The organism is Oscillibacter valericigenes, assembly GCF_021531915.1.
Classification (GTDB): Bacteria; Bacillota; Clostridia; order Oscillospirales; family Oscillospiraceae; genus Oscillibacter; species Oscillibacter valericigenes_A.
The window spans coordinates 1-56601 of the sequence record NZ_JAFBIV010000003.1 but is presented as its reverse complement, the minus strand read 5'-3'; the positions used below and the strand labels follow the sequence as shown (position 1 = coordinate 56601).

The 56601-nt window shown below is 56.4% G+C and carries 57 protein-coding genes and 1 riboswitch (1 of these 58 only partly in view); of the genes, 23 read left to right on the top strand and 34 right to left on the bottom strand.

The window, feature by feature from the left end:
- The 3 genes in view from JQM66_RS03450 to JQM66_RS03440 are tightly spaced (at most 26 nt apart) and all read left to right on the top strand, a layout consistent with a single transcriptional unit that may run on beyond the window.
- Positions 1-575, top strand: partial view of a phosphate/phosphite/phosphonate ABC transporter substrate-binding protein gene (locus tag JQM66_RS03450; protein WP_235228413.1) — the 3' portion only. Its footprint begins 487 nt before the window's first position; only the last 575 of its 1062 coding nucleotides appear in the window; its start codon lies beyond the left edge, outside the window; its stop codon occupies positions 573-575.
- Between the two features lie 26 nt (positions 576-601).
- Positions 602-1366 (top strand): phosphonate ABC transporter ATP-binding protein, encoded by a 765-nt coding sequence (phnC, locus tag JQM66_RS03445; protein ID WP_235228412.1) that lies wholly within the window; start codon positions 602-604, stop codon positions 1364-1366.
- Positions 1353-2879, top strand: a complete 1527-nt coding sequence (locus JQM66_RS03440) for a PhnE/PtxC family ABC transporter permease (protein WP_235228411.1) — start codon at positions 1353-1355, stop codon at positions 2877-2879. Before phnC ends, JQM66_RS03440 begins: the two co-directional genes overlap by 14 nt.
- A gap of 175 nt (positions 2880-3054) precedes the next feature.
- On the opposite strand, the gene ribH is transcribed toward JQM66_RS03440, so the two are convergent.
- The 5 genes from ribH to JQM66_RS03415 all read right to left on the bottom strand — a co-directional run bounded on the left by ribH (position 3055) and on the right by JQM66_RS03415 (position 7939).
- Positions 3055-3522, bottom strand: coding sequence for a 6,7-dimethyl-8-ribityllumazine synthase (gene ribH / locus JQM66_RS03435; RefSeq protein ID WP_235228410.1), 468 nt, complete (start codon positions 3520-3522; stop codon positions 3055-3057).
- 37 nt (positions 3523-3559) lie between these two features.
- Positions 3560-4762 carry a bifunctional 3,4-dihydroxy-2-butanone-4-phosphate synthase/GTP cyclohydrolase II gene (locus tag JQM66_RS03430; protein ID WP_235228409.1) on the bottom strand — a complete coding sequence of 401 codons (1203 nt, stop codon included), beginning with the start codon at positions 4760-4762 and terminating at the stop codon, positions 3560-3562.
- 12 nt (positions 4763-4774) lie between these two features.
- The gene (locus JQM66_RS03425; RefSeq protein WP_235228408.1) at positions 4775-5422 is read right to left on the bottom strand and encodes a riboflavin synthase; all 648 of its coding nucleotides are present in this window, start codon (positions 5420-5422) and stop codon (positions 4775-4777) included.
- The gene (gene ribD / locus JQM66_RS03420) at positions 5403-6503 is read right to left on the bottom strand and encodes a bifunctional diaminohydroxyphosphoribosylaminopyrimidine deaminase/5-amino-6-(5-phosphoribosylamino)uracil reductase RibD (protein WP_235228407.1); all 1101 of its coding nucleotides are present in this window, start codon (positions 6501-6503) and stop codon (positions 5403-5405) included. The genes JQM66_RS03425 and ribD overlap by 20 nt, the downstream gene beginning before the upstream one ends.
- Before the next feature lie 153 nt (positions 6504-6656).
- Positions 6657-6771: riboswitch (FMN riboswitch) on the bottom strand.
- Between the two features lie 124 nt (positions 6772-6895).
- Positions 6896-7939 carry a LacI family DNA-binding transcriptional regulator gene (locus JQM66_RS03415; RefSeq protein ID WP_235228406.1) on the bottom strand — a complete coding sequence of 348 codons (1044 nt, stop codon included), beginning with the start codon at positions 7937-7939 and terminating at the stop codon, positions 6896-6898.
- A gap of 390 nt (positions 7940-8329) precedes the next feature.
- On the opposite strand from JQM66_RS03415, the gene JQM66_RS03410 reads away from it, so the two are divergent.
- The 7 genes from JQM66_RS03410 (at position 8330) to JQM66_RS03380 (ending at position 16277) form a co-directional block, all read left to right on the top strand.
- Positions 8330-10195, top strand: coding sequence for an ABC transporter permease (locus JQM66_RS03410; protein WP_235228405.1), 1866 nt, complete (start codon positions 8330-8332; stop codon positions 10193-10195).
- Positions 10196-10221: 26 nt separating this feature from the next.
- Complete coding sequence (locus JQM66_RS03405; RefSeq protein WP_235228404.1) at positions 10222-11343, top strand: ABC transporter ATP-binding protein; 1122 nt, start codon at positions 10222-10224, stop codon at positions 11341-11343.
- A 64-nt stretch (positions 11344-11407) separates the two neighbouring features.
- On the top strand, positions 11408-12646 hold the full coding sequence (locus tag JQM66_RS03400) for an ABC transporter substrate-binding protein (protein WP_235228403.1): 1239 nt from the start codon (positions 11408-11410) through the stop codon (positions 12644-12646).
- 107 nt (positions 12647-12753) lie between these two features.
- Entirely contained in the window at positions 12754-13437 is a 684-nt protein-coding gene (locus JQM66_RS03395; RefSeq protein WP_235228402.1) for a hypothetical protein, read from the top strand.
- On the top strand, positions 13415-14428 hold the full coding sequence (locus JQM66_RS03390; RefSeq protein WP_235228401.1) for a LacI family DNA-binding transcriptional regulator: 1014 nt from the start codon (positions 13415-13417) through the stop codon (positions 14426-14428). Before JQM66_RS03395 ends, JQM66_RS03390 begins: the two co-directional genes overlap by 23 nt.
- 18 nt (positions 14429-14446) lie before the next feature.
- The gene (locus tag JQM66_RS03385; RefSeq protein ID WP_235228400.1) at positions 14447-15484 is read left to right on the top strand and encodes an endonuclease/exonuclease/phosphatase family protein; all 1038 of its coding nucleotides are present in this window, start codon (positions 14447-14449) and stop codon (positions 15482-15484) included.
- 22 nt (positions 15485-15506) lie between these two features.
- Positions 15507-16277: an HAD family hydrolase gene (locus JQM66_RS03380; RefSeq protein WP_235228399.1), complete on the top strand. Its 771-nt coding sequence runs from the start codon at positions 15507-15509 to the stop codon at positions 16275-16277.
- A 44-nt stretch (positions 16278-16321) separates the two neighbouring features.
- On the opposite strand, the gene JQM66_RS03375 is transcribed toward JQM66_RS03380, so the two are convergent.
- The 4 genes from JQM66_RS03375 to JQM66_RS03360 all read right to left on the bottom strand — a co-directional run bounded on the left by JQM66_RS03375 (position 16322) and on the right by JQM66_RS03360 (position 21047).
- The gene (locus tag JQM66_RS03375; protein ID WP_235228398.1) at positions 16322-17068 is read right to left on the bottom strand and encodes a glycerophosphodiester phosphodiesterase; all 747 of its coding nucleotides are present in this window, start codon (positions 17066-17068) and stop codon (positions 16322-16324) included.
- Positions 17069-17594: 526 nt separating this feature from the next.
- A complete protein-coding gene (locus JQM66_RS03370) occupies positions 17595-17804 on the bottom strand; it encodes a response regulator (protein ID WP_407945999.1) in 210 nt (69 codons plus the stop codon).
- A 166-nt stretch (positions 17805-17970) separates the two neighbouring features.
- Positions 17971-20553: an EAL domain-containing protein gene (locus JQM66_RS03365; protein WP_235228397.1), complete on the bottom strand. Its 2583-nt coding sequence runs from the start codon at positions 20551-20553 to the stop codon at positions 17971-17973.
- 128 nt (positions 20554-20681) lie between these two features.
- Entirely contained in the window at positions 20682-21047 is a 366-nt protein-coding gene (locus JQM66_RS03360; protein ID WP_235228396.1) for an Hpt domain-containing protein, read from the bottom strand.
- A gap of 358 nt (positions 21048-21405) precedes the next feature.
- Here JQM66_RS03360 and JQM66_RS03355 point away from each other — a divergent pair, with 358 nt between their 5' ends.
- Positions 21406-22917, top strand: a complete 1512-nt coding sequence (locus tag JQM66_RS03355) for a hypothetical protein (protein WP_235228395.1) — start codon at positions 21406-21408, stop codon at positions 22915-22917.
- Positions 22918-23429: 512 nt separating this feature from the next.
- Here JQM66_RS03355 and JQM66_RS03350 read toward each other — a convergent pair.
- Positions 23430-24302, bottom strand: coding sequence for a LysR family transcriptional regulator (locus tag JQM66_RS03350; protein WP_328284114.1), 873 nt, complete (start codon positions 24300-24302; stop codon positions 23430-23432).
- A 115-nt stretch (positions 24303-24417) separates the two neighbouring features.
- Between JQM66_RS03350 and JQM66_RS03345 the strand changes: the two genes are divergently transcribed.
- On the top strand, positions 24418-25152 hold the full coding sequence (locus JQM66_RS03345; protein WP_328284108.1) for a DUF554 domain-containing protein: 735 nt from the start codon (positions 24418-24420) through the stop codon (positions 25150-25152).
- Between the two features lie 677 nt (positions 25153-25829).
- Here JQM66_RS03345 and JQM66_RS03340 read toward each other — a convergent pair.
- Positions 25830-26066: a hypothetical protein gene (locus JQM66_RS03340; RefSeq protein ID WP_235228393.1), complete on the bottom strand. Its 237-nt coding sequence runs from the start codon at positions 26064-26066 to the stop codon at positions 25830-25832.
- Positions 26067-26109: 43 nt separating this feature from the next.
- Positions 26110-27051 carry a hypothetical protein gene (locus JQM66_RS03335; RefSeq protein WP_235228392.1) on the bottom strand — a complete coding sequence of 314 codons (942 nt, stop codon included), beginning with the start codon at positions 27049-27051 and terminating at the stop codon, positions 26110-26112.
- 561 nt (positions 27052-27612) lie between these two features.
- On the opposite strand from JQM66_RS03335, the gene JQM66_RS03330 reads away from it, so the two are divergent.
- Complete coding sequence (locus JQM66_RS03330) at positions 27613-27939, top strand: helix-turn-helix domain-containing protein (RefSeq protein ID WP_235228391.1); 327 nt, start codon at positions 27613-27615, stop codon at positions 27937-27939.
- Positions 27940-28279: 340 nt separating this feature from the next.
- A complete protein-coding gene (locus JQM66_RS12560; RefSeq protein ID WP_268824307.1) occupies positions 28280-28414 on the top strand; it encodes a hypothetical protein in 135 nt (44 codons plus the stop codon).
- A 569-nt stretch (positions 28415-28983) separates the two neighbouring features.
- Here the strand turns inward: JQM66_RS12560 and JQM66_RS03325 are convergent.
- From JQM66_RS03325 to hypB, 4 genes are read right to left on the bottom strand one after another with little or no spacing between them, the layout of a single operon-like run.
- A complete protein-coding gene (locus JQM66_RS03325; RefSeq protein WP_235228390.1) occupies positions 28984-30018 on the bottom strand; it encodes a DUF5692 family protein in 1035 nt (344 codons plus the stop codon).
- 32 nt (positions 30019-30050) lie between these two features.
- A complete protein-coding gene (locus tag JQM66_RS03320; RefSeq protein WP_235228389.1) occupies positions 30051-30440 on the bottom strand; it encodes a hydrogenase maturation nickel metallochaperone HypA in 390 nt (129 codons plus the stop codon).
- A complete protein-coding gene (locus JQM66_RS03315) occupies positions 30441-33185 on the bottom strand; it encodes an FAD-dependent oxidoreductase (protein WP_235228388.1) in 2745 nt (914 codons plus the stop codon).
- Between the two features lie 21 nt (positions 33186-33206).
- Complete coding sequence (hypB, locus tag JQM66_RS03310; RefSeq protein WP_235228387.1) at positions 33207-33875, bottom strand: hydrogenase nickel incorporation protein HypB; 669 nt, start codon at positions 33873-33875, stop codon at positions 33207-33209.
- Between the two features lie 201 nt (positions 33876-34076).
- On the opposite strand from hypB, the gene JQM66_RS03305 reads away from it, so the two are divergent.
- Together JQM66_RS03305 and JQM66_RS03300 are read left to right on the top strand one after the other, a co-directional pair.
- Positions 34077-34781 carry a FadR/GntR family transcriptional regulator gene (locus tag JQM66_RS03305; RefSeq protein ID WP_235228386.1) on the top strand — a complete coding sequence of 235 codons (705 nt, stop codon included), beginning with the start codon at positions 34077-34079 and terminating at the stop codon, positions 34779-34781.
- 8 nt (positions 34782-34789) lie between these two features.
- A complete protein-coding gene (locus tag JQM66_RS03300; RefSeq protein ID WP_235228385.1) occupies positions 34790-35383 on the top strand; it encodes a class I SAM-dependent methyltransferase in 594 nt (197 codons plus the stop codon).
- A gap of 681 nt (positions 35384-36064) precedes the next feature.
- Here the strand turns inward: JQM66_RS03300 and JQM66_RS03295 are convergent.
- The gene (locus JQM66_RS03295) at positions 36065-37018 is read right to left on the bottom strand and encodes a magnesium transporter CorA family protein (RefSeq protein WP_235228384.1); all 954 of its coding nucleotides are present in this window, start codon (positions 37016-37018) and stop codon (positions 36065-36067) included.
- A gap of 349 nt (positions 37019-37367) precedes the next feature.
- Here JQM66_RS03295 and JQM66_RS03290 point away from each other — a divergent pair, with 349 nt between their 5' ends.
- On the top strand, positions 37368-37814 hold the full coding sequence (locus JQM66_RS03290; protein ID WP_235228383.1) for an Hsp20/alpha crystallin family protein: 447 nt from the start codon (positions 37368-37370) through the stop codon (positions 37812-37814).
- Positions 37815-38040: 226 nt separating this feature from the next.
- Here the strand turns inward: JQM66_RS03290 and JQM66_RS03285 are convergent, their stop codons facing one another.
- The 5 genes from JQM66_RS03285 to JQM66_RS03270 form a co-directional block, all read right to left on the bottom strand.
- Positions 38041-39306 carry a protease inhibitor I42 family protein gene (locus JQM66_RS03285; protein WP_235228382.1) on the bottom strand — a complete coding sequence of 422 codons (1266 nt, stop codon included), beginning with the start codon at positions 39304-39306 and terminating at the stop codon, positions 38041-38043.
- 32 nt (positions 39307-39338) lie between these two features.
- Positions 39339-40469 carry a hypothetical protein gene (locus JQM66_RS03280; protein WP_235228381.1) on the bottom strand — a complete coding sequence of 377 codons (1131 nt, stop codon included), beginning with the start codon at positions 40467-40469 and terminating at the stop codon, positions 39339-39341.
- Complete coding sequence (locus JQM66_RS03275) at positions 40466-41068, bottom strand: RNA polymerase sigma factor (RefSeq protein ID WP_235228380.1); 603 nt, start codon at positions 41066-41068, stop codon at positions 40466-40468. Before JQM66_RS03275 ends, JQM66_RS03280 begins: the two co-directional genes overlap by 4 nt.
- 619 nt (positions 41069-41687) lie before the next feature.
- Entirely contained in the window at positions 41688-41813 is a 126-nt protein-coding gene (locus JQM66_RS12765) for a winged helix-turn-helix domain-containing protein (protein ID WP_407946002.1), read from the bottom strand.
- On the bottom strand, positions 41803-42618 hold the full coding sequence (locus tag JQM66_RS03270; protein WP_328284107.1) for an AAA family ATPase: 816 nt from the start codon (positions 42616-42618) through the stop codon (positions 41803-41805). The genes JQM66_RS12765 and JQM66_RS03270 overlap by 11 nt, the downstream gene beginning before the upstream one ends.
- On the opposite strand from JQM66_RS03270, the gene JQM66_RS03265 reads away from it, so the two are divergent.
- Positions 42602-43474 carry a recombinase zinc beta ribbon domain-containing protein gene (locus JQM66_RS03265; RefSeq protein ID WP_235228378.1) on the top strand — a complete coding sequence of 291 codons (873 nt, stop codon included), beginning with the start codon at positions 42602-42604 and terminating at the stop codon, positions 43472-43474. The two genes, JQM66_RS03270 and JQM66_RS03265, sit on opposite strands and share 17 nt — an antisense overlap.
- A gap of 98 nt (positions 43475-43572) precedes the next feature.
- On the opposite strand, the gene JQM66_RS03260 is transcribed toward JQM66_RS03265, so the two are convergent.
- The 3 genes from JQM66_RS03260 to JQM66_RS03250 are packed head-to-tail and all read right to left on the bottom strand — an operon-like array spanning position 43573 to position 46328.
- Complete coding sequence (locus tag JQM66_RS03260) at positions 43573-44280, bottom strand: alpha/beta fold hydrolase (protein WP_235228377.1); 708 nt, start codon at positions 44278-44280, stop codon at positions 43573-43575.
- 10 nt (positions 44281-44290) lie between these two features.
- Positions 44291-44938 (bottom strand): potassium channel family protein, encoded by a 648-nt coding sequence (locus JQM66_RS03255; RefSeq protein WP_235228376.1) that lies wholly within the window; start codon positions 44936-44938, stop codon positions 44291-44293.
- Positions 44939-44951: 13 nt separating this feature from the next.
- Complete coding sequence (locus tag JQM66_RS03250; RefSeq protein ID WP_235228375.1) at positions 44952-46328, bottom strand: TrkH family potassium uptake protein; 1377 nt, start codon at positions 46326-46328, stop codon at positions 44952-44954.
- Positions 46329-46587: 259 nt separating this feature from the next.
- On the opposite strand from JQM66_RS03250, the gene JQM66_RS03245 reads away from it, so the two are divergent.
- The 3 genes from JQM66_RS03245 to JQM66_RS03235 are packed head-to-tail and all read left to right on the top strand — an operon-like array spanning position 46588 to position 50250.
- On the top strand, positions 46588-46806 hold the full coding sequence (locus tag JQM66_RS03245) for a hypothetical protein (RefSeq protein WP_235228374.1): 219 nt from the start codon (positions 46588-46590) through the stop codon (positions 46804-46806).
- A 32-nt stretch (positions 46807-46838) separates the two neighbouring features.
- Positions 46839-49520: a sensor histidine kinase gene (locus tag JQM66_RS03240; protein WP_235228373.1), complete on the top strand. Its 2682-nt coding sequence runs from the start codon at positions 46839-46841 to the stop codon at positions 49518-49520.
- Complete coding sequence (locus JQM66_RS03235) at positions 49513-50250, top strand: response regulator (protein WP_235228372.1); 738 nt, start codon at positions 49513-49515, stop codon at positions 50248-50250. Before JQM66_RS03240 ends, JQM66_RS03235 begins: the two co-directional genes overlap by 8 nt.
- A 430-nt stretch (positions 50251-50680) precedes the next feature.
- On the opposite strand, the gene JQM66_RS03230 is transcribed toward JQM66_RS03235, so the two are convergent.
- The 9 genes from JQM66_RS03230 to JQM66_RS12555 form a co-directional block, all read right to left on the bottom strand.
- Positions 50681-50884, bottom strand: coding sequence for a DUF4177 domain-containing protein (locus JQM66_RS03230; RefSeq protein WP_235228371.1), 204 nt, complete (start codon positions 50882-50884; stop codon positions 50681-50683).
- Positions 50885-51033: 149 nt separating this feature from the next.
- Positions 51034-51219, bottom strand: coding sequence for a hypothetical protein (locus JQM66_RS03225; RefSeq protein WP_235228370.1), 186 nt, complete (start codon positions 51217-51219; stop codon positions 51034-51036).
- Positions 51220-51244: 25 nt separating this feature from the next.
- A complete protein-coding gene (locus JQM66_RS03220; protein WP_235228369.1) occupies positions 51245-52381 on the bottom strand; it encodes a linear amide C-N hydrolase in 1137 nt (378 codons plus the stop codon).
- A 51-nt stretch (positions 52382-52432) separates the two neighbouring features.
- The gene (locus JQM66_RS03215) at positions 52433-52639 is read right to left on the bottom strand and encodes a 4Fe-4S binding protein (protein ID WP_407945998.1); all 207 of its coding nucleotides are present in this window, start codon (positions 52637-52639) and stop codon (positions 52433-52435) included.
- Positions 52623-53075: a DUF6518 family protein gene (locus JQM66_RS03210; RefSeq protein WP_235228613.1), complete on the bottom strand. Its 453-nt coding sequence runs from the start codon at positions 53073-53075 to the stop codon at positions 52623-52625. Before JQM66_RS03210 ends, JQM66_RS03215 begins: the two co-directional genes overlap by 17 nt.
- Positions 53047-53280, bottom strand: coding sequence for a hypothetical protein (locus tag JQM66_RS03205; protein WP_235228368.1), 234 nt, complete (start codon positions 53278-53280; stop codon positions 53047-53049). The genes JQM66_RS03210 and JQM66_RS03205 overlap by 29 nt, the downstream gene beginning before the upstream one ends.
- Complete coding sequence (locus JQM66_RS03200; RefSeq protein ID WP_235228367.1) at positions 53270-53458, bottom strand: hypothetical protein; 189 nt, start codon at positions 53456-53458, stop codon at positions 53270-53272. Before JQM66_RS03200 ends, JQM66_RS03205 begins: the two co-directional genes overlap by 11 nt.
- Positions 53459-53474: 16 nt before the next feature.
- Entirely contained in the window at positions 53475-53966 is a 492-nt protein-coding gene (locus JQM66_RS03195) for a cysteine hydrolase family protein (protein WP_235228366.1), read from the bottom strand.
- Positions 53967-54044: 78 nt separating this feature from the next.
- Positions 54045-54662, bottom strand: a complete 618-nt coding sequence (locus tag JQM66_RS12555) for a TetR/AcrR family transcriptional regulator (RefSeq protein WP_268824306.1) — start codon at positions 54660-54662, stop codon at positions 54045-54047.
- Positions 54663-55386: 724 nt separating this feature from the next.
- On the opposite strand from JQM66_RS12555, the gene JQM66_RS03180 reads away from it, so the two are divergent.
- Together JQM66_RS03180 and JQM66_RS03175 are read left to right on the top strand one after the other, a co-directional pair.
- Positions 55387-55623, top strand: a complete 237-nt coding sequence (locus JQM66_RS03180; RefSeq protein WP_235221945.1) for a helix-turn-helix domain-containing protein — start codon at positions 55387-55389, stop codon at positions 55621-55623.
- On the top strand, positions 55623-56601 hold a 979-nt coding region (locus tag JQM66_RS03175), incomplete at its 3' end, for an AAA family ATPase (RefSeq protein ID WP_235228365.1). The genes JQM66_RS03180 and JQM66_RS03175, both read left to right, overlap by 1 nt.

The following is a 56601-nucleotide window of genomic DNA, read 5'->3' as shown; positions in this document are numbered from 1 at the left end:
TCCTGGCCGGCCCCAGCGAGAAGGGCCGGGCCCTGGCCGCCAAGGTCAACGCCGGGGAGGAGCTGACCTGGGAGGAGCTGTCTGACGCCACCTGGACCGTCATGAGTGCCTCCTCTGCCTCCGGCTACATCTATCCCGCCCTGTGGCTCAACGAGCACTACGGCAAGACCATCAGCGACCTGCCCAATGTGATCCAGTCTGATTCCTACAGCACCTCCATGGCCCGGCTGGCTGCCGGACAGGCGGACATCGCCGTGGGCTTCGGCCATCTGCAGTACAAGTACGCCGACCAGTGGACCGGTGAATTCGGCGGCACCGGCTCCGTATGGGAGCAGACCAACGTCCTGGGGGTCACCGAGGGCATTTACAATGATACAGTCAGCGTCAGCAAGGCCTCCAAGGTGATGACCGACGACTTCCGGCAGGCCTTCGGCGAGGCCATGATCGAGATCGGCGAGACGGAAGAGGGCCTGGCCATCATCCAGACCTTTGCCCATACCGGCTATGCCTTTGCTCAGGACAGCGACTACGACGGCGAGCGGGCCGCCCAGGAGCTGCTGAAGTCCCTGAGCTGAACATAACTTTTTGAGAGGTGAATGACGTGCTGGAGATCCGGGACCTGAGAAAAACATACCCTGGTCAGGGCGGCTCTGAGGCCGCACTGGAGGGCGTCAGCTTTTCGGTGGGGGCGGGGCAATTTGTCTCCGTCATCGGCCCCTCCGGCGCGGGAAAATCCACCCTTTTGCGGTGCATCACGGGCCAGCTGACTGCCGACAGCGGCAGGATCCTGCTGGAGGGGACGGATATGGCGGCCCTGCGGGGCCGGAAAAAGCGGCGGCTGCAGCGGAAGATCGGCATGATCTACCAGGACTTCTGCCTGGTGGGCTGCTCCACGGCGGAGGCCAACGTGCTGAACGCCTGCCTGCCGGAGCTGGACCCGCTGTCCGTCCTGCTGGGGCACTTCCCGAAGGAAAAGCGGAAGAGGGCCCGGGAGCTGTTGGCCACGGTGGGCCTGGCAGGGAAAGAACAGCAGCGGGCCGACAGTCTCTCCGGCGGAGAGCGCCAGCGGGTGGCGGTGGCCCGGGCCCTGATGCAGAGCGGTACGCTGCTGCTGGCGGACGAGCCGGTGGCCTCCCTGGACCCAGTGCGGGCGGAGGAGGTGCTGGCTCTGCTGCGGCAGCTGCAGCGTGACCAGGGGCTCAGCGTGCTGATGAACAGCCACAACGTGGACCAGGCCCTGCGGTATTCGGACCGCATCCTGGGCCTCCGGCAGGGCCGGGTGGTCTTCGACGGCCCGCCCGATGCCGTGACCGAGACGGTACTGCGGGACATTTACGGAGGGGAAACGGCCCATGAAGCGGAGTAAACGGCTGCGGCCCCTGCTGCCGGCGGCTGTCGCGGTGCTGTGCGCCTGGTTTTGCGGCTTTTCCCTGACCACCCTGCTGGAGCGGGGCGGGGAGATGGGCCGCATTCTGGGACAGCTGTTCCCGGCGGACCTGGGGTATCTGACCAAGGTGCTGCCGCCCCTGCTGGACACCCTGCGGATGTCCCTGCTGGGGACCTTTGCCGGAGCCCTGATGGCCCTGCCTCTGGCGGGGCTGTGCTCCGGACGGGCCTCCGGCCATCCCCGGGCGGCGGCAGCGCTTCGGGGGCTCATCCACCTGCTGCGGGCCATTCCGGTGCTGGTGCTGGCACTGCTGTGCTCCTTCGTGTGGGGAACCGGCTCTTTCGCCGGGGCCTTCGCCATCGCCCTGTACGCCCTGGGCCTGTTGGCCCGCATGGGCTGGGAGACGGTGGAGCACCAGGACCTGGGGGCCATGGAGGCCCTGTGCGCCGCGGGCTGCGGTCGCGGGCGGGCCTTCTGGCGGGCCTGCCTGCCCCAGGTGCTGCCGGGATATCTCTCGGACGTGCTGTATGTATTGGAGGCCAACGTGCGCCACGCCGCCATTCTGGGCTATGTGGGCGCCGGGGGTCTGGGCATTTTATTAAATGAGAAGATCGCCTGGCGGGAGTGGAGCCGGGTGGGCACCATTCTTCTGCTGCTGTACGGTGTGGTCTTTGCGGTGGAGACCTTCAGCAGCTGGCTGCGGCGTCTGCTGGCGGGAAAGACCCACATCTCCGGCACCGCCCGCCGGGGTCTGTGGTGCCTGGGGGCGGCGGTGGTGCTCTGGAGCGCCGTGACCATCTCGCCTCCCACGGTGACGGCGGGAGGCCTGACGGTGTTCAGTGGCATTCTCACCGGCCTGCTGCACCCGGACTGGTCCCTGCTGTGGAATTTTACGAAGAAAGGCGTGCCCTACCTGTGCCTGGAGACCCTGGCCATGACCGTGGCCGGAACGGCCATGGGCGCCGTGGTGTCCGTGCCGATTGCTCTGTCGGGCAGTCGGAACATTTCCGGTCCCTGGCGGGCGGGGGTATGGAAGCTGCTTCTCCTGGCCCTGCGGACCCTGCCCGCTATCGTCACGGGCCTGCTGTTCATCCGGGTCACGGGACCCGGCTCCTTTGCGGGACTGCTGACCCTGGCAGTCCTGTCGGTCTCCATGTGCTGCAAGCTGTACATCGGCGCTCTGGATGCTATGGACCTGGGGGCTGTCCGGGCCATGGAGACCATGGGCTGCGGCCGTCTGGCGGTGCTGCGCCACGGCGTCTGGCCCCAGGCAAAAGGCCCCATGCTGTCCGCTGCTTTGTACCGCTTTGACGTGAACCTACGGGAGGCGGCGGTGCTGGGACTGGTGGGCGCCGGCGGCCTGGGCACGCCGCTGCTGTTTGCCATGAACGGCTACCTGTGGCCTCAGGCGGCGGCCTACCTGCTGGGTATGCTGGTGCTGGTGCTGATTTCCGGCACCATTGCGGACCGCAGCCGGAGAAGAAAAGTGTAAACGTGTCATAATGAAAAGGAGGGACTGCTTTCGCAGTCCCTCCTTTTTGCCGCCTGCAGGCGGATTTACAGGCAAAAACACTTCTGCACGTTCCGGCGCTGCCTGGAATGAAGAACATTTCATCCGCGGAAGACAGTGAGTGGGACCGGCAGAGACTTTGGCATGACAGCCTGTTTTATGCCTCCAGCGCCCGGATCAGATTGACCATCTCAATGGCGCCCTGGGCGCAGTCCGCACCTTTGTTGCCGGCCTTGGTGCCGGCCCGCTCGATGGCCTGCTCGATGGTGTCGGTGGTCAGGACGCCGAACATGACGGGGATGTCGCTGTTCAGCGCCACGTTGGCAACGCCCTTGGAGACCTCGCTGCACACATAGTCGTAGTGGCTGGTGGAGCCCCGGATGACGGCGCCCAGGGCAATGACGGCGTCGTACTTGCCGCTTTTGGCCATCTTGGAGGCAATGAGGGGGATCTCAAAGGCACCGGGGACCCAGGCCACGGAAATATCGTCCGGCTGGACGCCGTGGCGCAGCAGAACGTCCTCGCAGCCGCCCAGCAGCCTGGAGACGATGAATTCGTTGAACCGGGCGCAGACGATGCCCACCTTGATGCCCTCGGATACCAGTTTGCCTTCGTACAGTTTCATAGTAATTTCCTCCTGTAAATTTAATTGTAGATTCAAATCAGTAGTCCAGCAGATGACCCATCCGCTGCTGCTTGGTCCGCAGATAGAACAGGTCCTCCGCCGTGGCAGCCATCTGAATGGGCACCCGCTCCACGATCTCCAGGCCGAAGTCGGAGAGCTGGTAGACCTTGTCCGGGTTATTGGTCAGCAACCGCATGGTCCGTACCCCCAGGTCCCGGAGGATCTGGGCGCCGGTCCAGTACTCCCGCAGGTCCGGGGCAAAGCCCAGCTGCACATTGGCGTCCACGGTGTCCAGCCCCTGCTCCTGCAGGGCGTAGGCCTTCAGCTTGTTGATGAGGCCGATGCCACGGCCCTCCTGCCGCATATAGAGCAGGATGCCCCGGCCCTCCCGCTCGATCTGCCGCATGGCGGCGGCCAGCTGGTCGCCGCAGTCGCAGCGGCGGGAGCCGAACACATCGCCGGTCAGGCACTCGGAGTGGACCCGGCAGAGGACCTCCCTGCCGTCGCCGATATCACCCTTCACCAGGGCCACATGGTGCTCGCCGGTCAGGTCGTTGACGTAGCCGTAAATCTGGAAATCCCCGAAGCGGATGGGCATTTTGGCGGAAGCCTCCCGCACTACATGCTTGTCGTGGCGGCGGCAGTAGTCCTGCAGCGCCTTGATGGTGATGACCTTCAGGCCCCACTCCCGCGCCTTTTCCAGCAGCTCGGTGGTCCGCATCATGGTGCCGTCATCCCGCATGATCTCGCAGCAGAGACCGCACTGATGAAGGCCCGCCAGACGGCACAGGTCCACCGTGGCCTCGGTGTGTCCGTTCCGGGCCAGCACGCCGCCCCGCCGTGCAATCAGTGGGAACACATGGCCGGGCCGCCGCAGATCCTCGGGACGGGTGGCGGGGTCCACGCACTTGCGGCAGGTGTAGCCCCGCTCCGCGGCGGAGATGCCGGTGGTGGTGTCCGCATGGTCGATGGATACGGTAAAGGCGGTGCAGTGGTTGTCGGTGTTGACCTTCACCATCTGCTCCAGCCCCAGGCGGGCGGCCACTTCCTCACTCATAGGCGTGCAGATGAGACCCTTGGCGTGGGTGGCCATGAAGTTCACGTTTTCCGTGGTGGCGAACTGGGCGGCGCAGATCAGATCCCCCTCGTTTTCCCGGTCCGGGTCGTCGATGGTGACGATGATGCGGCCTGCCCGCAGCTCCTCCAGCGCTTCCTCCACGGTGCAGTAAGTCTGTTCCATATTGCTTCCTCCTTAAAATCCGTTGCTTGCCAGAAATTCCAGGGAGATGCCGCCGGACCTGGTCTGTTCCGTCCGGGGCTGCAGCAGCTTCTCCACATATTTGCCGATGATGTCCGGCTCCAGGTTCACCATATCTCCCGGCCGTTTTTGGCCCAGGATGGTGACCGCAGCGGTATGGGGGATGATAGAAACGGAAAAGCGGTCCGGCTCCACAGACGCCACCGTCAGGCTAATACCATCGATGGTGATGGAGCCCTTCTCCACGACGTACCGCAGCAGGGAAGGAGTCGCCTGCACGGTGTACCAGACGGCGTTGTCGTCCTTCCGCAGGGCGGTAATGGTGCCGGTGCCGTCGATGTGGCCGGAGACGATGTGGCCGCCGAACCGGCCGTCCGCCGCCATGGCCCGCTCCAGATTTACCCGGCTCCCCGGCACCAATGCGCCCAGGGAGGAGCGGTTCAACGTCTCGTGCATCACGTCGGCGGTGAAGCCGCCGCTGTCCTTGCCGGTGGCGGTCAGGCAAACGCCGTTCACCGCCACGCTGTCGCCGATTTTCAAATCAGACAAAACCAATGCCGCACCGATGGACAGCACCGCCGAGTGGGCGCCCCGCCGGATGGAGCGGATGGTGCCCATCTCCTCAACGATTCCCGTGAACATCCGTATCCACCTCGCCTTCCAGTAAAAAGTCCTCTCCGATTTGGGTGACAGTGGTGTTTTTCAGCTTCACCGCCTGAGCAGGAAGCTCCACGCCCAGGCCCGCCACCGGGGATTTGGCGTCCTTGCCGCCGAACAGCTTGGGGGCAATATAGGCCTGGACCCGTTGGACGATGCCGCTCTCCAGCGCCGCCCAGTTCAACGTGCCGCCGCCCTCCAGCAGCACACTGTCAATTTCCGCGGCGCCCAGCCGTTCCATCAGCACGGAGAGGTCCACATGGCCGTCCCGCTCCGGCAGGACGAACACCCGGCAGCCCGCAGCCTCATAGGGCGCCCTTCGGGCTCCGTCGGTGCAGGCCAGGATGGTGGGGACCTCCCGGGCGGTGCGGACGATCTGGCTGTCCAGCGGTGTCCGCAGGTGGGTGTCGCAAATGACCCGGACGGGGTTTCTGCCGCCCTCCATCCGGCAGGTCAGCAGGGGATCGTCCGCCAGAACGGTCCCCACACCCGCCATAACGGCCGCATAGCGGTGGCGGTCCTGATGGACTCTTTCCCGGGCGGATTCCCCGGTGATCCACTGGGAGGCTCCGGTGCGGGTGGCGATCTTGCCGTCCAGGGTCATGGCGTATTTCATCACCACATAGGGCCGCTTGGTGCGGATATAGTGGAAAAAGACATCGTTCAGGGCGTCACATGCTTCCTGTAGGACCCCGGTTTCCACCTCCACGCCGTGGGCGCGGAGAAATGACAGCCCCTTGCCTGCCACCAGGGGGTTGGGGTCCCAGGAGCCCACCACCACACGGGAAATGCCGGCCTCCAGAATGGCCTCCGTGCAGGGCGGCTGCCTGCCGTGGTGGCAGCAAGGCTCCAATGTTACGTACAGAGTGGCCCCTGCCGGGGATTCCGTGCAGGCGGCGAAGGCCTCCCGCTCGGCGTGGAGGCCGCCGCAGCGGTGGTGGTAGCCCTCTCCGATGACGCGCCCGTCCTTGACAATGACGGCGCCTACCATGGGATTGGGATTTGTCCAGCCCCGGCCCCGTTCCGCCAGTTCCAGGGCCAGACGCATATAGTCCAGATCGTTCATGGTGCACCTCCAAAGAAAAAAGTGCCTTGAACAGACCGTTCAAGGCACCGCGATACGGCAAAAAGGCCCACGCCCATGGAAAAATAAAAGCCCCGGAATGAAACACATTCCAGAGCAAAACCATGGGCGCAGGTATAATGACCCCTGCGTTCACACGATCTTCTTTCATCCAGACTGTACTGTCGGCCTCGGAATTTCACCGAATCATGCCTTGCGGCTCGTGGGCTTTACCACCGGTGGGGAATTGCACCCCGCCCTGAAGATCCTGATTCAATTGAGGCAAGTATACGCCGGAGAGGTCTTGCTGCCAACCCCTTTTGTCAACCGGGTATATTTGCCGAAGAAGAAAATGGCAGATCAGATCGTTCGTGAGCGGCCCGGGGCCGCTTGCTTTATAAATGCTCTTGACTCTCTGCACAAATGCTCCTGCAGGTATCCCGCTGGATCAGCTCCGGCGTCAGCAGGAACTGGGTAAACTCCGTTCCGTCGCTCTGCCGGATCAGCTCCGTCAGCAGCCGCACGCTGGCGGCGGCCAGAGCCTCGGTTCGCTGGGAGATGGTGGTCAGCCGGATCTTGGGCAGGGCGGCATAGTCGATATTATCGAAGCCAAGAAGGGAGAGCTGATCCGGAATGGCGATGCCGAGCTCATCGGCTGCCTGCATGATGCCCAGGGCCATCAGGTCCGAGGCGGCGAACACCGCCGTATGGGAGAAGGGCTGCAAAAAGAAGTTCCGGGCCAACTGGTAGCCGCTTTCGGAGGTAGAGTGGTTGGCGGGATTCCAGACGGTATCCACAGTCATATCCAGCTCTGCTGCCGCATCCAGGAAGCCCTGGTGGCGCAGCTGGTGGGTATCGCTGCCCTGACGCACACCCAGATAGGCCACCTTCCGGTGGCCCAGACCGTGGAGATACCGGGCAGCCATCTGGCCACCCACATAATTGTCTGTGCAGACGGAGTTGATACGTTTGGAGGATGCTATGGGGGGGAAGGCGGCACCGATCAGGACCGTGGGCACTGCAGACTGGTAGTGCTCCAGCAGGGGAAGAGCGCTGTTGCTGGCACTGGCCAGCAGGATGCCGTCCACACCCTGGCTGAGGAGAAATTCAAAGAGCTGATCGATGCGGTCCGAACCGGGCTGTCCGCTGCACAGCATGACCTGATAGCCCAACTGGGCGGCGCAGGTCTCAATGTGCAGGGCCAGGGCGGCATGAAAGGGCGCAGAGATGTCCGACAGGATGACGCCGATGACATTGGTGTGGCTGGAGATCAGGCTCCGGGCCAGCAGGTTGGTGCGGTAGCCCTCCTTCCGGCAGAGCTCCAGGATCCGCTCCCGGGTCTCCGGGTTGATCTCCGGGGCATCATTCAGGGCCCGGGAGACGGTGGTCACAGAGACGCCTGCCATCCGGGCAATATCCTTAATGGTCACACGCCGCATGAGCGGACCTCCTTTCACCATATAGATTGGTAACGTTTGCATTGCCGTCGGAACCGACGAAGATACCCACATGTCCAGAATGTGAAGAAATAAAGGGGAATCCTCCAAAAATTCACCGATTTCAAAAGGAAATGCCGTTGAAAAGCGGCTGAAATCGCTTTCGCTGGATTCATTATAACAAAAATGAAGCAAAAGGAACATTATCTATTTTAAACAAAAAAGGAACAGATATATAGTGTCTAATGTGAAAAATGCAATGGAAGCCTTGACAATTCATCCTAAATAATGCTAATGTAAAGCCAGAAAGCCGAAAACGTTTGCATAAATTACTGATTCATATAGCGTTGCTTTCGGTAAAAATCCAGGAAAGAGAGAGGGTGTCTCCACGCAATGAAGCAACAAGAGCAAAACTACTCCAAATCCCGGCGGTTGAAGAACCAAATCAAGGCGGTGGTCACCAATCCGTACAATGTGATCGTGCTGATCGCCATCATCCTGCTGGCCTATCTGATCGTCCTTCCCCTGTTGGACATGCTGGCCACCACTTTCCGGCTTGCCCAGCGTGACCTGCGGGCTGTTCCGGGCGGTGTTGCCGGCGAATTCACCTTCTATTATTGGCAGCGGCTGCTGGCCAGCGACCTGAGCTGGAACCTGCTGGTAAAGCCCCTGCTGAACTCCCTGACCATCGGCTTCGGCGTGTCTGTCTGCGCCATCGCCCTGGGCTCCTGCCTGGCATGGCTCATGGTCCGCAGCGACCTGCCCTTCAAGCCCTTCTTCTCCCTGGCGGTCATCATCCCCTATATGATCCCCTCCTGGGTGAAGTCCCAGGCCTGGCTCTCCATGTTCAAGACACCCCGTGTCGGCGGTGCGCCGGGCTTTGTGGCATCCATGATGATGAACGCAGGCATATCCAATGACGCGATCGAGAGCATCCTTTCTCCCATCGCCTATGGCCGCATCGCCATCATCATCGTGCTGACGCTGCACTATTACGCCTATACATACCTGCTGGTCTCCGCGGCGCTGAACTCCATCAACTCCGAGCTGGAGGAGATGGGCGAGATCCAGGGCGCCAGCAAGACCCTGATCCTGCGGAAGATCACCCTGCCTTTGGTGCTGCCCGCCATGCTGTCCGCCGTCATTCTGACCTTCTCCAAGGCCATCGGCACCTTCGGCACCATCAATTATCTGGGTGCTCCCGTCAGCTTCCGGACCCTGTCCAGTGAGCTGTACTCCAACAGCAAGTCCCAGAACACCCAGACGGCCTTCGCCATGGCCATCCTGATGATCTGCATTGCCTCTTTGTCGGTGTTCATCAACCAGAAGCTCATCGGCACCCGGAAGTCCTATGCCACCGTGGGCGGCAAGGGCGGCCGGTCCACTCCCATCGGTCTGGTCGGCTGGAAGCCCATCATCACTGTGATCCTGTTTATCTTCTTCATCGTCGGCATCATCATGCCGGTGGTCATTCTGATTATCGAGAGCTGCATGCTGAAGGAGGGCACCTACTCCCTGTCTAACTTCACGCTATACTACTGGATCGGTGAGGGTAATCCCGATATCATGGAAGGCGTCCCGGGCATCTTCAAGAACAGCAACTTCAAGCTGTCCCTGTGGAACTCCCTGAAGCTGACCTTCGTCAACGGTGTGTTCGGCACCATCTTCGGTCAGATGCTGGGCTACATCTGCGCCAAGGGCCGCGGCAAACTCCATGGCCGGTTGGTGGAACAGCTGGTGTTCATCCCCTACCTGATCCCCTCTGTGGCCTTCGGCGGCATCTACCTGTCCATGTTCTCCAAGCCCCAGAGCATCTTCGGTGTGGAGCTGATCCCCGCCCTGTACGGCACCTTTGCCCTGCTGACCCTGACCTCCGTGGTCAAGCACCTGCCCTTCGCCTCCCGTGCCGGTACCTCCAACATGATGCAGATCAGCGGTGAGCTGGAGGAGGCTGCCACCATCGAGGGCGCCGGCTTCTTCAAGCGCTTTGTGAAGATCGTGTTCCCCCTGTCCAAGGGTGGCTTCATCTCCGGCTTCATGCTGATCTTCGTCTCCATTATGAAGGAACTGGACCTGATCATTCTGATCATGACCCCCAAGACCTCCACGCTGCCTTACCTGGCGTTCCAGTATCAGAACCAGAACTGCCCCCAGGCATCCAACTGCGTGGCCATCGTGATGTTCTCCATCGTGTTCCTGGTGTACGCGCTGGCTAACATCTTCGGAGACGCCGACCTGGCCAAGAGCATGGCCGGCTGAGAACAGAAAGGAGACGAAAACGAATTATGAGCAAGATCGTACTGACAAATGTCGATAAATTTTACGGCAAGAACCACGTCCTGAAGGACCTGAACCTGACCATCGAGGACGGCGACTTCATGACCCTGCTGGGGCCCTCCGGCTGCGGCAAGACCACCACCCTGCGTGTGGTCTCCGGCCTGGAAAAGCCCCAGAACGGCTTCATTCATATGGACGGCCAGGAAATGGTCAATGCTACCGAGGCCTATTTTGCCCCTCCCAGCAAGCGGAACCTGAACCTGGTGTTCCAGTCCTACGCCCTGTGGCCCCACATGACCGTGTATGAAAACGTGGCCTTCGGCCTGAAGATCCGCAAGGAAGCCAGCGATGTTATTGAGAAGAAGGTGGCCAGCGCTCTGGAGCGGATGCAGATCGGTGAGTATGCCAAGCGCTATCCCACCGAGCTATCCGGCGGTCAGCAGCAGCGTGTTGCCATCGCCCGCGCCATCGTGTCCGAGCCCCGTCTGCTGCTGCTGGACGAGCCCCTGTCCAACCTGGACGCCAAGCTCCGCGTGGATATGCGGGCCGAGCTGAAGCGCCTGCACCACGAAACCGGCACCACCATCATCTACGTGACCCACGACCAGGTGGAGGCCCTGACCATGTCCACCAAGATCGCCCTGTTCCGTAAGGGCGAGCTGGTCCAGGTGGCGCCTCCCCTGGAGCTGTACGACAACCCCTGCAACCTCTATACTGCCGACTTCATCGGTAACCCCAGCATCAACTTTATCAAAGGTACCGCCACGGTGGACGCCGCCGGTATGACCACCGAGAGCTCCGTTGGCCAGGTCGCCTTTGAGCGGGCCGATATGACCCCCGACGCCCCCCAGAGCGGCAAGTTGGACGTGACCCTGGGCATCCGCCCCGAGCAGCTGAGCATCACCCGCACCCCTGACGACCAGCACCGCATCGAGGGCCATGTCTACTCCGGCATGCCCGCCGGTTCCGAGACCCTGGTCACCGTTCGGGTGGGCGGCGACATGCTGACCGTGAAGGAACTGGGCTCCACCCACTACAACAGTGACGAAACCGTCTATCTGGGCTTCAATCCCAAGAAGATCAACGTGTTCGACACCAACACCGAGAACCTCATCAAGTACTGCGTCTGAGATCGTACCCCCTGCGGCGGATGCCGCGCGAAATAAAACGGAAGAAATCAAGGAGGAAAAGGAAATGTTCAAGCACAAGAACGCTCTGGCCGCCCTCATGGCCGTGGTCATGCTGCTCAGCCTGACCGCCTGCGGCGGCAAGAAGACCGAGGAAAAGCCCGCAGAGACCCCCGCCCAGTCCGAGACTCCCGCCGAGACCCCCGCCGCGTCCGATCTGACCGAGTGGGAGCAGCTGTCCGGCATCTACAACACCGATGAGACCGACGAGGAACTGTATCAGAAGGCCCTGGAGGAGGGCGCTACCGTGACCCTGTACTCCATCTCCTCCCGCTGCACCAAGGTCGAGGCTGCCTTTGAGGAAAAGTATCCCGGCATCGACTGTGTCCCCTTTGACATCTCCACCAACGAGCTGCTGGAGAAGGTCACCCGTGAGTATGATGCCGGTGCCCCCACCGCTGACGTGGTCCACATCAAGGACCAGGATGGCTCCATGTACATCGAGTACGTCCAGGGCGGCAAGTTCTATAACTACCAGCCCGCCGACATCTTCTCCCACATTGACCCCGAGTACACCGCCACCGCCACCCCCCTGTACATTGAGCTGACTCAGCTGTTCTACAACACCGAGGCATATCCCGATGGTTCCCCCATCACCAACCTCTGGCAGCTGACCGAGCCCCAGTGGAAGGGCAAGATCATGATGCAGAATCCTCTGGACAACCTGTCCTGGGGCTCCTGGATCACCGGCTTCTGCGTGGGTGAGGAGCCCGACCGTCTGGCCGAGGCTTACAAGAACCTGTACGGCGAGGAGCTGAAGCTGTCCGACGGCTGCGAGAACGCCGGTTTTGAGTTCCTGAAGCGCCTGCACGCCAACGAGCCCATCTTCACCGCCTCCTCTGACGAGATCGCCGAGGCTGTCGGCACTCCCGGTCAGAAGGATCCCCCGGTTGGCTTCTGCGCCTCCTCCAAGCTGCGCAAGGCCGAGGATAACGGCTGGGTCTTCGCTCCCGTGAATCTGGAGCCCGACACCGGTATCCCCGCTGTCAACACCCTGTACATCGTGGAAGGCTGCGAGCATCCCGCCGCCGCCAAGCTGCTGGTCCGCTTCATGATGGGCGGCATCGACGGCGACACCTCCGGCTACAAGCCCTTCAACACCCTGGGCGGCTGGCCTGTCCGTGACGATATCGAGCCCGCAAAGGGTTCCACTCCCTATTCCGAGATCAACGTGGCTCCCTTCGACGCCAACGAGATCTATGTGAACTACAACACCGTGCGCGACTTCTGGCAGATGCTGGGCTGAGTTTTTCAGTCTGACTGACATGTAAGCCACCAAGCGGCGGGCGGATTCCCGCCCGCCGCTTTCCCCTTGCTTCCACTCTATGATCTGCCGCTCACAAGGAGCCTGTTATGAGTTTTTTTATTGACCGTTTCAACCGGAGAAAAAGTCCCCTGGCCCTGGCCGCCTTTGGCGCGGCCCTGCTGGATCTGGCTGTTTTCGGCCTGCTGTACGCTTTTTTGGCAAAGCCGCTCTACGACACCATCTCCCTGGGCAGCACCGCCGCCACCGTGGTGGTCCATGCCCTCATCATTGCCGTGCTGGGCACGGTGATCTGCTGCCTGCTGTTCCTGCTGAAGGACAAGCGGGTGGCTCCTTACGGTTTTCTGGGCCTGGCTGTGCTGCTGCTTGTTTTTTACGCCGTGGCCTTCCTGCTGGAGGAGGACGCCCGGCCCCTGATGCTGTACCTCATCACGCTCTACGGTCTGGCCCCCGTGCTGGTGGGCAATGCCGTGGCGTGGCCCATTTACCTGAAAATCAAGCGCGCCAACCCCGCGCTGAACCATAGAAAGACCATAGCCGAGGAACTGCGGGAGGCTGTGGAAAAAGAAAACGCCGGAAAGGCTGCCCGCCCGGAGTCGAAGGATACGAGGCACTCCGCGCCGGAACCCTCCGAACCGGAGTCTGCGGCTACGGTGGAGGAGGCTATGTTCGGCCTGCAGGCGGACCGCTCCCCCTTTGCGTCCCGCTCCGCCCAGGAGGAAGCCATGCTGCTTTACGAGGACGACGAAGATGAAGAAGCGCGCGACGATTAAAGATGTGGCGGCTCTGGCGGGCGTCAGCGCCGCTACGGTTTCCCGGGCTCTGGACAACCGTCCCGAGATCAGCGCCGAAACCAAGAAGCGGGTCCGGTCCGCCTGTGCCCAGCTGGGCTACGTACCCAACGCGGCAGCACGGGGACTGGCCGGTCACGCAACCCACACCATCGGCCTGGTGCTTCCCGATATTTCAAACCCCTACTTCTCTGACATGGCCACCGCTATTGAGGAGACCGCCGCGGCCCACGGCTACCGGGTGTTTCTGAGCAATTCCCTGCGCAAAAAGGACCGGGAATTGCGTGCCATTGAAAACCTGGTGGCCCGTCAGGTGGACGGCATCCTGGTGAACCCGGTCTCTCCGGAAAGCCAGCTTTGCCACCGGGAAATCCTGAGGGGACTGCCCTGCGTCTACCTGGGCGCCAACCATGATGAAAGCCTCAACTATGTAATGACGGACAACGAGGCTGGTGCCTATGCCGCCGCCCGCTATCTCATTCTCCTGGGTCACCGGGACATCCTGTTCCTGGGGGGACGGACCACCTCCCGCACCCGGGCGCAGCGCATCCGGGGGTTCCGCAGGGCATTGGCGGAGGCAGGGCTGGAGGGCCGGGAGCTGCCTGCGCCTCCCGATGTGAGCCTCATGCGCCAATGGAGTTATGAGACCGCACTGGAGCTGCTGAAGGGTCCTCTGCCGGATGCCATCTTTGCCTACTCGGACATGACCGCCCTGAAGATCCTGGAGGCGGCGGAGCAGCGAGGTGTCCGCATCCCGGAGGACCTGTCCGTAGTAGGCTATGATAATATTGCATTTGGGGCACTACCCCGGATCGACCTGACCACTGTCTCCCAGCATAAGTACCGGCAGGGACAGTTGGCAGTGGAGCGGCTGCTGGAGCAGATCAACGGCTCTGACCAACACACGGCGGATATTCTGGAACCGGAGCTGGTCATCCGCTCCACCTGTATCAGGCATCAAACCAACAGATAAAGGAGGACCTTATATCCCATGAACGGACTTCCCAATGACGAACGCCAGCGCCTTGGCGCGCTGCTGGACCACGCCTCCCAGGAGGAGGTCATGGCCATGATCCCTCAATTTTCCCAGGCGGAGATTCACAACATCGCCGCTGCGCCCGAACAGGCACCGGACTCTTTGGGAGTCCTGGTGTTCAACATGGAGCGGGGCGTACACCTGGCGGAGCTGGGTGACTTTCTGGAGAACTGCCCGGAGGTCCGGCCCTTTGATGTGATCCTTGCCAACGAGCTGGATGACGGCTGCGTCCGCTCCGGCCAGAAGGATACCACAAAAGAACTGGCGGAGCGCCTGGGTATGAACTACGTGTTCGGCCTGGAGTTCATCGAACTGGTGAACGGCGAGGACGCCAAGGGCTTCCACGGCAACGCCATCTTCTCCCGCTGGCCTATCAAGCAGGCGAAGGTCGTCCGCCTGCCGGAGCAGTACAACTGGTACTTTGACCGTCAGCGCCGTATCGGCGGCCGCCTCGCCATTCTGGCGGAGCTGGACGTGAACGGCAAGAGCGTGGGCGTGGGCACCATCCATCTGGAAAACCGCACCCACGGCCCCGGCCGCCAGGAACAGCTGGAAACCATTCTGAAGGCCGCTGACGAGATGTTTGCCGGAATGCCGGCGGCGCTGGGCGGCGACCTGAACACCAATACCTTCGACGGCCGGGACAAGGACGCCATCCAGGAGATCGCCGGCAGTCCGGAGCTGCAGCGCCGCTGCCTGGAGGACGTGGCCGCTTGGGAGGGCTGCCTGCCTGCCGCGGAAAAGGCCGGCTACAAGGCCATGCCGGACCATCCCATCCTGACCCGCCGCAAGCCCCTGCCCGGCGGCGGACACCTGGACCTGCGTCTGGACTGGCTGCTGCTGCGGGACCTGGAGCCTACGGACAGCCGCACCATTTCCACTTGCCGCGAAACCTGGCCCTTCGCCGTCCCCGGATCCGCGCTGGAGGCCTTCGGCGGCCAGGAGCTCTCCGACCACAACGCCGTCTGGGCCAGCTGCGCCCTCCCGAGATAAAAGAGAGATAGGAGATCATGCTATGCTGAACACAGTTCTGTTTGATATGGGCGGTACCCTGGAGGATATCTGGTACAACGACGAGACCGTCGCCGACGTGATGGAAAAGCTGAAGGCTGTCCTGCGGGCCAACGGCCTGGAGCCGGGCTGCACGGATCAGGAATTTCAGGAGCGGGTCCTGGCCGGCGTCAAGGATTACAAACGCTGGAGCGAGGGCAACATGCTGGAGGCAAAGCCCGAGGAGATCTGGCCTGACTATTACCTGAAGTCCTTCGGCTTCGACCGTGAAAAGCTGCTTCCCATCACGGAGGAGCTGGCAAACCTCTGGGAGATCACCTACTATCACCGGGAGCTGCGGCCCGGCGTCAAGGAACTGATGGACGGCCTGAAGGCCCGCGGCTACCACATCGGCGTGATTTCCAACAACGCGTCTCTCTACAATGTGTTCAACGTGCTGGAGGAGTACGGCATCCGGGACTACATGGAGGATGTAACTGTTTCCAGTGTCACCGGCTACCGCAAGCCCCATCCGGAGATCTTCCGCATCTCCATGCGGCAGATGCGCTGTAGGCCGGAGAACTGCGTCTATGTGGGTGACACGGTCTCCCGGGACATCATCGGCGCCAAGCGGGCCGGCTTCGGCCGGGCGGCGCAGATATACTCCTTCCTCACCGCCCAGAAGGATGTGGGTATCCCCATCGCGGAGTCGGAGAAACCCGACGTGGTCATTCAGAACTTTGAGGAGTTCCTGGCCTGGCTGGACCGGGAAAACCCCGCCATGGCACTGAAATAAGGCAAAGGCCCCCGGAGCAACGCTCCGGGGGCTTTGTTCTGTGTTCAGCCGCAGATCTGATCCGCCACGCGGCACAGCAGGTTCGGGTAGTTGGAGATGATGCCGTCCACGCCGCGATGGATCATATCCAGCATATCCGCCTCGTCGTTCACTGTCCAGGTGTTCACCTTCATGCCCCGGCTGTGGAACAGGTCCATCAGCTCCGGCTGGTACTGCAGCAGCATGTAGCGGGGGTGCATGTTGTCGGCGTTGGAGGGCAGAAGGTAGTGCTCCATGTCCAGAAGGGGTTTATCATACAGCAGCCCCGTTTCGATCTCCGGACACAGGTCCTTGAACCGCTGCATGGAGATGTGGTTGAAGGAGGAGACAAAGACCTGTTCCTGCATCCCACGGGCGCAGACCTCGTCAATGACCCGCTGCTCCAGGCCATCGTAGAAGACCTCGTAATTTTTCAGCTCCAGGTTCAGGAGCATCCGGGCCTCCCGGCAGAAGTCCAGCAGCTGCCCCAGGGTCCAGATGTGCTGGCCGGCAAATTCCGGGGATTTCCAGGCGCCGATGTCCAGCTCCAGCAGTTGGGCATAGGTCAGATCCCGGATGAAGCCGGTGCCGTTGGAGGTGCGCTCCACGGAGGCGTCGTGGAAAATGACCAGCTGACCATCCTTTGAGAGGTGGACATCGCTCTCAATGCCGTCGGCATTTGTTTTTTCCGCAGCCATGCGGAACGCCAAGGGGCTGTTTTCGGGATAGATACCGGAGAAGCCCCGGTGGGCGAATAGCAGAGGGCGTTTCATAGAGTTTGCTCCTTTGAGCGGCAAAAGCGCATGACCATGCCGCTCTGCGCCTTTTGCCGACAGTTTATCATCCGTATTATATACACGCTCTGTAAAAATTGCAACGAAAGCCGCACTGCCCGTGCCCGCGGAGGCGGATATCATATGGAGAAGGCTATGGGCCGCACGTGATGCGTACTGCATGTTCCGGGGGCGTTCTTTCTTCGCGGCTCAACGCTCCTGTGATGCCGCATAGAAATCTCTGCCGATGATATAGCTGCTCCATGTCGCAGAATTCCTGCAGGCCTGAACCGGGATTCTTGTGTTTCTTCCATGCGGTTCGTTTCCATTTTCTCCGCGCCCACCCTGTCTATCCGGACATCCGCGCTTGCAGCATCATAGCCGTTCATCTCCGGCATCATAATATCCATAAAAAATCATGCCGAAGGTATCCGCCGGATCATGCGCCGGATACCTTCGGCCATATTTGCCGGAAAACAGCTTTTGCTGTCTACGCACAGCCGCCTTCTTCCGGTTTCTCTTCACTTCATGCCTTTTCGTGTCCAAACACGTTCTGCAAGGTCTGTACAACTTCCGCCAGATCAATGGGCTTGGAGAGGAAGCCATCCATACCGCAAGCAGCCGCCGCCTTTCGATCCTCGTCAAAGGCGTTGGCGGTCATGGCCAGAATGGGAATTCCGGCCAGTGCGGGATCTTCCAGCGCACGGATCGCCCGGGTCGCCCCGTAGCCATCCATAACCGGCATCTCCTTTCTCCCGGTTTGTACAACTATTGGGAATCTGCGCACAGCGATGCAGATTCCGCGCAATGGCCTTTACGACCTCATCCATCGCAATGGGCTTTGGCAGGTGACCGTTCATCACCGGCATCTGCCGTTTCAAAACCGTTCTCCATGCAGTCTTCTACTTCTCCCACAGGCAGCAGCTCCCCTTATGCTGCCTCTTGGCCTGGTACAGCGCCGCATCCGCCTGTTCCAGCAGCTTCGCCGAAGGCCGTTCATCCGCACCGCAAAAGGTGATCCCCCCGGAGCAGGCGGCATGGAAGCCGTTGGGCAGTAAGAACTCATGGAATTCCCGGCAGATTTCCTCACCCTTGCGCAGAATGGTGGGCAGCGAACTGATCCGCCGGAGAACTACCGCGAACTCGTCTCCGCCGTAGCGGCAGAGGACATCTTCCTTCCGGGTCTGGCGGCGAAGCAGATCGCTGAAGAAGCGAAGCATTTCGTCTCCCGCTTCATGGCTGTACTGGTCATTGACTTTTTTCAGATCATCCAGGTCAAAGAGATACACCGCCACAGGCAGGTCCTCCTGGCGCAGAGCGTCCAGCGCGGCATAGAAACCACGCCGGTTCAAAAGTCCCGTCAGGTAATCCCGGCAAGCCTCGTCTTTCAGCTTTTGCTCCTGCTCCTGGTGGGCAGCCATGCTGAGCAGGTAGCGCACCCTTCTGCGCAAATCGCTCAGCGGATGGTGCTTGCACAGGAAATCATCGGTATCCAGCTCCGTGCAGAGTCTCTCCACATCCCTGCCCTGAGGTACCGTGGTTAAAACCGGAATTCTCCAGAGGACCGGGTCCTGGCGCATGGCTTTCAGCAGGCGGAAAGCGCCCTCCTCCGGGAGCGTCGCGCTCAGGATCATGGCCGCGACGGGAGGCTGGCCACCCTGCATGACGCAGGCGAGGGCATCCGACTCACCGGCAGCCTCCAGCACCTGGTATTGACCCGCAAAGGTCTGTCGGACACTCTCACGGTATCCGGCATCCTCATCCACCACCAGCAGCTTCAGAAGACTGCTTTTGTGCTCCTCAGACGCTACCGGCGGCGTCAGATACTTGGAGACCTGCGTCTTCAGCAGCGCCTCAAATTCACCGACAGGCATGGGCTTGGCAAAGAAGTAGCCCTGGACATAGTCGCATCCGATCTCCCTCAGATGCTCCAGCTGTTCCCGGGTCTCCACGCCCTCTGCCACCACGCTCAGGTTCAGCCAGCGGCCCAGCCGCACAATAAACTGCAGGATCCCTTGATCCGCGGGCTTGGCCGTCTCGCTCCGGATGAACTTCATATCCAGCTTCAGGATATCCAGCTTCATTTGATTCAGCATGTTCAGCGAAGAATAGCCGCTGCCGAAGTCATCCATTTCGATGATGAAGCCCAGCTTCCGCAGTCGTTCCACCGTGCTGAGAATCTGCCCCGGATTCTCTGTATAAGCACTCTCCGTCAACTCCAGATGGAGTTGGGCGGGCTTTACGCCGTATTTCCGGACGATCCCCAGCAGCGTATCCGTCAGGTCGGACTGATAGACATCCGCCCGGGAGACGTTGACCGACACCGGAATCTGGGGATACCCTTTTTCCCGCCAGTCCCGGAGCGTGGCGCACACGCTCTCCCAGACATACCGGTCCAGCCGGGTGATGAAGCCGTTTTTTTCAAACAGGGGAATGAACTCCCCGGGTGACAGGAAGCCCAGATCCGGATGGACCCAGCGCACCAGCGCCTCCGCTCCTGACAGACAGTCATCCCGCAGGCTGTATTTCGGCTGGAGGTAGACCATAAATTGGCCACTCTGCAGCGCGGTCTCCATGGCCTCGGTAATGGCCTGCTCCCGCAGCAGCTTGTTTCGGAGGACATCATCATAGACGGCAAAGTGGCGGTTGTACTGGCCCTTGATGCTGTCCGCGGCCAGCATGGCCCGGTCACACATCTGCTCCACCGGCACGGAACGGTCCGTGATCTGATAGATGCCCCACTTCATCACCACGTTCCGGCCCTCCGCCAGCTCCTTCCGCTCCGGATCAAAAGAAGCCCGGTCCAGGATCTCCTGTTCGCGCTCCTGCAGGCACACGAACCGGTCGCCGCTGAAGCGGCCGCAGATCGCAGACGGTCCCACCATCTGCCGCGTGATACCGGCCACCTCCTGCAGCAGTCGGTCTCCCGCAGGAACGCCGAAGGTGTCGTTGAACAGCTTGAAATTCTCAATATTGGAGCAGACGATGCTGTATGCCCCGTCCGGGTCTTCCTGCAGCCGCTCCCGGACCTTCTGATAGAAGAATTCCTTGCTGTACAGCCCGGTCAAGCGGTCATACTGGAACAGATTCACCATGGCCGCGGTCTCCCGCAGGTTGATAATGCTGGCCACCCGGTGCAGAATCACTTGGGGACGGTAGGGCTTCGGCACAAAATCCGTGGCGCCGTGAGCCAGGGCCGTCACCTCGTCCGCCTCGCTGTCGCTCTGGGTCATGACGATGACCGGAATCAGCGACAACTCGGCGTCTGCCTTGATCTTCTCCAGAAAGGTAAAGCCGTCCATGACGGGCATCATCACATCCAGCAGGATCACGGCGATGTTATCCGCGTGCGCTTTCAGCACGTCCAGTGCCTCCTGGCCGTTCTCCGCCTCCAGGACCGCATATTGTCCGGACAGGATCTCCAGCAGCATCTCACGGTTGAGCGGGTTATCTTCTACCACCAATATCTGTCTCTTCGGAAGCATACTTGTATCCCTCTTTTATCTCGATCTCTAAAATGAAATGTGAAATGCCGCAGGTCGCGGAGGGTCACCTCCGCCGCTTGTTTCAGTGTCAATGCGATAGAAAAAACGGTGGGATCTTCCGTTTCCGGTCAGTTCCCCTCCGTGTAGGACCGAATGGCCCGGACCGTCTCCTCATAGTCCCGCCGAACCTCTTCCAGCAGCGCCGAAGCGCCGGCCGGGATGGTGTCCGCCGGCGGGCGCAAAGCCTCCGTCAGGCGGGAGGCGGAATCCAGCAGCCGGGTGAAACTCAGATTGGCGCAAACGCCCTTCAGCGTGTGGGCAGCCCGGAAAGCCGCTTCCCGATCTCCGATCTCCATGGCGGCGCAGAGCATCTCAAAGCTCTTGTCCTCCCGGAATTTGCCCACGAACTTCTCCACCAGTCTGAGGCTGGGGAGCCGGGCGCTTACCTCCGCGTAGTTCCCACCCAGCTGTTGATAGCATTCTCCCATTGTCATACAGTTCTTCCCCCCGTCTGTCTGCCCCGCTGCGGTATGTGCAGTCATCACCGGGGCATCCAGAGATTGTCTCCATTTTTTACAAAAGGCTCTATGTCAGTCCTCATTCCTGCCTGGTGCTCAGGCTCCGGATCAGGACAGTCTCCCTTGCTGTCTTCAGCAGCAAAACTGTCATTTTTGATGACAAAAGTCAACCAAAATGACAAAATTACTCCCAATTTTATCATTATATATAGCATATATTAGCAGACTACATGTCGAAAATCAATGTATTTTGGAACTAATGTCACTTAAATTTACATTTTTCTCTTGTATAAGTGATAAGATGCATATATAATGCAGCAAAGGAGTGAGTATTATGATGCCGTTTGCCGAAAAGCTGTCCTTTCTCATGCATATCACGGAGACCAGCAACAAGGAACTTGCCGCAGAATTGGGGGTGGACCCCTCTCTCATCAGCCTGATGCGCACAGGCAAACGGAAGCTGTCCAAAAATCCTGCCCAGGCCCGGAAGATGGGCGCCTTCTTCGCCAGACGCAGTTCTGCGGCATTTCAGCGCCAGGCCCTGTCTGAAATGCTGGGGCAGGCGTCCATCAGCCCCAGCATGCCCGTGGAGGCACTGGCCTCCAGTCTTGAGAGCTGGCTCCAGGGAGATCGCCCCATCACCGACACGTTCCTCTCCGGCATCCAAGCCTTTCCCACTCAGTCCCAGGACTCGCCGCCCCTTCCCACCCTAACCTCCGCTTCGGGAAACCAGACCCGGTTTTTCTACGGGGAGGCAGGCCGTCAGGAGGCCATGAACCGGATCATGCAGGAGAGCCGGAGACTGGAGACGCCGGGCACCATCATGGCGGTAGTGGACGACAACCTGGAGTGGCTGCTGTCCAACTATTCTCTGACCAGACAGGTCCAGACCTGGCTGCTGCATTCGGCAGAACAGGGTTTCAACTTTTTGCAGATCATGCCCCCTCTGAATTTTATCAACCGTTATACGGAATCGCTGCAATTCTGGCTGCCCGTATACGCCACAGGACAGGCCAAGGTCTATTACTATCCCCGGCTCCGCGGCAACCTTTACCGCCACTCCATGATCGTGGTGCCCGGATGCTGTGTGCAGTACGCGTGCTCTGTGGCAGCCGGCAGTACCAGCGACATCACCATGTTCTCCACCGATCTCAAACTGGTGGCAGCCTTTGAGCAGCAGTTCCGGGAACATCTCTCCCTCTGCCGGCCGTCGCTGGACGTATACCGGAATTTCGGAGAGTCCTATCCCAGCTTCCGGGACTACTTTGAGCATCGGGGAGAGAGCGTCCAGCTGATCAACTGCCTCTCCCTCACCAGCATGCCCCCAGAGCTGCTGGAGCGGTACACCCGGGAGACGGAGCACGAAACATGGAGAAGTACTTTCCAGATCTATTTGGATAACGTTTCTAATTTTGAGAGCAAGCTGGAGCAGGTGCCCTTTATTGATATGTGCCGCCTGTTTACCGCGGAGGAGGTCCGCAGCGGCCATGCGCCTGTGGGGTCCTCCTCAAAGGACTATTCCGGCCAGCCCTGGTACACTCCCGAGACCTACTGCCTCCACCTGAAAAACATTCTGCGGCTCATGGAGCAGTACGAAAATTATTTCTTCGTACCGCTGAACGAAAAGGAATACCCGGATTATGACCTGTTCGTCAACGAGGGCCACATCGCCCTGATCGTCCGCACCGCAAAGCCGCTGATGACCCTGGACGTCCGCCGCCCCCCAATGGTCACCGCCTTCCGGGAGCATCTGCTCCGCCGGGCCGAGGCCGCCGGCTATGACGGCATTCACCGGGAGAAGGCCCGAATGGAGCTGCGGGGCCTGATTCAGGAGCTGAGCAACTGACGGTACCCACGTGTCCATCTGCCCAAAACGCAGAACTGCTGTTATGAAGTGAGCGGAGCATCCAGGATGCTCCGCTCATTTTTGATGCCTGAAAGATGGAGGAGCCATACTGAAAAAATACGTTCACCCCGGCCTCTGCCGGACCCTTTATCCCGATTTTTTCCATATTGCACCGCTGGCTTTCTTCAAATTCTGTACAAGACGCAGCCGGTCTGGCATCTCCGGGAAAATAAAAAAATCCTTGGAAACACTTGGTTTCCAAGGATTTGGTGGAGATGACCGAACTTAAACCAGTGACCTCCTGCGTGTGAAGATACGTCGGGGGCGGAAAGAACGGGTTATCCCGTCCTTTCCGCCCCTTTTGGCTCAAAATGATTTGCTATCCGCTCCGTTGTCTCCATTGTTTCCTGCCTGCTCCGATTGCAGTCTGGGTCACAGTTTGGGTCATGTGAAAAAAATGCAAGGTACTTCACGTCATCCATTAAAAACCTGGGAGCTTGAACTGGAGGCACTCAGCAAATCTCCAAAAGATACTTCCGAAGTGCTTTGAGGCCGACATGGTTTTTATTTTCCTGCAGGCAGACAAAACTAAGGCTCTCCTCAAATGGCGGCCACAGGGGGACTGCGCAGACTCCGTAGTATTCCGCAAATGATTTGGGACCCAGGATGATGCCTGTTCCATTGCGCACCATGTCCATGGATGTTTCTACGCCATCCAGACGGTACGTTCTGCCGGGGACGACCCCGTGCTTTTGGAGTGTTCTTTTTAAGACCTGCGCTTCCATGAAGTCCTGCGGGGCGGCGATGATTGCGCAGCCTCGCAGGTCTTCAAAAGAGGCATGGGCCTGTTTTGACAGGGGACTTCCGTGGCTGGTGAGAACACACTGGGGCTCTCGGATCAATTCACAGCGGAAAAAGCGATGGAGATCGGGGCAGGTCTCTGAGGAGGATAAGTAATTCAGAGCAAGGTCAAGATCGCCGTTTTTCAAATCCTCCAAAAAGTTTTCGCTGGATTGGATGAATGTGGGCTCTATGTGGGGATACCGCTCGAAAAAAGCCATGATTTTCGGGAACAATCCGTTGGAGAAGACCCGCGGCCCCAGATAGATGCGCAGATGCTCCCGGTTTTGCCGGCTCAGGCGGGCATTGGTTTCTTGCAGCTGTGCCCATGACTGCTGTACCAGCCTGGCCCCATCACAGAATTCTTCCCCCGCAGGCGTCAGGGAGACACCCTGCGCTGTCCGGTAGAGCAGGGAAAAGCCCAACTCACTTTCCAGCTTTTTGATTTGCAGGGAGATGGCCGGCTGTGAGACGAATAGTGCTTCTGCCGCCTTTGAAATACTGCCGTGATCGGCCACGGCCAGAACATATTGAAGCTGTGTGATGTTCAGATCGGTTCGCCTCCCGGATATTTGCGTTGCTTATATCCCTATTTTAACTTGACATTTCTCAAAGCGCAATATCTGTCTTAAAATAAAGGGGAAAGAAGGGCGTGAGAGAATGCTGATAGGTTCCATAGTCAATGTTGCGGCTATTTTGGCCGGTTCAACAGTAGGGCTGCTCCTTCGATGGGGCATCCGACGGTTTTCTGCTCTGTTTTCCGCTGGCAGCGGCCAGCTGGGAGAACGGCTGCAGAGCATCATCATGCAGGGACTGGCGCTATGTACGACCTGCATGGGGATCAGCGGCTCGCTGAAGGGACAGAACAGTCTGATCATGATTTTGTCCATGGTCATCGGTGGGTTGATCGGAGAACTGCTGGATCTGGATAGGGCGATGAAGCGGGCAGGAAACTGGGTGCAGGAGAAAATGAGCCGGTTTGGTTCAGAGGGCGAAACATCTACGATTGCAGAGGGTTTTGTCACTGCCAGCCTGTTGTACTGTGTCGGCGCCATGTCTATTGTGGGTGCATTGAACAGCGGTCTCATGGGAGACCATGATATGCTGTTTGCAAAATCGTTGTTGGATGGGACGGCATCGATCATTTTCACCGTGTCGCTGGGGGTGGGGGTCCCGTTATCCGCCATCGCCGTATTTTGCTACCAGGTGCCAATTACGCTGGCGGCCTCTGTGTTATCCCCCTTTCTCGGAGAAAGCGTCATTGCGGAGATGACCTGTGTGGGTTCCCTTCTGATTTTAGCTATTAGCCTGAATATGCTGGGCATTACAAAAATCAAAGTCATGAACCTGATTCCCGCGATTTTTCTGCCGATTTTTTTGTGTCGGTTCTTTTAATCCCCTTTGGCACTCCTTGTATGGCCTTGGCAGATGTTCCACGCCATTTGCCCATGCCAAGCAGAAGCGCATAGATTTCCAGAGTCGCAGAACGGCCAGCATTTTGCTGGCCGTTCTGCATTTTTGACCATGGATACCTGCTGGGACTTTTCTTGAAAAGCTGCGTTTTGGCAGCGCCCTCAGGATTTGTCGCGGCCTTCCAGACTATCGAGGCCAATCCGATTACAGAGAGACGCGGAAATAAACCATTCAGCCTATTCGGGGCAGTTGACATGGTTTTATCGGTAACCATCCGGCCGGGGCTTGCCCGGCCGGATTTGTTGACAAGGAAAAGAAGATTGGGATATCACGAAGTCCCAAATCAAAATTTGCGATGCAGTTGACAAAGAAGAACCTGTGGTCATAGAAAGAAGAAACAAGCGTTGATTCAAACCCTGGTTGGCCCTGTGAGCCATTGTGTGCCCTCGGCGTGAGATGGGTCCGTACACCTTCAAGCCACATGCTTTGAATTTATCCGATGTGATCTCTTCTGCAGCGAAGGTAGCCTTCGCAGCTCTGGCGGCTTTACTCCAGGTGTAAAATTTATCCACTGGGAACTTCCTGAACTTTATTCCGGAAAATCGTTTCTTGTATCTCTGACAGTAAACGTGGAACACATCGTTGGCTTCCGTATTCGTTTAGCTATTTCCCTTCCCATACTGTTCCCGCAAGCTCTGATGTCCTTCCTGATCGTGGCGCCGAAAATCATCTGCCGTAAATAGTTCCCACTGCGGTTCCGCCGCACGCAAGTCGAGGTTCATCATCTTCTCCGGGTAATAGATTGCCGGGTCAAACTGGATGTTTGCGGCCACCCGGCGCTGCCAAACTGTCTCGTCGATGAGCTCCGCCTTGCCTGCCTCATAGCTGGTCAGCACATGGTCGGTATCAATTCTTCGCAGGAATTCCTCCGAGGTTAGTTTACCGGCAACATACTAAACGGGCATTCTCACTCCAGGCGTTGTACTGGTCATGATCCATGGGAAGCAAGCCGCCGCGTTCGCTTGGCGCGGCGTCCTGGTAGCGCAGGAAGCGCTCATACATACGATCTCGCATCTGGTCGCAGATCAGAAGCGCCTCATCCTGTTCCTTTTTGCGGTTTCTGCTAAATCTCGAACCTCGATCCTTGCAGCGATAACCGTCAGTCACCCTGTCACAGTACAGGGTGAGTTTTTTTGTTTTCGGGATAAAGTAACCCCAGCAGTATTCGCACCGGGCGATCCGCTGCCTGTCCTGTTGGAAGTAGAGCGTCAGCTCCAGAAGCCGCAGGTCAAGCAGCGAAAAAACCATAAAGGACCGACCACCTTCGGGAATGTCGTTCAATCGAGCCGGATTGCAGGCTTCCGCGATGTCGGGATATACCCTCCGCAGCTTTTCAAGGCGCTCCCCCTGCGTTGCATGCTCCATTTTGTCAAAAGTCATCTCGAAAATATTCCGCAGGAGGGTCTGCACACGAATTGGCTTCTCCAGGATATGGAGCAAGTTCGCTCCTGCGTACAGCAGGAAAGACGCGCTGCCGTCATCCTCTTCCAAACAGCTTTTCGGCAGCGACTCTTCCAGGAAGTAAAAACTGACCGGGTCGATCTCCCGGAGCATGGACGGCAGAGACCGGATTTTGCACACCAAATCATAGAAGTCACTTACAGAAACGTCTATTCGTTCTTCAAATAACGGATGCTCGTCCCACAGCCGTTTGATCCCCCGGCGATAGTCCGTGTAATCGATCTCGGTGGCGGCGATCAAATCCGCGGCAGGCGTTGCTGCGGGGAGCCGTTCTTCTGTCCCGTCGCTGCGGCGAAGCACAACGGCGAATTTGCCATTCTCCTCTTCCTCAATCAAAAGCCGGAAATCACTTGCTGCCATGCGCACCGCCTCCCTCAAAAAAGATTACTTCCTGATGTGAATTCCTCTGATTTTATTTTACCATGGGACCATACCAAAGAAAAGCCTTTGCACCTCGACAATTGAATACCCACCGCCAAAGTTCATACTCGCCGGGAGAAGTATCGCCAGGACTGCATCATCAGGGCTCCCGCAAAGTCGAAGACTTTGTGGGAAGAGGAGCCGCAACGGCGTGAGCGAGTTTTCGAATGAATCCGAAAACAAGTGATACAAAGTTTGTGGCGACGAGAGCGTACCAACGGGGAAGAAAACGCCGTGGAGGTCAGAAAGGATCACAGGGCAGGAAGGTGTATGGTGTGTGGCTGACAAAAATTTTATGAATGGTGGTGATATTCATCTGCACTCAGGCCAACAAATATCTCAACGCCCCTATTAAAAAGGAAAGCCGCCGAAACTGCTGCAACAGTCCGGCGGCGCGCCGCGTTCCGAAAAACGCAGACTCCATCTGCGAACAGTCTAACAGAGAGGCACCCGGAACGCAAGAAAAATTTTATCTCTGAATTCAAAATCAGGAGGTTCCGTATGCCTGTTCTCGGTGAACGATTTTATCAAATGAGCAACGCTATTTTCTGCTATGACCTGAAGCCAATCCCCTTGGCCGTGTACAGTTACCTGGTCTGCTGCGCTGGACAGAAGGATGTATGCTGGCCCAGCATGAAGACCATCGCCCTGCACTGCGGCTGCTCGGAAAACGCGGCGCGGGACGCGGTCAGTCTGTTGGTTGACCGTGGGTTCATCCGCAAGGTCAAGACCTCGCGGTGTGTGAAAAGCGGTAAGTGGCTTCAGGGGAACAACCACTACTACATCCTGCCGCTGCCTGAGCTTCCCGCAACAGACCACAGTGCATGAGGGGGAAGCCCCTCAACAGATGGTGGGGAAGTGTATGAACAAGACGAAGAGTAACAAGAAAAAGTCCTGCTACCAGGTCATCACCCCTGAAAGAACGAACTGGACAAGGCACGCAACTCCCGCCCTGCTTGGCCCTGTAAGCCGCTGTGTGCGATTTTTCCAGAAGCAGCGGGAACAGACACCGGCCAGGGCTGTGAGGGCGAATTTGAGCCGGTTTCAGAGGAGCTTGCGAGGACCATATAGGGCTCCCGCCGAAGCCCAGCGACAAGGTGAATTGGCGCAAGCCAAGAGAAGGTGGCCTGGGCCAAGCGGGTTCGGTGGGAAAAGGAGGAGCAGCGAAATGAGCGAGTTTTCACCCATTTTGGGTGGAAACGAGGGATATGGAGCTGGCGACGACGTGAAGCAGGATGTGGGTCGCGGTTTGGGTCATGGGAAAAGCAGAAAGATTCGAACGAATATTTCGATCGCAAAATAAAGAAAAGTTCCTGATTTCTTGCGAAATCAGGAACTTTTTGTTGGAGACTACTGGACTCGAACCAGTGACCTCCTGCGTGTGAAGATACGTCGGGACGTCAAAGCTCTGCTATTGGGTGCTTTCCGGCACTTTTGGCCCCGATTTCTGTGGGTACAAATCACTGCCTTGTCCACTGTGTCCACCCGCTGATTTTCTGATATTGGTCAGCGTATTGGTCAAAGCCCCGGCTCCGCCGAATCAGGCGGAGCCGGGGCTTTTTCTCGAGTGCAAACCTTGCTGCCGTGATAGTAGCTTGGACCGGAACGATTGTCAAGTACCTCTTTCCGGCTCGGGCAACTTGCTCTGTACCACCCCCACTCCATCAGGTGGTGGGGAAGTATATGAACAAGACAAATGATAACAAGGAAAAACTCTTTTGGAAATTGCGCAGAAAGTGCTTAAGTACCATGATCATTTTCAGCCATTCTCATTCCCCTCAACAGCCAAAAGGATGAGGCCTTGCGAATTACCAAGTCCATTGTTTTCATACGATGTTCTGCTCCAGCGGTTTTCTGCTTGTAGAGTCTGCATCAGACTCTCGCCATGGCCTCCTGGAAGTCCTTCTGGTCGGTAAAGACCTCCTGCTTGTAGGGGTTCTTTTTCTGCGCTTTTGCCCGCTTGATGATGGTGGCCAGGATGACCACATTCACCACCAGGGCAATGATGGACACCACGCCCTGAGCGGTGGGATCGGCAGCGGTAGGCCGGATGGCAGGATCCATGAAGCCGTCGGCGTAGATGGAGGGGATGGTAGTGAAGACGCTCTTGTCCTGGAACAGGGGGAACACCTGAGCGAACATGCACCACAGGGCCAAGGTATTGGCACGGTTCTGGATCCATCCGCCCTTATTCCAGAAGTGGTTGGCAAAGGTGGGAGCCAGCAGCAGGGCCAGACCGCAGTACCAGGAGTGGGTAGGCAGGCAGTTGTAGGTGTACTCGAAGTTCCAAAGGTCATAGGCCAGGATGTAGCACCAGGTCATGTCGGGCCACAGCATATCCTTCTGGTCCTTGGAAGTGTAAATGCCCCACCAGGCCGTCATGCAGAAGATGTTGATGATGCCGGCGATGCCGTTGACCCAGTTCCACCAGCCGCCGTACAGCCACACGTTCTCGGAGGAGAGCCACCAGCGGTCTCCGAATTCCGCCATGGCCATGGCCCCCCGGATGCCGGACTCGAAATCGCTGGCCACAGCGATGAGGATGTTGATGGCAACGATTGCAAAGGGAAACACCTTGAACCACTCTGTCTTGCCGATGCTCCACTTGTATTTCAGCATCATGAAGCCGATGCACCCGGCGGTGGCGGCGTACAGCTTGGCGTAGTGGAACCAGCTGTTCATGTTGGTGTAGGTCTGGTTGTTCAGCGCCCACTCCGCTCCGGCGGCGGCGCCCACGTAGATAGCGATGAAGTACACCGTTAGCGCGGCGGGCAGCACCAGGAAACAGAAGATGCCGCCAGTCTTGGTGCGGCGGGCAAATTCGTTTGCCAACACCAGACAGGTGAACACCAGCACAAAGCCCAAAAGCTGATAACCGGCGGTCTCGCCGTAGAGTTGGAACAACATATCCGATTCCTCCTAGTAATATTTTCTCCCGATTATCCCATTTGTTGCGGAATTTCGCCCGTTTCCGGCGGCTCCGGGTCCGGCACCTCGATCTCCTTGATGTTCAGCTCAGAACCGGTCAGCAGCCATGTCTCTCCGCTGCCGCAGTGGGGACAGGTCTTCCCGTGTGCCACGGTGGGATAGTCCTTCCCGCAGCCGTCGCAGTGGGTCACGGCGGGAAGGATGTCCGTCCGCAGCTCCGCTCCACGGAGCAGGTCGGACTTCTTCACCGCCCAGTCCCAGCAGTCGGTGAGGTAAGAGGGCACCACGCCGGAGACCTCCCCGATCTCCAGCGTCACGGCGCTGACCCGGGTGAGGCAGTTCTGCCGCCCCACCTCCTCCACGGACTTGATGACGTGGAATACGATGCCCAATTCGTGCATTTATGCCTTCTTTCCAAACTTGATCTTCAGCCCCCGCTTCACCATGTAGGGGAACACAGCTTTCAGCTTATCCTCGATGGGCACCATGGTGCTGCACTCCGGACGCTCCCGGAACAAGTGGATGGCATCGAAGCCACACTTGGTGGTGCAGACGCCGCAGCCGATGCACTTGTTGGGGTCCACCACGGAGGCGCCGCAGCCCAGACACCGGGCGGTCTCGATCTTCACCTGCTCGGCGGTGAAGCCGGTGCGCTCGTCGGAGAAGGTCTTCCGCAGGGCCTCGTTGTAGCCGGGGCGCTGGCGGGGGGTGTCGTCATAGCTGCCGATATCCAGGTTCTTCTTGTCCAGCTCAATGAACTGGCGGCGGTTGCGGCCGATAGTCAGGCTGCTGTGGGGCTGCACAAAGCGGTGCAGAGACACGGCGCCCTCCTTGCCGGCGGCAATGGCGTCGATGGCGAACTTCTGGCCGGTATAGGCGTCGCCGCCCACGAAAATGTCCGGCTCGGCGGTCTGGAGGGTCAAGGGGTCTGCTTTGACCGTGCCGTTGGGGTTCAGCTCCACACGGGTGCCCGTCAGCAGCTGGCCCCAGTCGGCCTTCTGGCCGATGCAGTAGAGGACCGTGGCACAGTCGGCGGTCTCGGTGACGGAATCGTCAAAGGTGGGGGCGAAGCGGCCTTCGGCGTTTTTCACGGACAGGCACTTGCGGAAGGTGATTCCGGTACACTTGCCGTCGGCGGAGGTGATCTCCACAGGACCACAGCCCGCCCGGATGGTGATGCCGTCCTTCTCGCACTCGGAGCGGTCCTCCTCGCCGCAGGGCATGTCGTCATAGCCCTCCAGGCAGTACATGGTGACTTCCGCGCCGCAGCGGACGGCGGTGCGGGCCACGTCGCAGGCGATGTTGCCGCCGCCGATGACCACCACCTTGCCCTCCAGCTTCTGCGGGCCTTCCAGGTTCACCTGCTTGGTGAAGTCGATACCGGCCGTGACGCCCTGGGCGTCGTCGCCGGGGATGTTCAGTCTGCCGCCGCTCTGGAGGCCGATGGCCACATAGAAGCCCTGGTAGCCTTCCTCCCGGAGCTGCTGGATGGTGACATCCTTACCGACCTCCACGCCGCAGCGGAATTCCACGCCCATCTCCCGGAGCACGTCGATCTCCGCGTCCACCACGTCCTTTTCCAGACGGAAGGAGGGAATGCCGTTCATCAGCATGCCGCCGGGGCGGGCGGCCTTGTCGAACACTGTGGGCTTGTAGCCCTTCTCCGCCAGGTAGTAGGCACAGCTCATACCGGCGGGACCGGCACCGATGACGGCGATCTTCTGGGAGAAGCCGCCCTTCAGGGTAGGAGTCACCACCGGGGGAATGAACCGGGTGGCACTGTCCAGGTCCTGCTGGGCGATGAACCGCTTCACCTCGTCGATGGCTACCGCCTGGTCCACGGTGCCCCGGGTGCAGGCGTCCTCGCAGCGGCGGTTGCAGATGCGGCCGCAGACGGCGGGGAAGGGATTCTCCCGCTTAATGAGCTGGAGCGCCTCGGTGAACTTGCCTTGGGCCGCCAGCTTCAGATAGCCCTGCACGGCGATGTGGGCGGGACAGGCGGTCTTGCAGGGGGAGGTGCCGGTGTCATAGCAGTTGATGCGGTTGTTGTCCCGGTAGTCTACGTCCCACTTCTCCGGCCCCCACTTGGCGGCGTCCGGCAGCTCGTGACGGGGATACACCACGGGGCCGTCCTTGGTACAAAGTTTCTGACCCAGCTTCACGGCACCTGCGGGGCAGTATTCCACGCAGCGGCCGCAGGCCACGCAGTTCTCCGGCTCCACCTTGGCAACATAGGCGCTGCGGCTCAGGTTGGGCGTGTTGAAGAGTTGGGATGTCCGCAGGGCGTAGCAGACGTTGACGTTGCAGTTGCAGATGCCGAAAATTTTCTGCTCGCCGTCGATATTGGTGATCTGGTGGACGAAGCCGTTGTCCTCCGCCTTGCGGAAGATCTCCAGGGCCTCCTCCTTGGTGATGTAGCTGCCCCGGTTGGTCTCCACGATGTAGTTTGCCATGTCGCCCACGGCGATGCACCAGTCCTCCGGGTCGTCGGCGCAGCCCTCGTCAAAGGTCCGGCGGGACAGGCGGCAGGAGCAGGGGGACTTGGCGTACTGGCCCTCGTACTTGTCCAGCCAGTGGGAGATGTGCTCGATGGAGATGGACTGGCTCTCGGTGGGGATGGCCTTCTCCACGGGAATAACGTGCATACCGATGCCTGCGCCGCCGGGAGGCACCATGGGGGTGACCCGCTCCAACGCCTCAAAGCTCATGCGCTCGAAGAACTTGCCCAGCTCCGGGTGCTCCTCCAGCTGCTTGGCATTCATATTGGTGAACTCGGCGCTGCCGGGGACGAACAGGGGGACCACATAGCGCTTCTCGTGATTGGGATTCTTGCCGTCCAGGTCTTCCCAGTTGTATTCGATGAGGCCCACCATGCACATCTCAAACAGCAGCTTTTCCAGATGCTCCGGGTCCTTGCCGGTAAGCTTGGCAATCTGGGCCAGGGTCTTGGGCTTGCGGACCTCCATTTTCAGGGCAACTTCGGCCATCTCATCGGTGACGATGCCCTGGAGGCCCCAGTATTCCGCGTCCTCATAGGTGATCTTCCGCCCCATGCGGTTGGTGATCATCTGGCCCAGCTTCAAAATGATCTCCCGCTTGGGCATATCCTCCGGAATTTGATAGGGATGGGGGTCGTAGTTGGACATAACACACTTCCTCTCTTTCTCTCAGCTCTGCCAGTCACGGACCTGCTGCAGCAGCCAGTCCGCCCAGGCGCCGATGCCCTCTCCGGTTTTGGCGCAGATGGGGATGATCTGAATGTTGGGATTGCGCATTCTGGCGTATTCCGTCACCTTTTCCATGTCAAAATCGAAGTAGGGCAGCACGTCGATCTTGTTGATGAGCAGCACGTCGCAGACGGTGAAGATCAGAGGATATTTCAGGGGCTTGTCGTGGCCCTCAGGGACAGAGAGGATCATGGCGTTCTTCACCGCACCGGTGTCAAACTCCGCCGGGCAAACCAGATTGCCCACGTTTTCCAGCACCACCAGGTCCAGGTTCTCCGTGCCGAAGGCCTCCAGGCCCTGCTTCGTCATGTCGGCATCCAGGTGGCACATGCCGCCGGTGTGGAGCTGAATGGCCCGGACGCCGGTGCCGTCGATGGTTCGGGCATCCACGTCGGAGTCAATATCCGCCTCCATGATGCCGATACGCAGCTCACCCTTCAGCGCCTCGATGGTCCGGCAAAGGGTGGTGGTTTTTCCCGCTCCGGGAGAGGACATGAGGTTCAGGAGAAAGGTCTTCTCCGCCTTCAGTTTCTGCCGCAGGGCATCTGCCTGCCGGTCGTTTTCCGCAAAGATGCTCTCCTTCACCTCGATGACTTGAAAGCCTGCCATAGTATTCCTCCGTTTCTGGCTTGACCAGATGAATTGATTTCCAGTTACTACCTCGAATGTATCACAGAAATTCACAAAAAGTCAATTAAAATACGAAAATAATTGTGAAAAATGGTTGAAAATTCTGAAAATCCAATTTATAATAAGAAAAACATGATTTGTGGTATGTGGTCATACCACATCCAGAAGGAGGAAGTGGATATGGAATTTGAAAAGCTGGTGTCCCCCTCGCTGAAGGACCTGTTCATCAGTCACATCGAGGCCATGATCCTATCCGGTGAGCTGCCGGTGGGGCAGCAGCTGCCGCCGGAGCGCCAGCTGGCCCAGTCCATGGGCGTCAGCCGGGCGGTGGTCAACAGCGGTGTGGTGGAGCTGGAGCGCCGGGGCTTTCTGGAGATCCGCCCCCGGGTGGGGACCTTCGTGACGGACTACCGCCAGGCGGGGACTCTGGAGACCCTGAAATCCATCATGACCTATAACCGGGGCCATCTGCGGAACGAAGAGATTCGCTCCATTCTGGAGGTGCGGGACGCCCTGGACAAGCTGGCGGTAGCCGGCATCATCCCCCATGTGACGGAGGAGGACATCGATCTTTTGGCGGAAAAGGCGGAGGCCATCCGCCTGGCCAGCGACAATCATCAGGCGGCGGAGGCGGCCTTCGCCTTCCAGCACGAGCTGGCCATGCTGTCCGGAAATACCCTGCTGCCCCTGATTTTCCGGTCCTTCTATTCCTCGGTGCTGGTGTTGTGGGAGCGGTTCTGCGCCCTCCACGGCATCCCCATGCTCTATGAGACCAGCCTCCGCCTGTGCGACCACATCCGGAACCGGGACATTTTGGGAGCTGTTTCCTGGATCGATTACTGTACCCAGGAGGCCATCTCCGGCAGCCGCCAAATCTATTATTGAGGTGGGCCATGAACAAAAAAGAGATTATCGCCTATTTTGACCGCTGTGCCTCCCAGTGGGATGCCCGCATGGTGACGGATGACGGCAAGATCAACGGTATTCTGGATACTGCCGGAGTCCGGGAGCACGGCGTGGTGCTGGATGTGGCCTGCGGCACCGGCGTCCTCTTTCCATATTATCTCAGCCGAAACGTATCCCGGGTCATTGGCGTAGACATCTCCCCTGAGATGGCCAAGATCGCCGCCTCCAAGCTCCATGACCCACGGATCGAGGTGGTCTGCGGAGACGTGGAGACCATTCCGGTCCGGATGCAGTGCGATTGCTGCGTGATTTACAATGCCTTTCCACATTTTGAAGAGCCGGAGCGGCTGATTGGACGCCTGGCCCAGTGGGTAAAGCCCGGGGGACGGCTGACGGTGGCCCACAGCATGGGGCTAGAGGCTCTCCGCAGACACCATGCCGGGCGGGCGGAGCATGTCTCCCGGGAGATGCTCAAGCCGGAGGATCTGGCGGAGCTTTTTGCACCATGGTTCCGGGTTGACAGCATGGTGTCGGATGAGGCGCGCTATCTTGTGTCAGGCGAACGCACTGACATGCGGTGATATACTGCCGAGAGGTCCTGATGCGCTGGCCCCGGCGTGAGGCGGGGGAGTCGCATCATGGATACCGCCTTGCGGTCACTGCGTTACAAGCGGATTTTGAAATTTTCTGATGATTTGAGACGTTTTTGACACTTTTTGCTTATTTATACTTTCCTTTTAGCTCTCTTTGAATCTGCGTTTTCCGTGTGCTGCGCAGCTTGCTACGGCTTATTATGTGGTCAAAAACACACCTATCTTGTTATTTTTTGACCTGCACTATCGTATGCTGGAAGCGGAGAAAAATGGAAATAAACCATAAATCGGTTCGAAAAGATAAAGCAGCTCTTCGTTGCCAATAAAATTCAAATAGGCTATAATGAGCATGATAGGAACTACTGAAATATCATGTCATTTTTGCATGAAGGAGGGAATCGGCCTCATGTCACAGGTCACGAAACGGGCGTTGGAACAATCACTGAAAAATTTGCTGCTCAAAAAGCCGCTGACCCAAAACGCAGAAAGGGTGACTGCTTAACCATCAATGATCCTGTTCTTTGATTTTCAGGATGAAGGCATGTAAAGGCAAAAAAGGAGCATAGTCATGATGAAATGCACCCCATTCGTTAGACAGTATGGCATGCTGCCTGACGAATGGGGTGTTTATTATGCCCGAAGAGGTACCTATCCGCTGGTATCTCGGATTCACCAGAATTTTTTCTTCTTCATGACCAAGAGGCAAATCAAGACCACAAGAACACTGATGCCGATGACTGCCGGGTAGCCGTATTTCCAGGTCAATTCCGGCATATTGGAAAAGTTCATGCCATACCAGCCTGCCACCAGAGATAGGGGTAAAAAGATAGTCGTGACGATGGTGAGTATCTTCATAATGTTGTTCTGGCGAATATCGATTTCCGCCTGAAACAGTTCCCGCACCTGCAGGCCATATTCCCGCAGCATCTGCGCCTCATCCTTCAGCCGTCCAATGCGTTTCTCCACCATATGAAACAGACGGAGTTCATGCTCATTGAAATACTCATTTTCATTTTCCTGAAATTCACAGACCATATCATCCTGCTGCGTATAGTACCGTATCCAGTTGGATATTTCTTTTCGTATTGCCGTCATTTGGGGGTTGAATCCTTCCAACTGGCCTGCCAGCACCTGATCTTCGAGTTGGTCCAGCTTATCCTCCAATTCCTGCAAGTGGTGCATATCCTTGGCGATGATCAGCTCTAGGAACGTATAAAAGAAACTGCCTGGGCTCTTTTCCATCTGGGGATTCTCCCGGATCAGTCTCTGGATCATGGCATGGGCCACACCCGCATCGTCGCACAAAACCACATGGCTGGGTGTCATCAGATAGCCGAAGGCGATGGGGGCCTTTTCTTTCGTATGCCGTGGGGTCACAATAGTCCCGCACAGATAATTCCGGTGGGGTTCAGCCTTACATACGCGGGCATCCCTCGCTGTAGGCGTATGGCGGAGAACCTGCTCTAGTCCAGGGAGTTGGAGATTCTGGTCCAGCTCCTCCGAGGACAGCAGTGTAAGGACGCAGGTATCTGGCTCTGGCTTTCCAGACAGCGGCGTCAGGTTAGAACCTATCCTATATTGATACATAAGCGGCCTCCTGAATCGCTTCTTTTTCAGTGCCATTGTACCACTATCTGCACAAAGCGCAAGCCGCCTGCGGTTTCATCGTGAAAAGCATTTTCAATGGTTCTACACAGTGCAATCGGGGTATAACCAGCATCATTTTCTTTCCTGATTCGTAGGCGAGCGCTAAAAGTGCTGAGGCATTCCTTGCGGCCCCAGCATTTCTAATGCCTGACGGCCGAGAAATCGTATCATATGTGAATGAACTTTTGTATTTCTGTTAACATTAGCACTCTCCTATTGACAGTGCTAACGCAAGAGACTATAACAGAGTCGTTCCAAGCGGGAGGGCAAAACAGCCCCCTCACACAGGGCATTTCAGTAAGGATTATGAATGGAGGAATGACTTATGATGCCCAGTATTTTTGGTGAGAACCTGTTTGATGAATTTTTTGATGACGACTTTCCTATGATCCCGATGCGTTCTATTCGGAATCCGCTGTACGGGAAGAACGCCAAAAACCTGATGAAGACCGATGTGCGGGAAACCGACAACACCTATGAGCTGGATATTGATCTTCCCGGCTTCAAGAAGGACGAAGTTCAGCTTGACTTGAAGGATGGCTACCTGACCATCAGCGCCGCCAAGGGATTGGACAAGGACCAGGAAGATAAGAAGGGCAAGTACATCCGTCAGGAGCGGTACGCCGGTGCTTGTAGCCGCAGCTTCTTTGTGGGCGAGGGAATTGAGCCTCGGGATGTGTCCGCCAAGTTTGAGGATGGTATCCTGAGAGTATCTCTTCCCAAGCAGGTAAAGAAAGAACTGCCCAGAAATTCCACAATCACGATTGAATAAAAGACAAAGCTAGCTAGGTGTGTTCCTGATCCTGCAAGGAATTGTATCCATTATGCGTGGATGCTTTTCTGGCCGCCTTTGGATTTGATTGCTCCGTCGAGTAATTCAGAATATGACTGCATGTTCAAGTGAATGTAAACGGTCGTGGTTTAGCAGTAACTACTGAACCACGACCGATTTATATTTGGGCAAATCTTTTGAATTAGTTTTGAGTATCCTGAAACTCCTACTTTGCGATATCAATCTGAATATAGACAGTCAGCTTGTTCTGGCCCACGTCGATCCAGTCCATGGGCTGGGTACAATCATAATCGTAGTACAGCTGATAGCCCTCCATGGCGTCAAATTCCACCTCCGTGGACTTATCCACCTGGAAAGCCTGTTCCTCGGAATTCTCTTTTCCGGGATTGATAACCACATTCAGATAGCAGGCGTCCTCCGGGAACAGAATGCTCATAGCCGCCTGCTCCTCCATGAGCCGGGGTTCATCGTAGAGAATATTGCTGCGGGTCACGGAGACTACGCTGCCGTCCTCTGCACTATGCTCCGTCACCTCCATGCCGTTGATGAGGCCGGTCGCATCGTCGATAAAGTAAATAACCTCGCTGCTGATCCCTGTCAGACGATTCTCTCTGGCGGCGGTCAGGGTGCTGGTCCCATACTCCGTGCTGTCGGTCTTGCCCGTCACGGTCTCATGGTCACACGGCTGACGCGCCAGCCAGCGGTCAGACACCATGGCTTCATACTCAGATGCCGGACACAGCGTCATCGTTTTCAGGCCGTCTTTTTCGCAGGTGTACAGGGCACCGGGAACGTCATCGTTGATGTATCCCGCCTCGCAGTATACTACCTGGTCAGCGTCATCGTACTGTTCATAGTCATACCACAGACGGCCATTGGAACTGACGAATTGCCGGACAGTCTTATTCTGCCAGTTGTTTTCTCCGTCCCAGGTCTCGGAGACGCAGGTCACCGCGCTGTGTTCCTTCATGATCATGGGGATGCTGTTGCTGTTGCGAAGGTCTGTGATCTCCGGATCATCCTGCCCGCTGATGGGCATAACGGAAGCGTTGGAGACGTCGGCTACTTTCCCGTCCTTACAGCTAACATTCATCGCCCGGATTTCCTCCAGTGCATCATCCTTGGCATAGGAGAAAGACACAGTTGTCTCGCCGTCTCCCAGCGCCCGGAAGCTGGCGACAAAGGTTCCGTCATTGTCCTCCTCCGTGACCGGCTCCAACAGGGTGGTGTCGTCGATGGTAAAGTTCCAAATGAATCCTTCCTTTTCGGCGGGAAGGCGGATGGTCAGAATGCCTGCTTCCTGATCAATTTCATACCAGGTGTCGGGCGCAGGTTCTTCCGGGGAACTTCCCTCAGCGTTGCTTTCACCGGCGTTCTGTTGACTGCACCCGCCCAGCATCCCTATCACGCAGGCGAGAGACAGGATCAGGGCAAGTATCTTTTTTGCGTTGTATTTTTCTTTCTGAATCATATCATGTTACCTCGATTCTATATGTCGATCCATCAGGGAATCCAATAGCGGATGATCTGCACCACCTGCTCCTGCCGGACAGTGATGACCGTGTTGTAGCAGTTGAAGGGCGTTTCGCTGGCCTGAATAGCCGCAGGGACGTCCTCGTACTCATAAACCAGGCCATCAGGTTCCTGTTCCAGGTCGGCGTGGTCCTCAAAGGTGCAGTCAGTGGATACGGGCAGGGTGATCGTTCCCAGATCATAGTAGATCGGATGGTCATCCATTGCGTAGGTGCGGTACAGACCGTCATCCTCAATCAGCTCTACGCCGCCGCTTTCGATGCCGCCGTTGATGATGACGGTGCCGTTATCCCGCCGGATGCTCTCAACGGTCACCGGCTTCCGACAGACCTGGATCTGGTCGCCTTCTTTCAAGCCCTGAATATCTTCCAGTTCATAGCGGTCATAGTCATAGATCTCCGCGGTCAGGGAATACCCATCCCCGGTTTTGACAAGGTCCGCTGCCGTGAAGTCCACAGAGTATCCGCCGTCGGCAAAGGCGTCCTCCACACCATCCATCGGATACAGCGGCATGACGTACCCAAGCTTCTCCACAATGGTTTGGGCGGCGTCCAGCAGCACCTGGGCATCGCTGCCGCCGGCAACACACCACTGCACCTCGGCCTCCGGAGCATACCAGCCCACCCAGGCCGCATCCTCGGACTTGCGCAGCTGGACGGAAACATCTTCGCCGCTCCAGTCCAGGCTCTCCGTCCAGTCAGCATAAATACCGGAGATGTCCTGGGGCTGCTCTGCCTTTAAGGCACGGCAGTAGTACGTTTGCCCGCCTTGTTCAAAATTGACTTCGGCCATTTGCTTGTCGCTTGCCCCTGTGTCGATCAGGTAGTAGGAGGTGCCGGAGGCACTGTCCGGCAGGGGGATGGAGTATCCCAGCTGCTGAAACTCAGCTGCGCTGGATTCGTGCATGGGGTTTGCGATCATGGCCGGTTGGTCGGTGCCTCGGTGGGACAGGGTGATGGCAGTTACAGCTACTGCAAGACAGGCGGCAATCGCCCCGGCTCTGTACAGCCAGGATCGTCTCTTTTTCATAGGCTGCTGAGCTTCCTCCAGCAGGTCATCGTCCACGGCGTTCATCCATTTTTGAAAACGAGTTTGATTCATAGTCTGATCCTTTCCTGTTCCAGTTCCGTGCGCAGCCGTTCCCGTGTGCGGAACAAGGATGTCTTAACCTTTGCTTCGCTGACACAGCATTCTTCCGCGATCTCCCGGATGCTCTCTCCATACCAGTAGCGGCGCAAAAAGAACACGCGGGCCTCAGCGCTCTGACGGCGCAGGAAGCCGTTCAGCACCCGGCGCAGCTCTGATGCATCCAGTTCTGTGTCCGGATCACCCTGTCCGGCAACGATCCAGGGTTCCAATTCCTCAAAAGCGTCGGTGAGGGCGGTGCTGCGCTGGGCGGCAGTATTGTAATTATAGCGGTCCAATGCCAGATTCCGGGTGATGCGGGCCAGATAGGCCCGCAGAGAGCGGGGGCGTTCCGGCGGGATGGCATTCCAGGCACGAAGGTAGGTGTCACTGACACACTCCTCCGTGTCTCTGGGGTCTGCCAGGAGCCGCTGGGCCACACTACGGCACAGCGCACCATATTTCTTCTGGGTCTGGGTAATGGCTTCCTCGCACCTCTGAAAGAACAGTTGAATGATCTCCTGATCTCCCATGGCGGCTGAAAATTGTGCTTTCTTTGTTTCGATTTGTTCCATAGTGTTTCCCCCGGTACTTGAAGCGGCTTCATCCTATTAGACGGCACCATATCCGTTTTCGTTTCAGAAGTCAAGTGGAACATTTTTGGGCTATTCCAAGTTTAATGTAAGATTATAGATTATATTTAAGAATTGAGCAATATACTCCCTATTTTTCTTGATCAGATTAGTCACCATAATATGCACAATCCCACCACCCTGCCAGAATAACTCTTATCAGTTTACAATCCCACTACTGTCAAAAAGTATACCTTTTGACAGGCTCATTCCATATAAAAAGCACGCTCCAAAAGTGCGCCAAAACGCTGGCGTTTACTTTTGGGGCGTGTCGTTTTGTCGAGAGACATTTTGATACACGATTAGGTCAACTAATCGAGATGTTGTAAGCGGGGGGGGGGCCGTTAGGCCGCACAGTGGCCGGTGAGTTCCGCAACCGTGGCCGCTGGCCACCGCCGTATGCAGAAAAGGGCTTGAAACAAAAGGCTTCCGAGGTTTTGATGTATATTACTATGAGGTTTTATGGTCTTGCGGGAATGCATAGAAAATGTACCCCCTTTACCGAGCCTTGGGGAATAAACAAATGATAGGTAAATAATTAAATGACGGGCGATCGCACTGTTTATACGATTTCCCAGATGCCTCGACCAGGGCTTTTTATCATTCCCTTTTGTTTGAGTTCTGTTCTAGCCCACCGCATTCTATAACTATACTCAGAACCCGTACAATTGGCATCTTCAATCTCCAACAACTTGGCAGGTAACCATAGCTATTGGATCATTGTAAACCACTTTTGCGATATCAGCGTTCGAGATGCCGTATTCGCTGACTCCGTTTTGCCGATCAAGCAGCTGGAAGACCTCACCAAATATCGCAGGTGCGTTTCCACGGTTTATTTCCTCAATCACAAGGAAGTACTCATGGTTCGGGTCATCTGTTGCCTTCTTGAGGATTCGGGTAAACGGCCCAGGAATAAAAGGATAGCTAATATGTCCATCAACATTTGTCGGCATTATCTGCCCGACAAAATCAGAATAGGTGTAATCCGGATGGAATACGACCCTTTCCATATACTGTTCATCATCACAGTAATCTCTTTTAATTGTATGACTCTTACCGCAACCCGGCACACCATAAAGAAGGATGTTTTCACCAATACGATTCTCGTTTTGCGTTGCATTGGGTAAATGAGTGCCGTTTTCCGTCAATTCAGTTGCAGGGGTTCCGTGGAACCATTTATAGTTATTTAGGTAGAAGAACATGAATTCGCGCCTGAAGGCACACGCAAATTCACCGCCGCCCTTGTCTTGCTGGACAAAGCCGCTCTTCATAGCTTCAGCTATTGAATTGATTTTGATCTGTTTCGAGATAGGAGTCTCCGGGGCCGCAGTAGAGGGTTTTAACGCCCACGCACAGAAGATAACTTGCCCTTCTCTCTTATAGACACCAAGAAGCACGGCTGGCTTTTCTTGTTGTGCCATACGATATGCATAGTTTATGTATTTGCTCTTCTGCTGAATGTTCGTGGAACGCTGAATGTATGTTGGGAACATGGTTCAAGGTAAAAACACGACAATAAGCTATAAGATTAAGCAATGCAGGGCAATTCCAAAAGAGGACTGGATAATAGTTGAAGTCACCCATGAGGCAATCGTTGACCGTGAGACTTTTGATAAGGCGCAGTCGCTTTTCAATCAATTCATTCGTAAAGCCCCCCAAAAAAGTGAAGTTGATTTGTTCTCCGGATTTGTACGATGCGCGGACTGTCTGCGTGCAATGAACAAAAAAACAAATTCCCACCCATATGGGACGTATCACTATTATCGCTGTGGCACCTCAAGAAAGATGAAAAAATCATCATGTACGAATCATACTATCCGAATAGATAAAATGGAACTGGCAGTACTTGCATCTATTCAAGGGATGATTGATTCTGCGGTTGAAATGGATAAGTTGATCAAGCGGATCAACTCTAGTCCGGTAAAAAAGAAAGAGTCCTCACACATCTGCTCAGCTATCGATACTCACACCGCAGAACTCGAAAAGCTCAAAGGAATGATAATCGACCTGTACCCCGATTGGAAAAGTGGAATCATTTCTAAAGAAGAATACTTTACGCTGAAGGAACAATTAACCGAGAAAATCACTTCTCTTGAAAAGGCACTTGAAAACCTTAAGCGAACGAATGAGGAGTTCAAAAATGGCATTACCGAAGACAACGATTTTATTTCTCACTTCAAAAAATATGGAAAAATAGATACTCTCACGCGAGCGATGGTAGTCGAATTGATTGACAAGATATACGTTCATGAGGGCGGCCGCATTACTATCTCTTTCAAGTTCACAGATGCCTATGAAAAGGCCCTCGAGTATATTGAACTAAACAAGGAAGCAATTTTGACCGCCTGAGATTCCCCAAACTGCATAGGACACCATAATATGGCAGAATAGCCAAGTTTGAGCCTGACTAATTGGTAAAAAAGCAATAGTATCAAAATTGTCTTGCTTCAGGGGAGGAATATGCGTTGAATTTGACTGAAAATATTTTCCACATGGTGCACCCTTGACTTCTTCCCCGGGCATTGCAGACGATACGGCAAGTCCGCTTCCATGGCCTCCGCCAAGATCCGGAACCCATGTCCTGAGAGCTTTGCATAGTGTTCCAGGTCGCCGTCGTAGGTCATCATCATATCGTGCATCAGTTTCCGCCCGTACTCCGTGGTTGAAACACCCTGGGTGCCGGAGCGCAGCATCCACCTCCATGGATAGTGACGGTACACAGGCTCCATTCTTTTCAGGAGCCACAGCTCCACCCCCGTTACATAGCTGCGCTGCAGCGGAGCGGAGTCAATGGCCACAAATCCCCTCAACTTCTCCGGGTACAACTCCGCATAGGCCTGTCCCACATATCCACCCATGGATTGGCCAATGATAACCGGTTTATCCAAACTCTCCGAACGGAGTATCCCGTCCACCCATTTTGCCTTGTCCATCAGACTGAATGAAAATTCGAACGGCCAGGAAGCGGCGTGTCCGGGCGCATCCCAGACGGTCACATTGTAGTTGCCTTCAAAATACGCCGTTTGCTTTTCAAACAGCCGATGATCCGCCGTCAGACCCGGCAAAAATACCAGGGTCAGTTTACGATTGTCAGTCCTGTCATTGATCCAGTAATGGATCGTACCGCAGGGCGTTTCCCAGGTTTTCTCACGCATACGGTGAGCCTCACAGATTCAAAAACCGCTGCAAGTCCCGGTTGCTGCCGAGAACAAAAATCGTCTCGTCCGCCCGGAAACAGTGGGTGGGGCCGGGCAAAGGCTCCAGATTGCCGTTCCATTTCGTCGCCAGCACATTGATGCGGTACTTCTGCCGGACGGCCAGCTCCACGATGGTTTTCCCCACCCAGGATGCCGGCACCGCGGTTTCAAAAATAGAGTGGTCGTCTGTCAGTTCAATGTAATCAAACACATGGTCCGCGGTATACCGCACCGCAGACCAGTTTGCCATCTGCCTTTCCGGGTAAATGACATCGTCCGCGCCGTTGCGGAGCAAAAACTTCGCGTGGACATCGCGGGCCGCCCGGGACAATACGAAGGGGGCGCCATTCTCTTTCAGCAGCGCGGTGGTCTCCAGAGAGCTTTGAAAATCATCACCGATGGCGACGACACACAGGTCAAAATTCCGGACGCCCAGGGAGGCAATAAACTGTTCATTGGTGCTGTCTCCGATCTGGGCGTTGGTAACCAGAGGAAGAATGTCATTGACCCGATCCTCATTCCGGTCCACAGCCAGCACCTCGTGGTGCAGCTCCTTCAGCTTTTCCGCCATGTGGCGGCCAAAACGCCCGAGTCCGATCAAAAGCACAGATTTCATATGAATACTCCTTTTAACCTACCGTTACCGGTTCTTGTGGGAATTGAGAAGAAATGGCCCGATTGTTCGCCGTGAATGCGTAGATCATGGTCAGGCCGCCCACCCGCCCAAAGTACATGAGAAACACCAGAATCATTCTGCACGGCAGCGAAAACCGCGCGGTGCCGCCCAGGGACAGCCCTACCGTACCGATGGCGGAGGCCGCCTCAAACAGCGCGTCCATCAGCGGAACCTGGTCGATGCAGCAGATCAGGATGCCGCCCATGAGGAAAAACAGCAGGTACAGGAGGAAAATGGCACAGGCACTCTGGAGCGCACCGTCCTGCACCCGCCGCCCATAGCACTGGGCACTGCGCCGTTTTTTGAAAACCGCGATGGCGCTCAGCACCAGCACCGCAAAGGTGGTGGTTTTGAAACCGCCGGCTGTCGAACCGGGAGAACCGCCGGTGAGCATCAGAAGAATGGTCAGCAGCTGGCTGGGCTCGGACATCTGCGCCAGATCCACCGTGTTGAAGCCCGCGGTCCTGGGGGTGACAGACTGGAACATGGCCGCCAACACTTTCTCCATGGGAGACAGGCTGTCCCATTGCGGGAGCCGGAACTCATAAAGGAGGAAGAACAGGAACCCAAACAGCAGCAGCCCCGCCGTCGTGACCAAAATGAGCTTGCTCTGCAGCCGGTATTCCTTGAACCGGAAGCGCCGGGTGGAAATATCCTGCCAGGTCAAAAATCCCAGTCCACCCACCACGATCAGAAGCATAACGGTCATATTGACAACGGGGTCTCCGGTATAGCCGGTCAGGGAGGAAAACGGCGCCTTTACGCCCATCAAATCAAAGCCTGCATTGCAGAAAGCGGAGATGGAATGAAACACCGCGTACCACAGGCCGCGCCCAAGGCCAAACTCCGGGCAGAAGCGAAACGCTAATATCAGCGCACCCACGCCCTCAATGGCAAAGGCAGTCTTTAGAATAAAGCCCGTCATACGGACGATACCGCCCACTTGGGGCGCGGAGATGGACTCCTGCATGACCCACCGCTGCTTCAGCCCGATCCGCTTGCCGGAAAAGATAAAGATCGCCACAGCCATGGTAACCACGCCCATGCCGCCCACCTGGATCAACAGCAGAATGACCAGCTGTCCAAACTGGGACCAATAGGTGGCAGTGTCATGTACCACAAGCCCAGTCACACAGGTGGCTGAGGTGGCCGTAAAAAGGGCGTCGGCAAAGGAGGCTCCACCCCACTCATGTGTGGAAAAAGGCAGCATCAGCAAAGCCGCTCCCAGCAGGATCAGCAGCAAAAAGCCGAAGATGATGATGCGGGCGGGTGACACCCGCTCGCTTTTCCATAAAGGCGCAAAGACTGCCTGAAGCGTTTCTCTGAACACGCGGTCACTGCCCCCCTAAAGAAAAGTATCAGAACGTATAAAGATTATAGCACGGAAGAAATGAGGAGTTTATTAGGGTTCTTCACAGGGCATTAAGATTGAATAAAGGCGGGTAAGCCCTGGCAGCAAGTATCCCGCGGCATTTATACAATCTTAATCTCCTGCGGAAAACGCAAATCTCACCCATAGATGTTTACGTTTATAATGAAACCAGGGAACGAGGTTTCATTGACCGTTTGCGCTTTGGGGAGGGAACTGTATGGAAGCCTTTGCGCTGATCACTGGTTTTCTTTATATCGCGGTGGTGGGATATCTCACCATGGACCGCCTTGGGCATTTTCTGGACAAGGGCGGCATCTCTCCCTATTGGGATGAAACGGAGGAACGGCAGGCCCAGGACGCAAAAAAGGAGCCCGTGCATACGGACTCTTTCGGCAAGCAAGAGGGTTGCAATCCCCCGCACTCCAAGGTAGTATAAGGAATACCACGAAAGAAAGGGGGCGGTTTTCCATGGCGGACGGGTATCATCCGGACTCTGAAGCACTGCTGCAGGAACTCCGGCAGACAGAAGGCCAGCCGGGAGGCCGGCTGAAGATATTTTTCGGCTATGCCGCCGGGGTCGGCAAGACCTACGCCATGCTGGAAGCCGCCCACCGGGCCAAGGCCGCCGGCGTGGATGTGGTGGCAGGCTATATCGAACCCCACACCCAGCCTGAGACGCGGGCATTACTGGATGGACTGGAGCTGCTTCCCGCTAAGATCATTCCATACAAAGGCGTGGAACTGCGGGAATTCGATCTGGACGCGGCGCTGGAGCGCCATCCCCAGCTGATTCTGGTGGACGAACTGGCCCATACCAACGCCGGGGGCAGCCGCCATGTAAAACGCTATCAGGATGTGCAGGAGCTGCTGCGTGCAGGCGTCGACGTCTACACCACCGTCAACGTGCAGCATTTGGAGAGTCTCAACGACAAGGTGGCCGCCATTACCGGCGTGTCCGTTGCCGAGCGCATCCCGGACAGCGTGTTCGACTCCGCCGATCAGGTGGAACTGGTGGATCTGGAGCCCGCCGACCTGCTGGAGCGGCTGCGGGCGGGGAAGACCAGGCAGGCCGGGCAGGCCAAGGGGAACTTTTTTGCTGGCAAGAATCTGGCCTCCCTCCGGGAGATCGCCCTGCGGCGGACAGCGGACCGACTGGACGCGGCTCCGTGGTCCGAGGGAAACGAAAAGCCGAAGGCGGGGGAACATATTCTGACTTGCCTTTCCGCCTCTCCCTCCAATCCCAAGGTCATTCGCACCGCCGCCCGGATGGCAAGGGCTTTCCACGGAGCCTTCACGGCCCTGTTCGTGGAGACGCCGGATTATGCGTCCATGTCCGAAGAGGACCGCAGGCGTATCAGCGCCAATGTCCGTCTGGCAGAGGAGCTGGGCGCCCGGATCACCACCACCTACGGCGATGACCCCGCGGTGCAGATCGCGGAGTACGCCCGCATCAGCGGCATCTCCAAGGTCGTTTTGGGCCGCAGCCCTCACCGAAAGGGATTTCGGCGAACCAAAAATCTGGTGGACCGGCTCAATGACCTTGCCCCGGATCTGGATATCTACATCATCCCGGACCAACAGGGAAACAGCCTGACAAAGCACGCCGATCATCCCCGCCGGAGCGAGGAGCGCCTTTCCGCCGGGGACCTTCTGAAGATGCTGTCTGTTCTGGCAGGCTGTACACTGGGCGGCTACTTCTTTGCCGCTCTGGGCATCTCGGACACCAACATCATCCTGCTCTACCTGCTGGGCGTGCTGGGCATCGCCATGGTCACCACAGGGCGCAGTTACAGTCTGCTTTCCTCGCTGCTGTCGGTGCTGCTGTTCAACTTTTTCTTCACAGAGCCTTATTTCACGCTGCGGAGCGATCCCAGCTACATTGCCACCTTCGGCATCATGTTCATCGTGGCCCTGCTCAGCAGCTCTCTGACCATCAGGGTCAAGACCCAGGCGAAGATGAATGCCGACAAGGCCTACCGCACCGCCATCCTGCTGGAATCCAGCCATAAGCTACAGACGGCGGACAGCGCGGAGGCCATTCTGACCGTCACCGCCCAGCAGTTGGGACACCTGTTGGAGCGGGATCTGGTGGTCTATCCCACAGACGGAAAGGGTGGACTGCTACCAGCCGTGACCTTCCCCTTCGCGGAGGAGCGGGATCTTTCGACGCTGCTGACACCTGACGAGGAGGCGGTGGCGGAGTGGGTCCTGAAAAACAACAAGCACGCCGGAGCCACCACCAACACCCTGCCGGGCGCCAAGTGCCTGTATCTTTCCATCCGGGGCACCGGAGGCGCTCTGGCGGTAGTCGGCATTGCCGTGGAAGGCGGGCATCCGCTGCAGTCCTTTGAGAAAAACCTGATGGTGGCTCTGCTGGACGAATGCGCCCTGGCGCTGGAAAAAGAGCTCACCATGCGGGAAAAGCAGCAGGCGGAGGCCCAGGCAGGTCAGGAAGCCCTGCGGGCCAATCTGCTGCGTGCCATCTCCCATGATCTGCGGACCCCCCTCACCAGCATTTCCGGTAACGCCAATATCCTGATGGAGCGTGCGGACCAACTGGAGCCTGAAAAGCGTCGCAGTCTCTGTACCGCTATCTACGATGATGCCATGTGGCTCATCAATCTGGTGGAAAACCTGCTGGCTATCACCAAAATCGAGGATAACCATGTCAACATGAACATGGAACCGGAGCTGCTGGAAGATATCTTTTCGGAAGCCCTCTCCCATTTGGACCGAAACGCCTGTAAACACCATATCTGCAAAGAGCTGGCTGACGATATGCTGATGGCTGATATGGACGCCCGGCTGATGGTGCAGGTGGTCATCAACATCGTAAACAACGCCATCAAATACACACCCGAGGGCTCCCACATCACGCTGTCCGCCAAAAAGGCCGGGCAACTGGTCATCGTTGAGATTGCGGACGATGGTCCGGGTGTCTCTGCCGAAGCCAGAGAACGGCTCTTTGACCGGTTCTATACCGTGGGCAATGAACGGGGCGACGGGCGGCGCGGCCTGGGACTGGGTCTCTCCCTCTGCAAGTCCATCATCACCGCCCACGGCGGCACCATCGAAGCGATCAAAAACGAGCCCCAGGGAACCATATTCCGCTTCACCCTGCACGCATCGGAGGTAAACGCCCATGAATAAACCACAAATTCTGTTTGTTGAGGACGATACTGCTGTTGGCAATCTGATCGCCACGACGCTGGAGACCCAGGACTACCAGTTCCACCGGGCGAAAAACGGTCAGCAGGCGATCCTGGACGCGCTGTCTTACCGTCCGGACGTGATGCTGCTGGATCTGGGACTGCCGGATATGGACGGTATTGAAATCATCAAAAAGATCCGCTCCTGGAGCAATATGCCCATTATTGTGGTGTCCGCCCGAGCCGACGACTGGGACAAGGTGACCGCTTTGGACGCCGGGGCGGACGACTATCTCACAAAACCTTTTTCTGTAGACGAGCTTTTGGCCCGGCTGCGGGTGGCTCTGCGGCGGGTGCGGTTTGACAACCAGAAAACCAGCGAGGCATCGGCTCGTTATCAAAACGGCGGCCTGGTCATCGACTACGCCGCCGGCTGCGCCTGGCGGGACGGTCAGGAGCTGCACCTGACGCCCATTGAGTATAAGCTACTGTGCCTGCTGGCTAAAAACACCGGCAAGGTGTTGACCCACAATTATATCATCAGTGAGATTTGGGGCGGCTCAGCCGACCATGCCGCTGCGGAGCTTCCTTCCCTGCGGGTCTTTATGGCTACCCTGCGAAAAAAACTGGAGGCAGACCAGAGCCATCCCCAGTACATCCAGACCCACATTGGCGTGGGCTACCGCATGATCCAACACAATCAGGACAGTGCGGTGTCACCGGAAGCCTGAAAGCATCCGTACAGCTGACCGATACCGGTGGCAAAATATGATGCTCCATAAATCATTGAGTTTTATATGATATATTCTTCTTTCCTCACCACAAAACGCCCAGCCGGTTTACGGCTGGGCGTTTTGCATATTTATAGAATCGAATAATCGCTTTCAATACTGAGCCGCATAAAGTTACTATAGCTGATGTTGACTCAGTCGAAGATTTTCATACTGTCGAGGATTGTCGATTACACAGAATTTTCTGCGGTCTCGAGTAAAACTTCGAAGCATAGTCTGCGGAGAATGGCTTTAATAACTACTGCTTTTATGGTACAAGGTATGACTCAATTATGAGGTATTTCAACCTTGCCCTTATCGGAGAATAGTACGATTCAATTCAACAAATTGGAATTTGTAATCCTCGTTTCACAGCGAAAGGGGGCTATATTTATGCTCTTTCCTTCCTAAAAGTAACAAGGAATGCACCTTTCCACTGGGTTGAAGTTGCCATATAATTATAGGTCACAAGTTCCCAACCGTCAGCGGCTTTCTCATTAATGAGTTTATCCAATTGTTCGATATCTTCTTCGTTCGCTTTGTCTGTAAACCACTTAAAAGAAGCCCTTAAAATTTCTGTCTTGTAAATATACATATTTATACCTCCTCTAATACTCTAATAATTAAAGTTTGTCTAACTGTCCTTTGTCTATATAGAAGAAAAGGACAGTAGCAAGTTCCAAACTATGGCTATATTATAGCATAATTCGGTTTATGTATCTCACTTCTGAAATGAAAAATTGTTTATACATAATTATTCGCGAAAATGTATATTTCTTGTTCACCAATACTCATCTCGAACAGAGACTTTACATATATATCACCGGGAAAGACATCAAACAGGGCGTTCCAGTCAAATATACCACCAATCCCCAATATTCCAAGCATTCTTAATCTCTTTTCCAACCATCTCTTTTCCAACAAATTCATCACACCCTCCCGGGAAAAATTGAACTCAGAAAATCCAGTCAGAGCTGCGCAATGACAGCGTATAGGGATGCTCCCAATCCTCGGTATCGTAGAACAGGGCTGTCTTTTCCTGCTGGTCATACACCCAGCTCCAGCAGGTCAGCTCGCCGCCGTTTTCTCCAGGGAAGTTGCTCTGGGCCACCGCCGCAAGGGCATCGCGTACCTCAATGGACGTCATGACACCGTCTGCGGTCTGCCGCAGTTCGGAAAGCGTGTTGAAACGTACATAGGACTGCCCGCTGCCGGAGGTACCATCATCCTGATAAAGATAGTAGTTCGTGACCACCGGCGTATCCGTTACCACCATCTCACCGTCCACCCACTCCACGGCCACGCTCCGGCCTGTGGCATCGGAGACAGAGAGATGCTGGGCCGCACCGATCGAAAAATGTATATCATACTGCGAAAGCAATTCCAGCGCCTCATCTACAGTAGCTGCCTTGTCCAGCAGAAGCCGAATGGCGGAGGTAGTAGTCAAATCGGACTTTTGAGTGTCCTGATCCACAGCCTGCCCATGGCTCACCATCAGGTCGGCCACGCACAGTCCTTTTTCGTTCATGCCGTCCAGTGGGACGTAGACTGCCGCCAGGGCCATGAATCGATCTCCAAGGCTTCCATCAGGCTTCCAGTCTTCACCAAAGCCAAGGAAGTCCAGACAGCAGGTGGATACCGACGCATAGCCGTCTTTCGGAACCGTGTGGATCAGCATGGTATCGCAGTCCTGCCAGTCGAAGTTTCGCCCAAACAGAGGGGCGCCATCAGGGCTTTTTACCGCCAGCGTGGAGCAGGCGTACTTTCCACCCGCAGCGGAGGTGTCGGGCTTCCAAAAGCCATGAGAAATGTATGCAGCCAGATAGTCACCCATCTCCGCGTCACTGCTCGCGCCGCCCTGGGCCAGAAAGTCATCAAAACCGTAATCTCCCCGGTATTCCATAGACCAAAGGCCGTCATCCAGCTTTTGAATGGTCATTGCCGCCTGAAGCTGGGTGCCAAACATGGCCCACGCTGTCAGCAATACCGTCAGCAGCGCTGCCGCCAGAACGAGCAGAACAATGCCTGTTCTGCGATGCCTCGCGGGAGGAGGCGAGGCTTCCTTGTTTCGAAAGAAAAAATGTGTATCCATGTTTATGTCCTTTCACAGCGGCTCCGCGCCCCTGTAGAAATCTGCGAATATCTATTTTGCGATTTTCTCAAATCTGTATTGCTCCTGAACGCGCTCTCCCAGCAGGGTGATCGCCTGCTCAGGGCAACTGCTGATACAGCGGTAGCACATGGTGCAGCGGCTGCCCGGACGGGGTCTTCCATCGACCATGGAAATATTGTGCAGGGGACAAAGACCGGCACATTTTCCGCAGCCGAGACAGTCATTGCTGATTTTCAACTTGTCTGTGTATCCCGCATTTTTGCGATAAAACCACAGCCGCTGGCCAAACAGGCCGATTATGTGCGATGTGAACGAAATACGCAAAGTAAGCCATGACAGGCGAGCACAGCGCGAACACCGTCCACCCGATGACAAACCCCATCGAATATACCCCGTGGCTCAAAGCAGCTACAAAATAATACGTCACCAGCATTCCAAGGCAAAATGCCAAAACATTTCCCATCGCGTGCTTCGCTGTCCTGCTGTAAATGGAAATCAGCGTGCCCATCAGGATCCAGACTGCCATCTGGGAAAAGACTTCTCCCCAATTCGTTGTGAAAATGTCCAACAGTCTCGCAGCGGCTCCGATAGCGAGCCCGAAACACAGCATGGAAAACGGATTCATGATCCTGCTCGTCATCCGCTTACCCTTCATGAGATTCTTCCGGTTCATGGTCATTTTCCAAGTTCCGGCAGTTGTGGTCGTCCCTGTCCTCCGCAATGCGGAAATTACGGGCCGCCAAAAACATACAGGCAGCTGCCGCAAACAGAATGCCGCCATAGGCGATCTTCGCACAGACTGCCATGAGAATGCCCGAAATGCTCATCAATGCTCCGGCGCAGGTGAGCATACGGGAAGTAAAATGCTTATCCTTCATAGTTTTTGTCCTCCACGATTCTGCCGTCTGCCGTGACGGTCAGATACATTTTCTCCGCAGTGGCATCAAAGCGGAATTCCCCGGATGCCACAATGCGCCTATCCGCGTCTTTGGCGGTAATGCTAAAGGGCACCGGGGCGCCCGCGTTCTTGGAAACGATCATGATATCGTTATCCATGAAGATATACCTCGTTTTAGCGGATCATATCAGCAATTGCTTCGACAAGGCAGCCCTTGCTTTGGTAATATGCCAGCATCTCATCCAGCTTCTTTTTATCATAACTGGTGATACAGTCAGAAAGAATACGAACAGTATAGCCCGCTTTGGCCATGTTGTAGCTGGTGGATTTCACACAAGCAGTGGCATCTGCCCCAGCCAGGAAAAACTCTGTGATGTGGTTTTCTTCAACAAACGCCGCAAATGCTTCACTGGTCAGCGCGTTGCTCTTGGTTTTGGTAAACATATTGCCGGAAACGATATGCAATTCCGGCACCAATTCAACTCCGCGGGTCCCGGGCTTAAAGTTCCGCGTACCGGCAGAGAGGTTGTTGTGCTGAATGTAAACGACATGCATACCGCTGCTGTTTGCCCAAGCAATCGCCCGATTGACATTGTCAATAATCTCTCTGTAGTTTTTTGTGATGTCATTCTGTAGGTCAATCACGACTAGTGCTTTATTTTCCATAATCCCTCTCCTTACACTTCAGTATGGTTGCTTCACCCGCCAACAGTTTGTTTACGTATACATCGAAAGCCCTCGAAATCACCGTGCCGCTGGCTGATAGACCTTAAAAAACTGCCGGATGTGCTTTTCCACCAGATCCATGACTTCCGGCTCACGTTCCGGTTCCCGGTCACAGAGGCTGATCCATGTGGAAATGGGCAGGCAGAACTGGGCTGCCATGATCTCCGGGTCATCTTCTGCCAAAACACTCTGCCGGATTAGGCGCTTCATCAGCCCGGTGAAGTACCCCAGCACATCGGAATAATTTTGCTTGGTCTGGAGATTCGCCAGCTCCGGATTCTGGAACTGCTCGATGACCAGCATTTTTCGCGCCCTGCTGATGGCAGGATCGTGGAGGATATAGCGGACCTGTCCCTGAATCATTTTAACAGCATCATCGGAAGTCTGCGGAAAGCTGCCGACATCTCTCTGCCAATCTGCCCTGGCAAAAATAGAATGTGCCGCATACTGTTCCAATACTTCTTTCACAATTGCGTCCAGAATTGCCTGCTTGTTCTCAAAATGGCTGTAAAGAGACGCCTTACGGATACCGACGGCGCTGGCAATCTGGGCAATAGAGGTGGCTTCAAACCCCTGCACAGAGAACAGTTCCAGCGCTGCTTCCAGAATTTCCTGCTTTGTATTTCCTCGATCCATACCTAGTTCTCCTTCACTGCGGCAAAACGCTCTGTTTGCTGTGATTGAAACATCGTGCATTATCATTATAGCTACCTATCGTTCGGTAGTCAAGAAAAATAAGGTTGTTATGCTCCCTAAATCAAATTTCTGCCGTTTATGACTGTATGATACCGTTTTTTGTTGCAGGTCTTATCAGGATGACGCATAACTCCACCTTATGCGTCTCTTTATAAGAGAAATACGTTCAACGTAGACCTAATGCAAATACAGCAATTGTTGTGTTTACAAAAGTCAACGTTGAACGTATTTTTTAATTTTTTCTGCTCCCGTGGGTGGTCAGAAGGGGCCTGTTTTCTACATTTATTACGAGAGGATTACCGGTCATCACTCAAAGTTGAAAATTTTTTGCCGAAGGGGGTTTCATTTTACCCCTCTGTTTCTCCGTTTATATGAGGGCATATGAAGGCTATGCCTGTAAATCTCTCTTGCCAACCAACGGAGAAGGAGGGAGGGAAATCACTCGAAGAAGAAAATGTTTTGTCTGAGACGGGTATAATCGGCCCCGCTTTTTCTCCATTTATTATGAAGGGATATGCAGGGCACCTCTGAAGACCCCACTGCAAATTGTGAACAAAATGTGAACTCTTTGCATAGGAGATCTTAAAAAATAGCCCGTTTTCTCTATTTATTACGAAAGACTCTTTTTTCGAACACAGTTTTGAATCAGAAAGTGAGGAAATCTATGTTGCACACAAGAACAATTCGGGAAGCGGCGGCCTGGTTCAAAAGCCAGGACCCGCAGACCTGCCTGACAGAGACCGCCATCCGCACGCTGCTGCGAAGCGGTCGTGTCCCCTGTGTCCGGGTAGGGAAGAAGTACCTGGTCACCATCGAAGCGCTGGAAGCATATCTCTCCGGCGGTGAAACCGCGCCTGCGCCTTCAGAGAGTGTCGGCCGAAAAGTTTGGAGGATCGAGTAATGACAGAAAATCAAAATGACCTGATCACCATCACGGCGGGAGAGCTGATGGACAGGCAGTTTCTCCCCAGACACAGCGTTGTGGACAATTTTCTGCCGGCTGGGACATTCATCCTGTCCGGGCAACCGAAAATCGGCAAATCCTTTCTGATGCTCATGCTCTGCTGGTGTGTGTCGGAGGGAAAGCCCTTCCTGGGTTTTGAAACGCGGCAGTCCGAGGTGCTGTATCTGACCCTGGAGGACACGGACGCTCGTATTCAGGAGCGGCTGGCCCGGATGTTTGGCACAGACTGGGATGGAACGAAACTGCATCTGACATTTCATACCACGCTGAGCGGTAATGACCTGATCCAGCAGCTCCGAAACTTTGTCTTTGACCACCCGGAGACCCGGCTGATCGTCATTGATACGCTTTATCTTGCCAGAGAGGGCGGCGATGGTGCCACATACAGCTACAGCTCAGACTATAAGGACATTCGCCCTTTCAAGCTGTTCACAGACGCCTACGATCTGGCGCTGATCCTCGTCCACCACACCAACAAGAAGCCGGACGAGGGCAATCCCTTCAACCAGATATCCGGCACCAACGGCCTTCTGGGCGCGGCAGACGGCGGCTTCGTCTTATGCGCGGAACAGGATAAACGCTTCCTCCATTGCATTGGCCGGGACCTGCCCATGCAGCATTACGAGCTTCGGTTCGACCGGGAGACCTGTCTGTGGGAATTGATCCGTGCCTGCAAGTCTGCCACCGAGCTTGTGCCGGAGCCGCTGCTGGATGTCATCGACGCTGTTGTGGAAGACCAGTGGCAGGGGACGGCTTCCGAACTTCTGAAAGCTGTTCAGAAAATCACCCCGGATATTGCTTTGCAGCCCAATTCTCTGACCCGGAGACTGAACCCGTTGACCGGCCGGCTGGAGCAGGAAAAGGGCATTGTCTACCGTTACAACCGAAACAAGGCAAAGAGGTTGCTGTCTTTTA

Excerpts from the sequence above, each read along its gene's own strand:
- ribD (WP_235228407.1), bottom strand. The coding sequence starts at position 6,503 with ATGAACGATCTGGACTATATGCGTCTGGCCCTGGAACTGGCGGAACGG.
- JQM66_RS03320 (WP_235228389.1), bottom strand. The coding sequence starts at position 30,440 with ATGCACGAATTGGGCATCGTATTCCACGTCATCAAGTCCGTGGAGGAG.
- JQM66_RS03225 (WP_235228370.1), bottom strand. The coding sequence starts at position 51,219 with ATGAATTTGTTGGAAAAGAGATGGTTGGAAAAGAGATTAAGAATGCTT.
- JQM66_RS03345 (WP_328284108.1), top strand. The coding sequence starts at position 24,418 with ATGCTGATAGGTTCCATAGTCAATGTTGCGGCTATTTTGGCCGGTTCA.
- JQM66_RS03410 (WP_235228405.1), top strand. The coding sequence starts at position 8,330 with ATGAAGCAACAAGAGCAAAACTACTCCAAATCCCGGCGGTTGAAGAAC.
- JQM66_RS03260 (WP_235228377.1), bottom strand. The coding sequence starts at position 44,280 with ATGCGTGAGAAAACCTGGGAAACGCCCTGCGGTACGATCCATTACTGG.
- JQM66_RS03400 (WP_235228403.1), top strand. The coding sequence starts at position 11,408 with ATGTTCAAGCACAAGAACGCTCTGGCCGCCCTCATGGCCGTGGTCATG.
- JQM66_RS03370 (WP_407945999.1), bottom strand. The coding sequence starts at position 17,804 with ATGGATGGCTACGGGGCGACCCGGGCGATCCGTGCGCTGGAAGATCCC.
- JQM66_RS03305 (WP_235228386.1), top strand. The coding sequence starts at position 34,077 with ATGGAATTTGAAAAGCTGGTGTCCCCCTCGCTGAAGGACCTGTTCATC.
- JQM66_RS03315 (WP_235228388.1), bottom strand. The coding sequence starts at position 33,185 with ATGTCCAACTACGACCCCCATCCCTATCAAATTCCGGAGGATATGCCC.
- JQM66_RS03285 (WP_235228382.1), bottom strand. The coding sequence starts at position 39,306 with ATGATTCAGAAAGAAAAATACAACGCAAAAAAGATACTTGCCCTGATC.
- JQM66_RS03280 (WP_235228381.1), bottom strand. The coding sequence starts at position 40,469 with ATGAATCAAACTCGTTTTCAAAAATGGATGAACGCCGTGGACGATGAC.
- JQM66_RS03405 (WP_235228404.1), top strand. The coding sequence starts at position 10,222 with ATGAGCAAGATCGTACTGACAAATGTCGATAAATTTTACGGCAAGAAC.
- JQM66_RS03295 (WP_235228384.1), bottom strand. The coding sequence starts at position 37,018 with ATGGCACTGAAAAAGAAGCGATTCAGGAGGCCGCTTATGTATCAATAT.
- JQM66_RS03365 (WP_235228397.1), bottom strand. The coding sequence starts at position 20,553 with ATGCTTCCGAAGAGACAGATATTGGTGGTAGAAGATAACCCGCTCAAC.
- JQM66_RS12560 (WP_268824307.1), top strand. The coding sequence starts at position 28,280 with ATGAGCGAGTTTTCACCCATTTTGGGTGGAAACGAGGGATATGGAGCT.
- JQM66_RS03325 (WP_235228390.1), bottom strand. The coding sequence starts at position 30,018 with ATGTTGTTCCAACTCTACGGCGAGACCGCCGGTTATCAGCTTTTGGGC.
- JQM66_RS03245 (WP_235228374.1), top strand. The coding sequence starts at position 46,588 with ATGGAAGCCTTTGCGCTGATCACTGGTTTTCTTTATATCGCGGTGGTG.
- JQM66_RS03235 (WP_235228372.1), top strand. The coding sequence starts at position 49,513 with ATGAATAAACCACAAATTCTGTTTGTTGAGGACGATACTGCTGTTGGC.
- JQM66_RS03230 (WP_235228371.1), bottom strand. The coding sequence starts at position 50,884 with ATGTATATTTACAAGACAGAAATTTTAAGGGCTTCTTTTAAGTGGTTT.
- JQM66_RS03390 (WP_235228401.1), top strand. The coding sequence starts at position 13,415 with ATGAAGAAGCGCGCGACGATTAAAGATGTGGCGGCTCTGGCGGGCGTC.
- JQM66_RS03380 (WP_235228399.1), top strand. The coding sequence starts at position 15,507 with ATGCTGAACACAGTTCTGTTTGATATGGGCGGTACCCTGGAGGATATC.
- JQM66_RS03180 (WP_235221945.1), top strand. The coding sequence starts at position 55,387 with ATGTTGCACACAAGAACAATTCGGGAAGCGGCGGCCTGGTTCAAAAGC.
- JQM66_RS03220 (WP_235228369.1), bottom strand. The coding sequence starts at position 52,381 with ATGGATACACATTTTTTCTTTCGAAACAAGGAAGCCTCGCCTCCTCCC.
- JQM66_RS03355 (WP_235228395.1), top strand. The coding sequence starts at position 21,406 with ATGATGCCGTTTGCCGAAAAGCTGTCCTTTCTCATGCATATCACGGAG.
- JQM66_RS03330 (WP_235228391.1), top strand. The coding sequence starts at position 27,613 with ATGCCTGTTCTCGGTGAACGATTTTATCAAATGAGCAACGCTATTTTC.
- JQM66_RS03375 (WP_235228398.1), bottom strand. The coding sequence starts at position 17,068 with ATGAAACGCCCTCTGCTATTCGCCCACCGGGGCTTCTCCGGTATCTAT.
- hypB (WP_235228387.1), bottom strand. The coding sequence starts at position 33,875 with ATGGCAGGCTTTCAAGTCATCGAGGTGAAGGAGAGCATCTTTGCGGAA.
- JQM66_RS03265 (WP_235228378.1), top strand. The coding sequence starts at position 42,602 with ATGTATGTTGGGAACATGGTTCAAGGTAAAAACACGACAATAAGCTAT.
- JQM66_RS03360 (WP_235228396.1), bottom strand. The coding sequence starts at position 21,047 with ATGACAATGGGAGAATGCTATCAACAGCTGGGTGGGAACTACGCGGAG.
- JQM66_RS03195 (WP_235228366.1), bottom strand. The coding sequence starts at position 53,966 with ATGGAAAATAAAGCACTAGTCGTGATTGACCTACAGAATGACATCACA.
- JQM66_RS03200 (WP_235228367.1), bottom strand. The coding sequence starts at position 53,458 with ATGGATAACGATATCATGATCGTTTCCAAGAACGCGGGCGCCCCGGTG.
- JQM66_RS03290 (WP_235228383.1), top strand. The coding sequence starts at position 37,368 with ATGATGCCCAGTATTTTTGGTGAGAACCTGTTTGATGAATTTTTTGAT.
- JQM66_RS03300 (WP_235228385.1), top strand. The coding sequence starts at position 34,790 with ATGAACAAAAAAGAGATTATCGCCTATTTTGACCGCTGTGCCTCCCAG.
- JQM66_RS03205 (WP_235228368.1), bottom strand. The coding sequence starts at position 53,280 with ATGAAGGATAAGCATTTTACTTCCCGTATGCTCACCTGCGCCGGAGCA.
- JQM66_RS03440 (WP_235228411.1), top strand. The coding sequence starts at position 1,353 with ATGAAGCGGAGTAAACGGCTGCGGCCCCTGCTGCCGGCGGCTGTCGCG.
- JQM66_RS03395 (WP_235228402.1), top strand. The coding sequence starts at position 12,754 with ATGAGTTTTTTTATTGACCGTTTCAACCGGAGAAAAAGTCCCCTGGCC.
- JQM66_RS03425 (WP_235228408.1), bottom strand. The coding sequence starts at position 5,422 with ATGTTCACGGGAATCGTTGAGGAGATGGGCACCATCCGCTCCATCCGG.
- JQM66_RS03240 (WP_235228373.1), top strand. The coding sequence starts at position 46,839 with ATGGCGGACGGGTATCATCCGGACTCTGAAGCACTGCTGCAGGAACTC.
- JQM66_RS03335 (WP_235228392.1), bottom strand. The coding sequence starts at position 27,051 with ATGGCAGCAAGTGATTTCCGGCTTTTGATTGAGGAAGAGGAGAATGGC.
- JQM66_RS03210 (WP_235228613.1), bottom strand. The coding sequence starts at position 53,075 with ATGAACCGGAAGAATCTCATGAAGGGTAAGCGGATGACGAGCAGGATC.
- JQM66_RS03415 (WP_235228406.1), bottom strand. The coding sequence starts at position 7,939 with ATGCGGCGTGTGACCATTAAGGATATTGCCCGGATGGCAGGCGTCTCT.
- JQM66_RS03430 (WP_235228409.1), bottom strand. The coding sequence starts at position 4,762 with ATGGAACAGACTTACTGCACCGTGGAGGAAGCGCTGGAGGAGCTGCGG.
- JQM66_RS03255 (WP_235228376.1), bottom strand. The coding sequence starts at position 44,938 with ATGAAATCTGTGCTTTTGATCGGACTCGGGCGTTTTGGCCGCCACATG.
- JQM66_RS12555 (WP_268824306.1), bottom strand. The coding sequence starts at position 54,662 with ATGGATCGAGGAAATACAAAGCAGGAAATTCTGGAAGCAGCGCTGGAA.
- JQM66_RS03270 (WP_328284107.1), bottom strand. The coding sequence starts at position 42,618 with ATGTTCCCAACATACATTCAGCGTTCCACGAACATTCAGCAGAAGAGC.
- ribH (WP_235228410.1), bottom strand. The coding sequence starts at position 3,522 with ATGAAACTGTACGAAGGCAAACTGGTATCCGAGGGCATCAAGGTGGGC.
- JQM66_RS03385 (WP_235228400.1), top strand. The coding sequence starts at position 14,447 with ATGAACGGACTTCCCAATGACGAACGCCAGCGCCTTGGCGCGCTGCTG.
- JQM66_RS03275 (WP_235228380.1), bottom strand. The coding sequence starts at position 41,068 with ATGGAACAAATCGAAACAAAGAAAGCACAATTTTCAGCCGCCATGGGA.